Raw genomic sequence first — 57,671 nt, 5'->3', positions numbered from 1 at the left:
AGATCTCCCAGATCTGCCGGATCGACCTTCCCCTGGACGCCATCTTCGACGTCCAGGTCAAGCGCATCCACGAATACAAGCGCCAGCTGCTCAACATCCTGCACGTCATCCATCTCTACAGCCGAATCAAGCAGGGAGACACCCAGGACTGGACGCCGCGCTGCGTCCTCGTCGGCGGCAAGGCCGCGCCCGGCTATTACATGGCCAAGCAGATCATCAAGCTGATCAACAACGTGTCCCAGGTGATCAACAAGGATCCCGCCACCGAGGGTCTGCTGCGGGTCGCCTTCATCCCCGACTACCGCGTCTCGCTGATGGAGGTGATCGCCCCGGGAACCGATCTGTCGGAACAGATCTCGACCGCCGGCAAGGAGGCGTCCGGGACCGGAAACATGAAGTTCATGATGAATGGAGCCGTGACCATCGGCACCCTGGACGGCGCCAACATCGAGATCCGCGAGAAGGTGGGCGAGGAGAACTTCTTCCTCTTCGGACTGACGGCGGCCGGAGTCGACTCGTTGCGCCACCACTACGACCCCAATGGAATCATCGCCTCGGATCCAACCCTGAGGAACGTGATCAATCTGCTCGAATGCGGGCACTTCAACCAGTTCGAGCCCGGCATCTTCGACGCCATCATCCACTCGATCCGCAACCCGCACGACCCCTGGATGACGGCGGCGGACTTCGCCAGCTATGTCGAGGCCCAGGAGCAAGCGGCCGCCACCTATCGGGATCCCGAGCGCTGGCAGCGCATGAGCATCCTCAACTCGGCCTGCAGCGGCTATTTCTCCTCGGACCGCACCATCGCCGAATACAACCAGGACATCTGGCACCTTCCGACCGTCAAGCCCAGCCGATAAGGTAAGACGCGCACGCCCCACCGCCCGAGCGAAACTCGGGCAGTGGGGATCGGCTCGCGAAACGGTGCGTCAGGCACCCACCGCCGGAGAGGAACTCGAGGCTCTGAAACGCCCGTAGCTCCAGTAGGCGGCGCAGGCACCCTCGGACGAGACCATGCAGGATCCCATCGGATTGTCCGGCGTGCAGACCGTCCCGAACAGCCGGCAGTCGGTCGGCTCCTTGACCCCGCGCAGGATGGCCGGGCATTCGCAGCCGCGTGCCTCCCTGGACTCGGGGACCTCCACCGGAAAGCGCAGTTCGGCGTCGAGATCGGCATAGTCCTCGGACAGCGCCAGGGCGCTGTCGGGCAGTTCGCCCAGCCCCCGCCACTCGAAGCGGTCGCGGATCCGGAACACCTCGTCCATCAGGGCCAGGGCCTTCGGATTGCCGTCCTCGGTGACGGCGCGCAGGTACTGGTTCTCGACCTCGCAGCGTCCTGCGTTGATCTGCTCGATCAGCATCAGGGCGGACTGCATCACGTCCAGCGGCTCGAATCCGGCGATCACCACGGGCACGCCGAACTCGCTCGGAACGAAGGCATAGGGCCGGCTGCCGATCAGGGTGCTCACGTGCGAGGGGCCCAGGATGCCGTCGAGACGCACGCCCTCGGGGCCCGCCGTCGCCAGGATGGTCCTCAGCGCCGGTGGGGTCAGGACGTGATTGCAGAAGACGGAGAAGTTGGCGAGCCCCTCGGCGCGCGCGGTCTTGATCGCGACCGCGGTCGGCGGCGTGGTGGTCTCGAAGCCGATGGCGAAGAGGACGACCTGGCGTTCGGGGTTCTCGCGGGCGATGCGCAGCGCGTCCTGGGTGGAATAGATCATGCGGATGTCGGCACCCTCGGCCTTGGCCTTGAGCAGGCTCTTGCGCTCGCTCGCCGGCACCCGCATCAGATCCCCGTAGGTGCAGAGGGTCACGCCGTGGCGGGTCGCAAGCGCGATCGCCTGATCGATCCGGGCCATGGGCAACACGCAGACCGGACAGCCGGGGCCGTGAATGAAGCGCACGTTCGACGGCATCAGATGCTGGACGCCGTAGCGGAAGATGGCATGGGTGTGGCCGCCGCAGAACTCCATCAGCCGATATTCGCGGTCCGGACGGGCGGCGGCGGCGATGGCGGCCGCCAGTTGGCGGGCCAGCCGCTGATCGCGGAACTCGTCGACGTATCTCATGACGAGCGCCCCGGGTCCGTCCCCGGCGTGTCGGAGACGCCCAGCTCCGCGTCCTGAAGCTCGCCGATCTCTCGGATCAGGGCCAGTGTGTGCTCGGCCTCGGCCTGACTGATCTTGTTCAGGGCATAGCCCACGTGGACCAGGACATAGTCACCGACCGTCACGTCCGTGACCAGTGCGAGCGAGATCTCCTTGACCACGCCGCCGAGCGAGACCTGGGCGGTATCCGTATCCGGATCGATCCGGATGATTTCGGCGGGGATGGCTAGACACATGAGAATGCCTCGGCTTGGGTCGATGATGAGACAAGAACTGGCTGCGGTCGTTCACGGCAGCACCAGATCGAAGGCGACGCAGGGATCGATCGCCGTGACCAGGAGCTGGGCGCGCCGACTCAGAACGGAGTCCTCGGCATCCGGCAGGGCGGCCAGGGCCTTCGCCACGACGCCCTTGGGATGGAAGTTCCACTCGGTTGGGGCCAGGATCCGGTAATCCAAGACCCGAGTCCCGTCCACCTCGGCGAGATGCACCAGCAGCCCGCGAGCCGCATCGGCCCGCCCGATCCCGACGCCGGCCTCCAGAGCCCCATCCTGGACGACGGCGAGCTGCGCTCCGGAACCGCCTCCTCGAACCCTCTGGATCAGCGAGGCCGTTTCGACCACTTGTGCCACGAGCCGAGCCAGGATCCCACGCCCCTGATCGGCGACCAGCGCGGCCGTCAGACCGGACTCGGCATACCGCGTCAGGGGTGTCGTCTCTCGCGGCAGGCCGCGCCAGGAGGGCCGGGCGACGAACTCGGCGGCCTGCGGACCACGCAGCTCGGACGCAAGCTCGGAGTCGGCCGGATCGGACAAGGCGCAGATCTCCGCATGTCCGAACCGACCCTCGCCCGAATCGAGCAGGCCGCGCAGCAGACGCGCGGACGGCGTCGAGACCGAGCGGCACCAGTCGTCGAAGGCGGCCAGATTCTCGACACGCTCGAGCCAGACGTCCGGGGACATGCCCAGGATACGCTCGGCCATCAGGTTCGCGAGCGAGGAGGCCGTACCCGCCAGGACATCAGGGGACGGAATCGGCGTCTCGGATCCGGGCCGGAACAAGGCGCCATCCGGATCCGCGGCCGCGAAGACGTCCCGAGCGATGGCCTGCACCCGGATCATGGCCTGACGGTCGGGCTCCTCGCCGAGGATCGCCGGCCAATCGAGCAGGATTCGCCACAGATGCTCGCGAACCGTCTCGACCGCGACCACCATGCGGCGCAGATGCGCCGTTCCGGGATCCGGCTTCATCCCTCCGGCGCGCTCCAGGGCGCCCGCGCAGGCCAGCGCCTGGGATCTGGCGCATATGGAGAACAGCAACGGCAGAAGCGAGGCGGTCTCGGTCATGCCGCGACCGCGAAAGAGCGCCGAGGACGCCACCGGGCGGGTCGAGCCGATCTGACAGGCGAACCCGCTGGCGACGCGTCTTAACTGAATGTTGAGCCTTCCCGCCGGATCGGACATGCTTATCTAGCTGACGCTCATCGAATCGAATTCAAATTTCATGCTGACACCCGAACAATTGGCCGGCCTGCGCCGGGACATCCACTTCAACGCCGAGCTCGGCGGACGCACACTCGGCTTCCAGAGCACCTGGGGGCTCTTCTCGCCCCGCGAGATCGACGAGGGAACCCGGCTCCTGGTCGGTCATCTCGAGGTCGCGCCCGACGGCGACTGCCTCGATCTCGGCTGCGGCTACGGGCCGATCGGTCTCACCCTGGCGTCGATGGCGCCACAGGGCCGAACCCTGATGGTGGACAAGGATTTCGTGGCGGTCGACTACGCCAATCGCAACGCGAGACTCAACGGGCTCGGCAACGCCGAGGCCCGGCTCAGCAACGGATTCGACCAGATCGAACCCGGGCGCATGTTCGACCTGATCGCGAGCAACGTCCCGGCCAAGGTCGGCAAGGAGCTGCTCGCCCTGCTGCTGCACGACGCCCACGCCCGATTGAAGCCGGGCGGACGCCTCTATCTGGTGACCATCAACGGTCTGCGTCAATACATGAAGCGCAATCTGACCGAGGTCTTCGGCAACTACGACAAGCTCAAGCAGGGACCGCACTACACGGTGGCCCTGGCGCTGCGCTGAGCCCCGGCTCAGGAGCCTTGCAGGATCCCCAGCAGACGCTGCGCCTCCTTGCCGATGTCGCTGTCCGGATCCAGATCGCGGGCATGTTCGAGCGCCTTGCGGGCCTCGTCCTGGTTGCCGGCCTGCAGATTGACGAACCCGAGCGTCAGCCAGGGGCGCTGCAGCTGCGGCCCCTTGGCGACGGCCGCCTCGAGATGCGTGATGGCACCTGCCGAGTCACCGGTGTAGTGCAGGGCCAGCCCCAGATCGTTATGGGCCTCGGCGTCATCCGGATTCAATTCGAGGATGCGCTTGTAGTAGAGGGCGGCCTCGGCATAGCGGCGCTGCATGAAGAGCTCGTCCGCGCGCTGATGCAGCAGCTCGGGATTGGTCTCGGTGATGGATTCGGGGATGGCGCTGGAATCGAGCTTCGGCATGGCTCCCGGCGCACGCTCGGTCCGAGCCGTCGCCGGCTGGGACGGATGACGCAGATAGTAGTCGCGGGTGAGGGCGAAGACGGTGAAGCCGTAGAAGAACAGAAAGACGCAGAGCGCGATCCAGTGCAGCGGAGACAGTTTCGGCATGATGTGGGAGTCGACAGAGTGACGCGGATCGGTGGATCCTAGAAACCCGGACGCCCCCTGTCAAACGATCGGCGGCTCGCGCAGGCGGCTGGCTAAAAAAGGGCCGCGACGGCAGGGTGTGTGGCTGCCGTAGCGACCCAATTGGCTTGCTGCTCGGAGTGGCGACACCGTCACGGCCGGGACTCGGCCGTGCGCTTATCCTTGGAGTCGGCCAAACGCCTGGCGGCGCGCGCACCGGCGCCGTTGCGGTTTACCAGGGCCACAAGAAATCCTCCGCAGAGGATGGAGGAGGAGATTCCCAAGATCGTCAAGGCATCGAAGCTCATGCGTTCGTCTCCGCAATCCGTGGTTGGAAAACACTGCTCCCTGACCCCGGAACACACGAACCTGTGCGGTCGAACCAGCCCACCGCTGGATGGTCTGGGATTCACTGGGTCTGGGTCTATCTTGCAGAAAGGGGATTAACAGAGTATTTCGCTGTCTGCTAATGTTGTAACAAGTTGTATCGACTGCCCTCTCCAAGCCGGAGTCCCCCCGCACGATGTCCGACATCCCCCTGAGAATTCTCGTCGTCGACGACGATCCCGGCCTGCGCGCGCTGCTGGGCGACTACCTGGCACGCGAGGGATTCGAGGTCGGAGGCGCCGAGGACGGCCGCGCCATGGACGCCTGGCTCGAGCAGCAGGACACCGACCTCATCATTCTCGATCTCATGCTGCCCGGCGAGGACGGCCTGACCCTGACCCGGCGGCTGCGCGCCAAGACCGAGGTGCCCATCATCATGCTCTCGGCCCGAGGCGACGACGTGGACCGCATCGTCGGACTCGAGGTCGGCGCCGACGACTATCTCGCCAAGCCCTTCAACCCGCGCGAGCTGCTCGCCCGGATCCGCGCCGTATTGCGCCGCCAGCGTCTCATCGGACACGGCGACGAAATACCCGCCCACGAGATCATTCGCTTCGGCCCCTATCGACTGGACCCGATCCAGTACGAGCTGCGCCGAGACGACCAGCCGGTGACCCTGACGAGCGGCGAGTTCGAGCTGCTGCGGGTGCTCGCCGAGCATCCGGACCGGGTGCTGGACCGGGATCGGCTGCTCGACCTGCTCAAGGGCTACGAGCGCTCCCCCTTCGATCGCAGCATCGACGTTCAGATCGCCCGGCTGCGGGCCAAGATCGAGCCCGAGACCAAACACCCGCGCTATATCCGCACCATCTGGGGCAAGGGTTACATGTTCACGCCCATGGGTAACCCATGAGCCACCGGCGGCAGTTCCTGCCCGCCACCCTCTTCGGCCGCGCGCTGCTCACGCTCATCTTCACCTTCGGGCTGTACGCCGTGGTCGCCTTGGGGGTGACGGTCGCCTATGCCCTGGTGCCGGTCGCACACCGCTCGGCGGCCGATCTCGCCAGCATCATGGTCCTGTCGGCGCGCACCCTTCAGCAGCTCCCGCCGGACCTGAGAGAGACCTACCGGTCGCAACTGGCGAGCGAGTACCAGATCCGCCTGGTGGAGGAACGGCCGCAGCCCGATTCCCATCGCTACTTCTTCCCCTATCTGCCGCTCGTCGAGCGGGCGCTGACGGCTCGCATGGGTCATGAGATCGAGATGACCGCCAATCTCACCGACGGGGAACGCTGGTTCTGGGCCGAGATCGACGTCGAGGGTCATCCCCTCTGGGCAGGCTTTCCGCGCAGCCGGCTCGGAACCCGTCCGCTGCAGGGACTGGCGGTGATCGCCACCGCCGCCGTGCTGCTGATACTGGGCACCACCATCGTCCTCGCCGGCCGGCTGTCCTCGCCCCTCAAACGGCTGTCCAAGGCGGCAGAGCAGGTCGCGCTCGGTCTCTCGCCCCGGCCGCTGCCCGAGACGGGCCCGGTCGAGCTCGCCAACCTGGCGCACCAGTTCAACGAGACCGGACGCCAGATCCGCGAGCTGCTGGCCAACCGCACGCTGTTGCTCACCGGCATCTCGCACGACCTGCGCACCCCGCTGACACGGCTGCGCCTGGCGATCGCCATGCTGCCCGACGACACGCCGCCGACCCTGGTGGCACGCATGGAGCGCGACATCGAGGAAATGAACGCCCTCATCACCCAGGCGATCGAATTCGGCAAGAGTCTGGGTGCGGGCCGCCGCGACGAGGTGGATCTGAGCGCATTGGTGGACGACCTGATCGCGGGCCGTCCGCGGCTCGTCTGGCGCAAAGAGCCGCCGTGCGCGAGCCGGGTCGATGCACTGGCGTTGCGGCGCATCCTCGGCAACCTGATCGAGAACGCCCTGACCTACAGCCGGCATCCGGTCGAGATCCGATTGGGCTGCAGCCAGACGCTGCAGCAGATCCTGGTGCTGGATCGCGGGCCTGGGATCCCGGAGAGCGAGCGCGAAGCCGTTCTCAGGCCCTACTATCGCTCGGAGCCCTCACGCAGCCGGCAGGGAGGCGGAAGCGGACTGGGACTCGCGGTCGCCCAGCAGCTGGCGCTCGCCAATCAGATCGAGCTGCGTCTCGGACTGCGTCCGGGGGGCGGTACGGTCGCCAGCATCAGGCTTCCCAGCTCCAGCCTGATGAAGACCTCCAGACAGACGGTTGACGACCGGACCGACGCTGCCTAAATTGCAGCTCAGAATCCATCACCTCCGGAGCGGCCACCGATGCTGCAACCAGGCGATCCAGCCCCACGCTTTTCATTGCCGAACGCCGACATGGAACGGGTGAGCCTGGACGAGCTCATGGGTCGCCACATCTGCGTCATCTATTTCTACCCCAAGGACGACACCCCGGGCTGCACCATGGAGGCCCTGGAATTCACCGATCTGCAGAACGAGCTCGAGGCGGCCGGAGCACTGGTCATCGGCATCAGCCGGGACAGCTGCACCAGCCATGGCGATTTCCGCGACAAGCACGGACTGACGGTCCAGCTGCTCGCCGACACCGACGGCGAGACCTGCGATGCCTATGGGGTCTGGCGCGAGAAGGAGGCCCATGGCGAGAAACGCATGGGCATCCTGCGCTCGACCTTCATCGTCGGCAGGGACGGGCTCATCCATCACGCACTCTACGACGTCAAGCCCAAGGGTCATGCGGCGCGGATCCTCGAGCTGGTCCGAGCCCTCTGAGGGCCCCGCAGCGACGCCCCCGTCAGGATTGAAGCTCCGCGCCTACATCCTGCTGTTCCTGCTGGTCTTCGGTCTGACGCCGCTGATCCTGGCCGTCGTCATCAATCTGCCGCTGGTGCTGGACCGCACGGCGCTCTTCTACCAGCGCGCCTATCTGCAGAATCTCAGGGCCGATTTCCGCGACCTGGATCAGCACCTGGCCAGCCGTCACGAGATGATCCGACTGCTGGCCAAGCTGCCCGAACCCGGACTCATCCTGGGCGCCCAGGGCGAGGCGGACCAGATCGACCTGACCCGCGCGCGCTACACCACCTGGATCAACAAGATCCTGGCCGACCAGCTCGACATCATTCAGATCCTCTTCGTCGGCATCGACGGCCGGGAGCGTTTCTGGCTCACCCGCGACCCGCGAACCCAGGAATGGAAGCCGACCGCCGAACCGGCTCAGCCGCCCAACCCCCAGTTCCTCGCCGCCGGCATGGAGCTTCAGCCCGGTGCCGTGATCGTCAGCCGGATCCGAATCGACCCCAAGACGGGCACGAACGACCCGCGTCAGCTGATGACCCTGAACCTCATCAGCCCGATCGGCGACGAGGAGACGCCCACCGAGACGCGCGGCGCGGTGGTGATCACGCTCGACGTCGGCGGACTGGCCCAGTTCTATCGCGACACCCTCTGGGTCGACCACAGCGGCAGCTATCTGCGCCCCGGCCAGCCGTCCAGCGGCGAGCCCGAAGCGTTCGAGGCATTTCCCGGCCTGGCCGAGATCTTCGCCGAGGGCAAGCTGGCGCTCTGGAAGGGGTCGCAGGGACGCCAGATGCTCTGGGTGCCCATGTTCATGACCGAGGACGGCGTCCCGCTCTGGGTCGGGCGCCCGGTCGACCCTTCGCCGCTCGACGCCTTTCGCGACGCACTCATGCTGCGCGTCCTCTCGATCATCTTCGTGCTGATCGTGGTGGTCATGATCCTGGCGCGCCTGATCGCCACCCGGCTCGAACACTTCGGACACGAGCTCACCGGCGGCATCGGGCTCATCCTGCGCGAGGGACGCCCGCTGCGCTTCAGCTGGCACGGCCCGCGCGAGATCCGCGAGCTGGCCCGGCAGCTCACCGCGCTGGCCGACACCCATGCCGAACACCTTCGGGCGGAACAGGCCCACACCCGCGAGCTGGAGCGCTCCAACCGCTACAAGTCGCAGTTCCTGGCCAACGTCAGCCACGAGCTGCGCACCCCCCTGAACTCCATCCTGCTGCTGTCCAAGATGCTCGCGGCCGAGACCAGCGGACTCAACCCCTCCCAGCGCCGCCAAGCCCAGGTCATCCACGAGGCCGGTCGCGATCTGCGCACCATGATCGACAACATCCTCGACATCTCGCGGATCGAGGCCGGACACGTGGGTATCGCGCTCGACTGGGTCGAGGTGCGCCCCATGCTCGAGGAGCTGATCGAGATGGTCTCGCCCATGCTGACCGGCAAGCCGGTCGAGCTGACCCTGGCCATCGATCCGCGCGCCCCGGAACGCATCTACACCGATCGCGACAAGCTGCGCCAGATCCTCAAGAACTTCCTCTCCAACGCGGTCAAGTTCACCGACGCGGGACGGGTCGGGGTCGGCGTCGAGCGCGCCCCGGATCCGGCGCGTCCGCTCGCCCTGGTCGTCAGCGACACCGGAATCGGCATCCCGCTCGACAAGCAGGAGATCATCTTCGAGGCCTTCCAGCAGGCGGACGGATCCACGCGCCGGCGCTACGGCGGGACGGGACTCGGCCTGTCCATCAGCCGCGAGCTGGCGGGACTGCTGGGCGGACTGATCGAGGTCGCAAGCGCGCCCGGAGAGGGCGCCCGCTTCTCGCTGCTGATGCCGATCTCCGCCGACGCCACCCCGGCCAAACCGGCCGAGTCCGCGCACGGCCATCGGCCCGAGCCCTTCGTCGGCGGGGACATCGCCAGCGAGGAAAGCGCCTCGATCGACACGGCGCCCCGGACCGAGAGCGGCGAAGGCTGGGTCCTCATCGTCGAGCGCGACGTCAAGACCCTGGTCCAGCTGAGCTCCGACCTGACGCAGCGCGGACTGCGGGTCCAGACCGCCGTGGACCTTGACGAGGCGCTGGAGACCCTGCAGGAGGAGACCGAGGGATGCCTGCTGATCCTGCTGGCGGCCCAGATGTCCGCCTCCGCCACCTGTGATACGATCCGAGCCTTGCTGGATCAGGCTCAGGACACGCCGCCCTCGGTCGTCGTGCTCGCCGAGCCCGGCTCGGACCTCCAGCTCGACGACTGCCCAGGCGTCGGCGCGATCGACCTTCTCACCAAACCCATCGATCCTGCCCAACTCGCAGCCTTGCTCGAGGATGCGATGAAAGAGGCCAACGGCCCATCGGGGTTGCCCGTCGCACAGAACAACGGCGAGTAGAGGGGACCGGGTGCTCGCACGCAGCGAACAAGGGGGATGACATGAGCCGCTATGCCGGATTCAAGCTCCTGATCGTCGACGATCACGCCCACAACCTCTTCACCCTGAGGACGCTGATCGAGGCCCATATGGACGTCCGAGTGCTGGAGGCGATCTCGGGACAGGAGGCGGTCGATCTGACACATCAGCATCCGGACATCGATCTCATCATCCTCGACGTTCAGATGCCGGAGATGGATGGTTTCCAGACCGCCTCGCTGCTCAAGCTGCGCAAACGCACCCGCGACATCCCCATCATCTTCCTCACCGCGGCCTTCAAGTCCGAGGAATTCCAGCAGCGCGGGTTCGCGGTGGGCGCGGCGGACTATCTGCTCAAGCCGATCGAGGACAACCAGCTGATCAACAAGATCAGCACCTATTTCCGGCTGATCGCCAAGGAGCGGGATCTCAACCGGGTTCTGGAGCAGCGGGTCGAGGAGCGCACCCAAGAGCTCGCCGAGGCGCGCCAGTATCTGGAGAACATCGTCACCTACATGGGCGAGGCGCTGCTGGTGCTGGATCCGGCCGGGGTGATCAAGCTGACCAATCCGGCGGCCTCGCGCATGCTGGGTTACAGCGCGGAGGATCTGAGAGGCATGTCGATCGGCGACGTCTTCGAGGAAGAGGGCGACGAGCAGGCCGGCGCCTTCATGGGCATCTGGCTGGAGGCGCTGATCCGCACCGGGGCGCTGAGCAAGATCGAGGCGCGATTCATCGCCCGCGACGGCCGGCGGGTTCCCATCCTCTTCTCCCGGACCGCCATCAAGAACGCCTCGGGCGACATCAGCGATATCATCTGTATCGCCAAGGACATGACAGGATACGTCAGGATCGAACGAGACGCGGATCCGGAACCACGACAGCGGACCGCGCATGAAGCCTTCCAAGGGGATGGACGATGAACGAAGAACTGAAGCCCGACCAAGAGCCCATACCTGAGCTCTCGGACGACGAAGACACCACGCTGACCGCCAACGCGCTCAAGGCCATGGCGCACCCGCTGCGCTGGAAGATCCTCTGCTCGCTGGGCAAGAACGAGCTGTCGGTGGGCGAGATCGTCGAGCGCACCGGCACCTCCCAGAGCAACATCTCTCAGCACCTGGAACAGCTGCGCAACAAGAACATCGTGGTCGCCCGCAAGGAGGCCAACCGCATCTACTACCGGATCCGCAACTCCCAGCTCCTGGAGCTGATCGGCATCATGCGCGAGGTGCTCTGCCCCGCCAACCTCGACGACCGGATGCTGAGGTAGCCGCACGGGAAGAAATCGAACCGCAAAGAACGCCAAGGGATTTCATTGAGACCGATTTGGCAAGGATGCTCCATGACCAGCCCTTTCATCCCTTTGCGACCTTTGCGGTTCGAATAGAGGCATCCTCGCTCAACGCACCCCGGTGACCGGACGCATCTCCTTGTCGCAGATTCCACCGACGGCGACGCTCGTTCGCCGCCCGCTTCCCCGGCAAGACTCGCCCCGGTCGGACACGCGACATTGGATCTCGATCGGGCGGCCGTCGTGGAGCCAGCTCGGAACCTTGCGGTAGCGCCCGACCGAGCCTAGGCGACAACCGGATGGAATGCCGTAGGCGGGACAGGAGCTCGGTGTGCGCAGAGACACCTTGCGTCCGTCGACCAGGAATCCCGGATAGCGGTTCTCGGTGCGCACCAGGTCCCGATCGGGTTTCTCGTCGAAGAAGAACTCCTCGAACAGATAGCCGTCGCCGCGCTTGGCGCCAACCTGGATCCGGGTGTTGGCGATGAGCGCGTAGTCGCGCCCCTTGCGGGCCACCGCACCCGTCATGTACTCGACCCGGTCGTGATTCGGAAAGCACTTGCCCATGGCGGGCGCGTGATAGTAGTGACGCATCTCCTTCAGGTCCGCGAGCCCGTTGCCCGGAAAGATCTGGCGCAGATCCGAGTCGCTGCCGTAGAGGATGCGTTCGGCATCCGGGACCGTCTGGGCGTACATGGCCTGCATCTTAGCGTAATAGTCGTTGCCGGCGAGATCCGGGCGGAGATAGCAGGAGGTCAGACCCGAGATCTGGGTCAGATACTCGTCCCAGATATTGTACTGGGACGGCTTTGACGCGACGCCCTGGAAGTCGCCCGGAAAGTCGCAGCCCCGGCCCGCGTAGCACTGGCCGACGGCCCGGTTGCGGATGGAGAGGACGATGATGTTGCGCTCGCAGGCGCCGTAGGCGTTGCAGCCGCGGCCGATATGGCCCTCGTAGAGCGCCGTGCGCATAGCGTAATCCAGATGCTTGGCGCGCGCAAGGGTCGTCTTGGATCCCAGGTCGGACCGCTTGCCCATGAAGGTATTCCAGGCCCGCTCCAGGCCCTGGCGCCGATGGGTCAGGCCGGCGTTGACGCCCGCGCACTCGCTGGAGGCATGGAAGGCGCGCACGATCCGGTCCAGCTCGCTGCCCCCGCGCTCGCCGCGTCCGCCGCCGGAGCCTGGAGGATCGAAGAAGGGGGCCTTTTCCAGGGCATAGAGATTGCGGACATCGATGACGTTGCGAACCCGGGACGAACAGTGGTGGTTCTCGACCTGGAGCGATTTGCGCCGCTCGACCGCACGCTTGAAGACGTCGGTATCCCCGCGCGAGGCCCGTCGCGGATCCACCACGACCTCGAATCCCACGTAGGGCGTTCCGCTCTTGTCGGTCAGCGGCTCGCCGTTGCGGATCATGAGACAGGGAATGACCGAGGTCCCCTGGAAGAGCGTCCCGGCCGGCCTGGAGGCCCCATTACGGGCGAAGCTGTCGGCATCGTAATAGGGCAGTCCGTCCGGACCGTTGAACTGATAGACCGTCATCACCGGCGTCGCTGGAATCGCGGCCTGGAGGTTGGCGGATAGGAGGAGCGCGACCGCCCCCAAGAGCTTGCGCATGAGAGATTTCCTTCTTGGCTGTCGTTGCTCGGGCGGGGCTAGGCTAGGGCAAGTCGGGCGAGGAATCCATCACCGGAGATGCGCCCCGGATCAGAGCGAGCCCGAGCGCTTGATGGCGAAATAGCGATTGACCAGGGCGATCGCAAGCTGGGATGGAAGCAGGTCCAGGGCATGGACGCCGATGTGCTGGAGACGTTCCCGATGACGCCGGCGCTCGGCCAGCCAGTCGTGCACGGCATGGAAGCGCAGCGCGTCCCTCAGATCGCGAACTGGCCGCTCCAGGGCGCGGTCCAGGGCCGATTCGCGCAGGTCCGCGATCACCACCAGATGACGCCGGCGCAGCAACGCGGCCGCCTGTTCCAGCCCGTCCTGCTCCTCGTCGCGGCTGTTGGTGATGACGACGACCAGGGCGCGCCGGGGCACCGCGGTCAGCAGCTCGCGCGCGGCCTGAAGCGGATCGGCGGCCTCGAGACCGGGCTGGAGGTCATAGATCGACTCCAGCAGACGTTTGACGGTCGATGGCTCCTTGCGGGGCGCGAACCAGCGCCGCTCGCCGCCGTAGGTCATGAGACCGACCGCATCCCCCTGACGGACGGCGACATAGGCGAGCAGCAGCAGGGCGTTGAGCGCCTCGTCGAGATGTCCTCGACCCGCATCCTCATGGCGCATCCGCCGACCGCAATCGAGCAGGAAGACCAGACGCTGATCGCGCTCGTCCTGATACTCGCGCGAGATCAGCTTGCGCATGCGCGAGGTCGCCTTCCAGTCGATCTGGCGCAGCTCGTCGCCCTGGCGGTATTCGCGCAGCTGATGGAATTCCGCGCCGAGCCCGCGCCGCTGCAGACGCCGCACCCCGAGCTGTGCCAGCTGATCGTTCGCCGCCAGGAGGGTATAGCGGCTGATCTCGGAGAAGTTGGGAAAGACGCGCAGCAGATCCGCGAGCGGCAATGTGCGTCTCTGGTGCCATAGCCCGAGGGGCGAGCGGAGCGCTAGATCGCATCCGCTCAGCGGGTATTCGCCGCGCCGATGGGGCTTGAGCCGGTATTCCAGAACGGCGCGCTCGCGCGGTCTCAGGCGCAGCCGCCGGGGCAGTCCCTCGAGCGCGAAATCGGATGGATGCAGATCATGCACTCGAAGACGCAGATAGCGGTCCGAGGTATTCTCGATCCGCAGCCGCACCGAGCTCCAGACACCCAGCGGCAAGGCGCGCCCCATGCGGCGCTCCAGATTCGGAGAGGGCAGCCGGCGCACCAGGATCAGATCGGCGACGGCCGAGACCAGCAGCGCCAGTCCGACGAACTGCCACTGGACCGCCAGGACCGGCATCCAGGCCGCCGCCACGCCGAGCCCGCTCCAGAACGTGAGCGCGGCGACCGCGCGACCGGTGGGTATCAAGCCGAGACGCCCATGCTGGACCGGACTCAAGGCTCGGCGTCGAGATAGCGCATCCCGCCGCGCTTCTCGGCCCCCGGCCGGCCGGGCTGCGGCAGCTCGCCCTCGGTCATGATGGGACGGATGGCATGCAGAATGTTGGCGAAGAGATGCGTATGTCCGGCCTCCTCGCGGGCCAGGAGCGCCTTCATGTGCTCGCGCCGGGTCGGCATGGCGAAGCAGGCCGGACAGGAATCCGGAATGACGGGCAGCCCGGCCTTGACCGCGAAATCGGCCGTCTGACGCTCTCGGCAATAGGCCAGCGGACGGATGATGCGCACGTCGCCCTCGTCGTTCCGATAGTGGGCCTTCATGGTCCGCAGCTGGCCGCCGTGGAAGATGGACATCAGCAGGCTCTCGGCGAGGTCGTCCAGATGCTGCCCCAATGCGAGCACGTTGTAGCCCTGTTCGCGACAGATGCGATACATGATGCCGCGCTTCATGCGAGAGCAGTAGGCGCAGAAGGAATCCCCGTCCATGTGAGATCTGGCCTGTTCCATCAGGGGCTGCTGCTCGTAATGCCAGGGCACGCCGAGCGTATCGTAGTAGTCCTTGAGCGACTGGGGATCGAATCCGGGCACCTCGGGATCGACCGTGAGGACCGCCAGGTCGAAGCGGACCGGAGCATAGGTGCGCAGGTGACTCAGTACCTGAAGCAGCGAGAGCGAGTCCTTGCCTCCCGAGACGCCGAGCAGGATGCGATCGCCGTCCCCGATCATGCGGAAATCAGCGATCGCGCGCCCGACCTGACGCAGTAGCGATTTGGGCGGTTTGAGTGGTGATTGGCTGGGTCTTATCATGGTGGCAAGTGTATCTCAGGCCCCCTTTGGGTACCGAGAGCGCGAATCGATAGGATTCCACCTGCCACTGACCGGAGGTCGCGATCAGTACCAGACAGGAGGGGCCGCCGTGGGTACGCGAACGTCCGGCGGCCCCCGGATTCAGCACCCATGGCTCGCGTGCGTCGTCGAGCACCAGGCGATGGCTGTGGCCGTAGACGATGACGCGGGCATTGGGAAAGCGGCCCCGCAGGAGACGGTGACGGTCGCGGGCCGGAACCTGATGACCGTGGATGAGCACCAGACTGCCGCCCGGCAGCGGCTGCTCCAGCCACTCAGGAAGGTGGACCAGGAGCCGCCGATCCTCCTCGGGCCATTTACGGGCGACGTCGTTGTTGCCGAAGACGGCCAGCACCCGTCCGAGACGCGGCTGGAGCTGTGCCAGGATCGAGGCCCGGCCGATGTCGCCGCCATGGACGGCCAGATCGCAGGTCCCGACCACCTCCTGCACCCTGGAATCGATGGCGCCATGGGTGTCCGACAGGATGGCGACGCGAACCCGTTCCATGCTTGCGACATCGTCCACGATGACCTCTTGCTCGCGCACCGGATCAGGAGGGCGTCAGGACCAGCTTGCCGGTCGTGTGCCCTTGCTCGATCAGAGTATGCGCCTCGGCGGCCTGATCGAGCGAGAAGCGATCGGCAACATGGATACGCAGGTCTCCGCGATCGATGAGCTTGGCGCAGCGGCGCAGGATCTCGCCCTGCTGCACGCGCGCCCGAGGCACGTCTCGGAGCATCGGGGTCAGCATCAGCTCCAGACTGATGCGCAGATTGCGGATCCGGGCCTCCTTGAGGTCGAGCTCGGGCCCCGGATCCAGGATGGTCACCAGATCGCCGTAATGGGCCATGGCCGGGATGGTCTGGCGGAACACGGCCGGCCCCACGGTGTCCAGGGCGATGTCGACGCCCTGTCCCTCGGTCCATTCCATGACCGACTCGACCAGGTTCTCCTCCTGGTAGTTGATGCAATATTCGGCGCCCAATGAATGGGCAAAGGATGCCTTCTCGGAGCTGCTGACCGTGGTGCAGACGCGCGCCCCGGCGGCCTTGGCCAACTGGATAGCCACATGCCCCACCCCGCCGGCCCCGGCGTGGATCAGCACCCGCTGTCCCTCGTGCAGACGGGCGCGGTCGTGCAGCGCCTCCCAGGCGGTGAGCAGCACCAGGGGGGCCGCGGCGGCCTCGATCATATCGATCGAGCGCGGCTTGGCCTGGGCCAGATGATTGTCGAGCACCATGTATTCGGCATAGGTCCCGATCGGCCCGCCGAGCCCGCCATGGCAGAACCAGACCTCGTCACCGGGCTTGAAGCGGGTGACCTCATCGCCGACGGCCTCGACCACGCCCGCACCATCGCAGCCGAGCACGGCGGGAAAGCCGGCCGGAAGCATGGGCCCACGCTGGCGAATCTTGGTATCGATCGGATTCACCCCGGCGGCCGCCAGCTTGACCAGGATGTCCTCGGGACCGGTCAGCTTCGGGGAGGGCCGCTCCACCAAGTAGAGGACGGACGGGTCTCCCGTCTCCCGTATTTCGATTGATTTCATCGGTTGCTCCGCATGTAATCGACAACTGTAAGAAACCCCGACTCGCCACCGTGGCATGGGACGAGTTGGTGGAAAGTGCCACCGAGCGAGGTCTTCGAGCCGCTCACGGCACTGCGCGTATGACTCAGCATGTGGGGGCGTGGTCCCAGACCACACAAGACGCGAAGCCCTATCCAGCCTCGTTCCCCAGGCCCGAACCGACCTCTGCACCATCAAGAGATATCGGCCTCAATATGCGATCGGCGATCCGGCGCGACCGTCCCCGATCAAGACCTCGAATCCCGGAGATCTCAGAATGTCCCTACCCCAGAAGACCGCCAACACCAAGCAGAAGTTGCTGGTACGTAACGCGTGCATCGAGGATATACCAGCCATCCGCGCCCTCGTCTCGAAAGTGTACCTGCCATCTGGAATGGGCACCTACTCCCCGGCCATGCTGAGGGGTCAGATCAACAACTTCTCCGAGGGTCAGTTCGTCGCCGAGTATCAAGGGGCCATCGTCGGCTATTGCGCCACCTTCCTGATCGACGGCGGCTATGCGCTCAAGCCCCACACCTGGCGCGAGATCACGGGCGGCGGCTATGCCTCGCGACACGATCCCAACGGCGACTATCTCTACGGCATGGAGGTATGCGTCGACCCTGACTATCGCGGACTGCGGATCGGCCAGCGGCTCTATGACGCGCGCCGAAAGCTGGCCCGCTCCTGGGACGTCAAGGGCATCGTCTTCGGCGGCCGTCTGCCGACCCTCGCCCGGCGTCTGCGCCGCTTCGAGAGCCCCGAACAGTATCTCGAAGAGGTCAAGGCCAGCCGACAGCGCGACCCGGTACTCACCTTCCAGATGCGCAATGGGTTCGAGGTGCTCGGATTGATGCCCAACTATCTGTCCGAGGACAAGGAGTCGCTCGGTTATGCCGTGCATCTGCTGTGGCGCAATCCGAACGCACCCGACGAGCAAGAGGAAAACCGCGCCAAGACCTATGGCGCCAGACTGCCCGACACGGTCCGGGTCGCGACCGTGCAGTACATGCAGCGCCGCGTCGGCTCGTTCGACGAATTCGTGGATCTGGTCCGCTATTTCGTCGACGTGACCGCCGACTACCGGGCCGATTTCGTCGTCTTCCCCGAACTCTTCTCGCTGCAGCTCCTGTCGATGCAGGACCAGGAGCTATCGCCGGCCGAATCCATCGAGGCGCTCACCAAATACACGGAACCGCTCAAGAACGCACTGGCCAGCATGGCCGTCCGGTACAACATCAACATCATCGGCGGATCGCACCCCACACGCATGCCCAACGATCGGGTCGAGAACATCTGCTACGTCTGTCTGCGCAGCGGCGAGGTCTACGAACAGGCCAAGATCCATCCGACGCCGAACGAGGTCTACTGGTGGAACATCGAGGGCGGACAGGCGCTCAACGCCATCAACACCGACTGCGGCCCCATCGGTGTGCTCATCTGCTACGACGCCGAGTTCCCCGAGCTGGGCCGGCACCTGGTCGATCAGGGCGCCAACATCATCTTCGTGCCCTTCTGCACCGACGAGCGCCAGTCCTATCTGCGGGTGCGCTATTGCGGCCAGGCCAGGGCGGTCGAGAACCAGTGCTACGTCGTCATGTCCGGCAACGTCGGCAACCTGCCCAACGTGCACAACATGGACATCCAGTATGCCCAGAGCTGCATCCTGACCCCCTGCGACTTCCCCTTCGCCCGCGACGGCGTCGCCGCCGACACCACGCCCAACGTCGAGACGGTCGCCTTCGCCGATCTGCGTCTGGAGGCCCTGCGCGCGGCACGCAACGGCGGCACGGTGCAGAACCTCAAGGACCGCCGCCACGATCTCTACACCACGATCTGGCGCGAGAAATAGCGGCGGAGTACGCCGATCAGGTCTCGGCGCTGCGATTCCGCCGATCGAAAAGGGTCAGAAGACGCGCCACCGCCTCGATCGCCGGCAGCCGCACGCCGCGCCTGGCCACCTCGCGCAAGGGACGGCGGTACATGAACTCGATCTCGAGCTCGCGCCTGGCCAGATAATCCAGCCGCATGCTGGGGGCGTAGGGGGTCATGGCCTCGGTGATCTCCATCAGCCTGGGCATGAACCCCTCGTCGAAGGGGACACCGCAGGTCTCGGCCCCGAGCGAGACCTCGGCCATGAGCTGCTCGGCGAGCGCGCGCCCGTCGGGATCCGCCATGATGCGGTTCGTCTCCACATCGAGCAGGACGGAGAGTCCGTTGAAGGGGATGTTCCAGGCCAGCTTGCGCCAGCGCGCCTGAGGCAGCGAGGGCTGAGACTCCACCTTAACGCCGCCGGCCGAAAAGGCCGCCATCAGGTCGGGGATCCGCTCGCGTCCGCGCGCATCGAGTGGGGCGAAGCTGACCAGGCCGTAATCGAGATGGGCGATGTGCCCGGGGCCCACCTTGTTCGAGCAGAGAAAGCAGAGGCCCGCCACCACGACGGCCTGGGGAAATGCCTCGGCGAGTTCCTCCTCCATGGTCAGACCGTTCTGCAGGTTGAGGATGAGGGTTCCCTCGCCGACCAGGGGGCGAAGCAGCTCCACCAGACGATGATTCTGGGTCGTCTTGAGTCCGACGCAGACGACGTCGCTGAGCGGAATCTCGTCCGAATCGGCATAGACCTCGACCGGATGGTGGTGCTGGTCGCCGAGCGGCGAGTCGACGCGCAGACCCTCGCGGCGGATGAAATCGACATCGCTGTGGGCGATGAAGCGCACCCGGGAGCCGCCCACCAGGAGTCTGGATCCATAGAAACCACCCAGGGCACCGGTCCCCAGGATGGTGAAGCTGAGGTCTTGCGAATTCGCGGTATCGGAAGTCATGGAAGAATCGTGCTGATCTTGGGTTGTCTGCGGCAAGATTGAGTCACTATATACCGATCGCAAATCGGGCCATCGCCGTTTCAAAAGCGCAGGACGCAGGACCGGCTCGCGAGAGACACCCTCAGTCCGCCATCGCCAACCGCTTGAGGGCGCCGAAATCCGTCTTGCCGCTGCCCAGTTTCGGGATCTCGGCGACCTCGCGCACCTCGGAGGGGATGCTCAACGGATTGGCCCCCTGCCCCATCATGCGACGGCGCAGATCGTCCGGATCGATGGGCTCGCTGGTCAGCAGCAGGATCCGCTCGCCCTTGCGCTCATCGGGCACATTGACCGCGGCGATCTCCAGATCGGAGCGGCCGAGCGCCTGGCGAACCTGTTCCTCCACGGCGCCGAGGCTGATCATCTCGCCGCCGAGCTTGGCGAAGCGCGAATAGCGGTCGACGATGGTCAGGAAGCCGTCCGCGTCCAGATGCCCCTTGTCGCCGGTCTTGTACCAGCGCATGCCGTCGAGCTCGACCACCGCCTCGGCCGTCCGTTCCGGATCGCCGAGATAGCCCTTCATGACCTGCACGCCGCCGATCAGGATGAGCCCGTCCTCCCCGGGCGGCAGCGAGTCCAGCGAGACCGGATCCACCACCCTGAAGCTGGTCCCCGGCAGGGGCATGCCGACCGTCCCTGGACGCGAGCCGGACTGGATCTTCCAGGTGTCCGTCTCCAGGGCGTCGGGCACGTTGACGCTCGCCACCGGGGTCGTCTCGGTGGCCCCGTAGCCCTCCAGGATCGGCTTGTGGAACTTGAGCGCGAAGGACTCGCGCACCTCGGGCGACAGCCGCTCGGCCCCGGCGACCAGGATCCGCAGGGACTGCAGCATCAGCGGATGGACCCGCTTGTTGCGGACGTAGAGCCGCAGGAAGGTCGAGGTGCTGCAGAGCACCGTGGCCCGATAGCGGGCGATGGCCTTGGCGCTGCCGACCGCGTCGGTCGGATCCGGATGGCAGACCATGGGGATGCCCTCGAGCAGCGGCAGGAAGGTGGTCGCGGTCAGCCCGAAGGCATGGAAGAGCGGCAGATTGGACAGCACCACGTCATCGCGCTCGGTATTGAGGACGTCCGAGATCTGACGCACGTTGGCCATGATGTTGCGATGGGTGAGCTCGATGCCCTTGGGCGCACCCTCGCTGCCGCTGGAGAAGAGGATGGCGGCGGTCTCGTCCGGACGGCGGCGCCGGCCATAGAGGGCATGCAGCAGATCCGCCGGCACCAGCGTGGCGATCAGCAGCGCGAACAGGGTCTTCACGGGGCCGAGTTCGGCCCGGATCGATTCCATGGGATGCAGCGTCACCTCGGGCAGCATCTGTCCTGGATCGATTCCGCGCTGGCCGAGCTTCTTCAGAAAACGCTCGGCCGTGACGACATGGCGGACGCCGGACGACTCCACGGCGGAGCGCAGCGCCTCGGCGCTGGCGGTGTAGTTCAGGTTCACCACCCGCTTGCCGCACAGGAGTCCGGCGAGGTTGGCGATGGCGCCGGCGCTGCTGGCCGGCAGCAGGATGCCGACCGCCGGCTCGGGCACCCGACGCCGCACCCGTCCGGCGAACAGGAGCACGGCCGTCAGCAGGCGCCGATTGGTCAATGTGGCCCCGATCGAGTCGATCACCGCCACCGCGCCCGGATCCCGCTTGGCCGTCCGCAGCCAGGTCAGCGGGATGCTCGGCAGGGTCTCGACATAGGTCCGCCAGGAGGTCGCCGAGAGCTCGAACACCGCCTGCTTGACCCGCTCGGCGCTGGCCTCCAGCGGCAGGGTCGGACCGAAGGCCACGATCACGTCGCGCAGACGTCCCTCGCGCCGGTTCGCCTTGAGCTTGTCGCTGGCATAGGAGAATCGGCTGCCCCAGAGTCCGCGCTGATAGAAGGGCAGGATGACGCCGGACCCGGCCGCCCGCGCGGCCCGTTCGAAACCGCGCCTGAACTCGGAGAGCTGACCGTTCTTGCTCAGCGTCCCCTCGGGGAAGAGACAGACCACCTGCCCCTGGTCGAGCAGCTCCGAGACCGTCTGGATGGCCTGACGGCTGCTGGCCCGCGAGATGGGCACGACCCCGAAGAAGTCCAGGAACCAGCGCAGATACCAGCGCTCGTAGATCCAGCGCTCCATCACGAAACGCACCGGACGCGGGCTGGCCATCTGGACCATGGCCCAGTCGATCCAGCTGACATGGTTGCCCAGCATCAGCACGCCGCCCTGGGCCGGCATGTTCTCGAGCCCGATGACGTTGAGCCGATATCGGGTCGAGACGAGCCGGGCCAGGATGAAGCGCACCAGGGACTGCGGCAGCTGATGGATGGTATAGATGGCGCCCAGGAAGGCGACGACGGCCAGCATCAGCATCAGTGCCCGACCGCCGATCCCGACATAGGCGGCGACCACGGTGAACCCGAGGAACGCCAGCATCGTCAGGTTCTGGATGAAGTTGTTGGCGGCCAGCACGCGACCCAGCCCGGACTCGCCGGCATGGAACTGGATCAGCGCGTTCAATGGCACCAGGAAGAATCCGCCCAGAACCCCCAGCAACAGGAAGTTGAGACCATGGGCCCAGACCGCCCCGAGTCCGGGCAGGACGAACAGGGCCGCGGCGATTCCCATGGCCCCGAGCGGGATGAGTCCGGTCTCGATATGGTTGCGCGAGACGCGCCCGGCGATGAAGGAGCCGAGGATGATGCCGATCCCGGAGCAGGCCAGCATGCCCTGGATCACCACGGTGTTGGTGACGTCCAGGCTCTCCTTGGCGAAGGCGGGGAAGGCGGCCAGGATCACCTGCGAGATGGCCCAGAAGACCGAGAGCCCGACGATCGAGAGCCAGATGACCTGATTGTCCCAGGCCGCGCGCCAGTTGCGGACCAGATAGCGCCCTGTGAGGTACTGGGGCCAGTCGAATCGCAAGGGATTGTCCGGGCTGACCTGGGGCAGACGATAGGCCAGGACCAGCTCGATCGCCGAGCAGAGCACCAGCATCCAACCGAGCGGCGCCACCTGCCGCATGATGGCGTCGGGATCCAGACCGAGGCCCGTGCCGGCCAGCGAGCGCTCGAAGAGCACCGAGAAGAAAAAGATGCCGGCGAGGATGGCGGTGCTGGTAGTGGCCTGGACCCAGCCGTTGGCCGCCGCCAGCGATTCCTTGCCGACCAGTTCCTTGATGTAGCCGTATTTGGCCGGCGAATAGACGGCGCTCTGGGCCGCCAGCAGCAGCGTCATGCCGAATGCCGGCCAGAACCATCCCAGGTAGTAGAAGAGCGTGATCCCGAGCGTGAGCCCGACCGCACCCCAGGCGGTCGTGCGCATCACCCGGTTCTTGGGGAAGCGATCGGCGATGAAGCCGGAAGGCGTGAACAGCAGGACGAATGGCAGCAGGATGAAGGCGTTGATGATCGCCGTCAGCAGGATCTGGAGATCGCCGTCATAGGTCTTGAACAGGGTGTTCTGGATGACGATCTTGTGCCCCAAGTCGACGAAGGCGTTGAGAAACAGCATCGTCACGAAGGACAGGAAACCGGTGATGCGGAACAGCTGGCCCATGGGCTCGACCCTCGTTCGGCGGATTGTCGTCTGTCCGAGTCGGACGCAAGGACGCTCGACTCAAACCTCCAGGCCCAGCGCCTCCAGATAGCGCCTGGCGCTCCTCGACTGCTCGTACTCGGCGACGGCTCCTTGGAGACGCTCGGCAGGCGTCGGCGCCTCCAGGGTCTGCATCATCGCCTCGGCCAGCGCCTCGACATCGCCGACGGGAACCAGCGGGCCGTGACGACCCGCGTCCAGAATCTCGCGGGGGCCGCTCGGGCAGTCGGTCGAGACGACGGGCACGCCCAGCGCCATCGCCTCGGTCAGCACGTTCGGGGACCCCTCCCAGGCGGAGGAGAGGACGAACAGCGAGGCCCGCGTCAGAAACGCATAGGGATTGGACTGAAAACCGGGCAGGTCCACCACTTCGTCCAGTCCCATTTCACGGATCAGTGACTCCAGTTTGGGCCTTGCGGCGCCCTCTCCAAGGATCATCAGACGGCAGGCATGGCGTTCGCGCAGCCGGGCGAAGGCCCGGATCAGGGTCGGGAAGTCCTTCTGGCGCTGCAGACGTCCGACCCCCATGACGACCGGCGGCTCGCCGGGCTGCAGCCAGGGATGGACACAGGGCTCCGCGGCCTGGGCGGACAGCTCGGGCGTGATCACCGGATTGCGGATGACGCGAATACGCGCGCGCGGAAAGCGGGCGATCCGCGCCGTATCCTCGGCCACCCCCTCCGACACGGCGACGATGCGCTCGACCCTGGGATAGAGCAACCGGATGGGGGCGTAGCGCAGCCAGCGCTCCACGGCGGTGCGCTCCTCCATCGCGGTGGACAGATTGGTCCCGAGCCGCATCAGAATGGGCGTATCCGTCCCCGACAGGGCGCGCGCGAGCACGGCGGCGCGCCCCGCCCGATCCTTGGCGGCCAGCAGCGCCGCGGGACGACACGCACGGAGATAGCGGGCCAGCGCCGGAACTGCGAGCAGGCTGTGCTCCACGTCGAGACGCACCTGACGAACCTCCGCGGGAAGCCTGGCCAGATGAGGGCTGTCGCCGCGCACCAGCACCAGATCGACGCACTGCCCGAGGTCGACGAAGCCGCGCAGCAGATTGACCAGCATGCGCTCGACACCCCCGCTACCGGAGAATGAGGCGAATACGGCAAGCGGGGCGGAGGATTGGGTCATGGGCCGATAAGGATCCTGAGGGCGCCGACGAGGCAGACGATAGTGGGAGAGAATCGATGAAACGATACCTCTAAAGCCTACCCCAAACCTCCAGTGCGGCTAGAATAGAATGCGGTTCAAGGAGCACTGTGCGGCGTTCGAGCCTCGGCGGCACCAACAAGCGGTCATCCCACCCATCCCAGACCCGAACTCGCTCACGGGCCACGTCAGGCTGCCACATCGCCAGCGTTAGGCGGCGCGGTTGGCCAAATGGATGGCGAGTAACTTATCCTCTGAAATTCCAGGCCAAATGATCGTCCTACAGGAGTCATCGCAATGGAGAGAAGTCGGCTGACCGGGAGACTGATTCCGCTGGGCTTACTGGTGTTGTCCGGTACAGTGTCCGCGGTCGAGGTGTTGCCCCAGCTCAAGGGCACGGGAGAGTCGCAGCAAGCCAGGCAGATTGCACAGCAAACCACGCTGCAGCACCTGGAACGCGCGATCGGCCAGCGGCCCAGCACGGCGGCGGCCACGGTGGAGTTCACCGCCGATGATCGACAGAGGCTCGAAGAGGCCAACAAGAACGCGGCGAGCGGAAGGCCCTATATGATCGGCCTGAGCAAGACGATCGAGCTCGGGGTCGACCTGCAGCCATTGGATGTCGCCGCCATGGGCGACCAGACCTATTCCTACCAGGCGGGAACGGTCAAGAAGAGCGGCGACAATGTCGCCTGGACGGTTCGCCTGGACACCCTCGGCTCGCTCGCGACGCGCGTCCGCTTCGACAATCTGAACCTTCCTGAGGGATCCGCCCTATATCTCTACAACGACGCAGGAGATGTCCGCGGCCCCTATACAAAAAAGGCTCGAAGCTTCTGGAGCCATTCGCTCGCGGGCGAGACACTCTATGTCCAGGTCGATACCACCGCCGAGGACTCGGATCGCCTCAGCTTCGATATCGGCGCCATGATGGTGCTGGATTCCGAATCCAAGGCGCTCTGTCCGGATAACGCCCCCTGCGTCCGGGACGGCTCCTGCTTCGACAAATCGGATTGGGAATACATCGACGAGGTACGCAAGGCCATCGCCCATATCACCTTCGTCGAGGATGAAGGGGCCTATATGTGCAGCGGCGGTCTGCTCGCAGACACCGACGACGACTCCAGCATCCCCTATTTCCTCACCGCGAACCATTGCATCAACACGCCCGAGGTCGCGGCCACGGTCGAGGCATGGTTCGACTACCGCACGGAGTCCTGCGGGGCCAGCTGCCCCGATCTCGCCGATACCACATCGACGCTCGGCGCCACCCTGCTGGACCATTCGGGCGTCGACGACCATAGCCTGCTGCTGCTCAACGAGGATCCGCCGGCCGAATCCTGGTTCCTCGGCTGGAGCAGCACCCCGGTCGCCCGGATCGGCGGAACCGACCTGTATCGGTTGAGCCACCCGCTCGGATCCCCGCAGGCCTATTCGACGCATGAGATCGACGCCTACGTGAGCCCAGTCTCCTACTGCGGCACCACGGCCATGCCGCGCGGTGCCTACATCTTCAGCCGCGATGTGATCGGAGCGACCGAGGGTGGCAGCAGCGGATCGCCTGTGATGCAGGAGAACGGACAGGTCGTGGGTCAGCTGTTCGGGGTCTGCGGCTGGAACATCGACGATGTCTGCGATGCCACCAACAATGCGGCCGTCGACGGCGCATTCGCCAACTACTATGCGGATGTCGCCAAATGGCTGAGCCCGGATGCGGAAGCGCTCCCGCTCACGCTGGAGAAGCGCGGCACGGGCAGCGGACGGGTGGTCTCGTCCGTCGGCGACTCGAGCAGCAGCCAATCGGCCGCCCAGAGCGCGGGAGCCGCCAATCCCATGCTGCTGGGCAGCACCCAGATCGACAAGACGGACTGGCCCTGGCAGGCCGCACTGAAAATCGATACCTGGGGCCTCAACGGCTCCTGGAGCTGCGGCGGATCCGTGATCGATCCCCATTGGATCCTGACCGCCGCCCATTGCATCGTCGACGACAGCACGAGTCGCTACAGCACGGTGTCGCCCTCCAACATCCAGGTCCGCACAGGATCGAACCGGTTCGAATACGGCGGACAGGAATCCAAGGTCAAGCGGATCGTCAAGCACCCCGGCTTCGATCCGCTGACCCGCGACAACGATCTCGCCCTGCTCGAACTCAAGAGCCCCGTCTACGTGGACCCGATCCGCCCGGTCACCCACGAGCGCGAGGATACGCTCGCCTGTCTGGGTACCGCGGGCTCGATCACCGGCTGGACCGAGACCACGGCCTGCGGCAATCTGGCGACCGTCCTCTCGAAGGTCGACGCCACCATCGTCCTGCCGAGCGTCTGCAGCGACGCCTATGGCGACCTGACCAGCAACATGATCTGTACCTCGACGGCCGCCGATGACGCCGAGGAGTGTCAATCGGACGACGGCAGTCCGCTCGCGGTCGGCAACGGACGCGGCGGCTATGCCCAGGCCGGAATCGTGAGCTTCGGCAACGGCTGCGACGACCAGACCGCCCCAACCGTCTATACCCGGGTCGCCAACTATGTCCCCTGGATGGAAAAGATGACCGATCTGGATTTGACATCGGAGATCGGGGACGACGTCATCGACTGCGGCAGCAGCTGTCGGGCGTCTTATCCCAAGAACAGGGTAGTCACGCTGACCGCGATCGCATCGGACGGCTCGACCTTCGCCGGCTGGGAAGGAGACTGCACGGGAACGGAGACCAGCTGCGAGTTCACCATGACCAAGGCCAGCAACGTCAGGGCCATCTTCAACGCGATGAAATCGACCAGCCGGAGCAGCTGCCTACCCTGAGCTCCACCCACGAGCCGAGCAGAGGCCGATCCTGTCGCGATCTCCGCTCGAGCATCGAATCACCTCCCCAACAACGATCGGCCGACGCATCGCGTCGGCCGTCAACGGGAGATCGCTCGAACAACCCGAACCTTCAGTATGGACTGCTTCGATTCAGATAGTCCTCGTAGGCATCCGTATCGATCGTATTGGTAGGCAACTTGGTTCCATACCAGGTGAAGTTATAGGGGCTGGTCCTAACATTTTCGGGTATCTGGACCACGCCTCCGTAGGAATAGCAGGCACAACGAGCCTGGGTGACATAGGTGGAGCAAACCTCCTCATCCGCATCTTTGTTGGGCTTGGTCGTAACGCAACCGGGCGGCGAATTGGTGTTGTACAGACACCCCGGATCGCTTCCGAAGCTGCAATCCTCGGTCACATTTCGACACAAGAGACTAAAATCGCTATCGCTACAGCGGTCGGTTGGGATGTAGCACGAGTTCCCGGTCGCGCTGATTCCCGCCGCGAGGTCGGCGGAGTCGCAACTGCATACGTTGTCGGTGAAGGAGCCGGAATCGTTGACATAACGATATTCGTTGCAGGGTGCGGTCAAGAGTCGCTTATGGTTGACCTTCATGAAGTAATAGCCCGGATCCTTGAGTCCGAGATTGTAGGTGATCTGTTTGTTATCGGCCGTATCGGTATTGATCGACAACAGAGGCGTCAGACCGGTCGTGGAAATACCGGCATTCGTCAGTGATTCCCAGGCGTCGGCCGAGGCCTTATCGAAGATCTGAACGTTCCAGTCCCCGACCCCGCAACCTTCCCGCGCGCAGAAGGACAAGGTGACCATCTCGTTGCCGTCCGTGTAGTAGACGTACCAGTCATTCTCGCCTTGGCCCCAGACCTCGGTCGTTTCATCGTCGGGATCGGTGACGACGCCGTTGAAGGTCAAATTGATGAGGCCGTACATGGCTACGCCAGTGGCAAGCGGGTTGGAAGCGGACGGCAGGTCGTTCGGCTCTATTTCAGAATCGTAAAACCCGACCACGGGCTGGCCGCTATCCAGGGCGCTATCCTGCAGAAAGGCCGTAATGTTATAGGTATATTGGTTCGTGGTCAGATTGTCGATCGGCTTGACCAGAATGTAGTAGGTACCGACGAGCCCCAGAGTCGCGGTATAGGTTACGGCATTGGCATCCGCGGAAAGGGCACCGATGACGTCCGTATTGAAATTGGCGAAGACATTGCCGGCTGCATCGCGAATCGACAAATTCCATACTCCCGGATTGCCGGCCGAGAGATCTGCGCCCGCGACCGATTCCGGCACAGCGAAACTGACGGTCAGGTTCTGATTGGCGCTCGCCGAGGTGACGTAGTACCAATCCTGATCGGCGCTGCTGTAGTTCTGCCCCCAGAAACTGATCTCGGGGGTCAGCTTATCGGCCGTGATGAGGCTGTCGTTGGGCTCGGTTTCGCCATAGGTCGCCTCCGGGATACAGGAGGCGAGCGAGACGCCATAAGACAGAGGATCGTCGACACAAGCCTCGATCGCACCGGTCCATCCGGCATTCCAGCCAATCGCCTCGCCCGCCTTGAGGCCGTTCGCGTAGCCACTTTCGTAGTGTTCCTGACCATAGGCTTTGCAGGTTTCCTCGAGGGTCGAGTCGCCAAGTCCGATCGCGTTGGCGGCTGCTATGGGTATCAAGGAGCCAAGGGCAGTACGGAGGAGGAGCTTCATGATTCATTCCTTGGTAGACTGACGCCGAAGACGCCCGCTTGACGCGAGAAGCATTAGGTATATCGCTCTCGAATGATGATCGCCGCCGCTCAAGTGTAGCCGAACGGACGAGGCGATCAAGCGAGCATGCCACGCAAGATCACCCGATATGGCGCACCCGTCCACAGATTCGAACTCGAATCATCCAGCCGCGGCACGAACAGCAGCTACAGCTACCTATTTGCCGGATTCACTTAGACTCCCCATGGTTCTGATTCCCGCCCACAATGAAGCCTCGACCGTGGGTGCGGTCGTGAGGGACGTCCGCCGACGCTGCACACGAACAGTCGTCGTCATCGACGATTGCAGCTCGGACGACACGATCGCCGAGGCAAGAGCGGCGGGCGCCGTCGTGCTTCCGTTGCCTCTGCAATTGGGCGCATGGGGGGCGATCCAGACCGGTCTCCGCTATGCATTGAAGATGGAAAGCCCCTTCGCGGTCACTCTAGACGCGGATGGACAGCACGAACCCGCAGCCTTGAAGTCGGTTCTGAAACCCCTCCTGGCCGGCGAGGCGGACGTCGTCATCGGCGCCTTTCCCGCCCGTGCCAGCTATTTGCGCCGACTGGCCTGGCGCTATTTCCGGGGACTCACCGGACTCGAACTGGAGGACATCACCTCCGGTTTCCGAGCCTACAACCCCAAGGCCATGAAACTGCTCGCCTCTCCAGAGGCCAGCCTGCTCGACTATCAGGACGTCGGCGTCCTCCTGATCCTCCATAGGAACGGCCTGCGCGTCGTCGAGGTTCCCGTGCCCATGCAGCCGAGAACCCAGGGCATATCCCGGGTCTTCAATTCCTGGTGGACGGTGGGAAGATACATGCTGCAGACGAGTCTGCTGTGCATCGCCCGCGTGGGATACGGGCGCTCCGCCCATTCCAACCGCGAATAGACAGGCACCCCACGCCTTCCGTACGCGCCGAGAGAACCAACCACTTGAAGATGCCTCGTCCATCCAGATGACCCATCAAATGACCTCGATGGTGATCGGGCTTGCGCTCGCCGCCACCATCCTTTGGCTGGTCCGTCGCGATCATCTGCACGGACCCTATGCATTCTGGTGGATCGGTGCGGCGGCGACGGTCACGCTGCTCGGCACCTTTCCGCATCTGTTCGACGTCGCCGCCCGCTATCTCGGCATCGGCTATCCCCCGATACTGGCCGTCCTGCTCGGGTTCGCCCTACTTCTGATCAAGATCCTCACCATGGATCTGGAGCGCTCGCGCCAGGAACGCCACATCAGACGCCTGGCTCAGCGGATCGCCATGATGGAGGCCCGCCACCCGGATACCGCTCAGGAAGAGGAACTTGGGCCGGAATCACAGAGCCAGCCACGACAGGACGAGCCTCCGGCCGGCTGATGCGCGTCCTGCATGTCGGAAAATATTTTCCGCCGTTCGCGGGCGGAATGGAGTATTTCCTCGGCGACCTGCTGCCTGCACTCAGGAAACAGAATGTCGAGGTCGCCGCATTGGTGCATGCCGACGCGAGATCGGCGGCCACCCGGCATCCTGCCGCCGATGATCCGGTTCCGGTATATCGGGCGCCCTGTCTAGGCCGGCTGCTTTACGCCCCTATCAGCCCAGCCTTTCCGATCTGGCTGAATCGTCTGATTCACGAGATCGAGCCCGACCTGCTGCATCTGCACCTGCCCAACACATCCGCCTTCGCCGCCCTATCGATCCCCGCCGCCCGCCGAATTCCCTGGGTGGTGCATTGGCACTCGGACGTCGTGGCTTCAGCCATCGATCCGAGGCTCGCCCTGGCCTATCGCCTCTATCGTCCGTTCGAGCAGGCATTGCTCGCCAAGGCCCGGGCGATCATCGCCACCTCTCCCGACTATCTGGAGTCGAGCGCGGCCCTCGCCCCTTGGCGCCATCGCTGCCATGTCATTCCTTTGGGACTCGATTCAGATCGCATTCGGAATCCGAAACCCGAAGCGCTGGATACAGCCGAGCGACTATGGGCCGAACCTGGAACCCGAATACTCGCCGTCGGGCGACTCACCTATTACAAGGGGCACGAGATCTTGCTCGAAGCGGCGGCCAAACTCCCCGACACCAGGATCCTGATCGTCGGAACCGGAGACCTGCATCAGCCGCTACAAGCAAAGATCGTCGAGATGAGACTGGCGTCGCGGGTCGGGCTGACGGGATTCATGCCGGACTCGACCCTCAACGCACTGCTGGCAAGCTGCGACCTTCTGTGTCTGCCGTCATTGGAGCGAACGGAGGCATTCGGACTCGTTCAGTTGGAGGCCATGCGTTTCGGCAAGCCCGTAGTCGTCAGCGATATCCCAGGATCCGGCACCGGCTGGGTCGTGCGGGAGGCGGGCCATGGACGACTCACCCCTCCGGGCGATCCGTCCCAATTGGCCGAACGCATCCGCAAACTCCAAGCCGACAGGCAGCTGCGCCAGGAACTGGGGGACGCCGGACAGCGTGCCCTGAAGAAGCGATTCGGGATCGGTCCAGTCAGTTCGGCGACGGCCGAACTCTATCGCCGGGTTCTGTCCGAGGGGTAGAAGCGTCCTCTTTTCTATCTGGCCCTTCTGGGTCTATCCGAGCATGAGCGGTCGACCACAAGACCAATGCCCAGAAGGTGAAACTGGGCACGAAATGCATGAACAGCCGGGCGACACTGGTCGCATCCTCCGCCCAGCGATAGGCCCCCGTCCAGAAAAAGAGGATATAGAGGGCGAAGAGCGCGCTCGACACGAACATGAAGCCAGCACGTTCCCACGGTGCGATATGGGATCGCAGAAACCGCCATAGCCCCCACGCCAGCATGGGGATCAGACCGTAGAAATATAGATGCCAGTTGTCGTACAGGAACAGGTTACGCCATAGCGCGGCCCAATTGTCGTGATAGGCGAGCTCGAATCGTCCGATCAGAGGCAGCTGAATCGCCTGCGGACCCAGTTCGACCGGGCCCCAAGGCGAGTTCAATTCCAGTCCACCGGACATCCAAACGACGCCAACGGCAAGACCGGCAGCCGCAAGAATCGTCGGAAACCATCGCCCAGAGAGCCTAGCCCCGAGAACGGCAGGGATGAAAAGCAGCATCCAGACGATGCCCTCGAGCTTGATGACAGAGCATGACAGGACGCAGAGGATTGCCAGCGAACCCTGCCGCCAATCGCCCTCCCGGATCCAATGCAGCAAGGCCGCGAAGGCCAACAACACCGATGTGGCCAACCAGATATCGGCATATCCCGCCAGCGCCAGATGGCTATCGAGCAACGGCAGGGTGACCAGAAGCCATAGAAAGACGAGCGCGGTCAGCCCCGATGCCCCCCAGAGACGCGCCTGCCCGTAGAATCCCAGCGCCAGAGCCAAGGCACAGCCGATCCAGGGCATCTTGGCCGCGGCTTCGCTCCACCCACCGAAGCCCAGCGTCCCCCAGAGCCCGAACAGCGAAACCGTCGTGGGATAATTCCAGGCGGCGATGGTCTGCGCTTGTGCCGAAGGATCGGCCAGCCATTGGGATGCCGAAATGAATGGAACCCATTGGCCAAGCTCCGCCCAGACGCACGCTCGCAGCAGCCAGGTCGTCCAGGCATCCCAAGGGAAAAGCGGCAGCCACCAGAGCTCAAGCACGAGATCGAGGAAGCGCACCAGCATCCAGATCAGTAGAATCCCCGCCGGGATCGCCCCCCAGCTCAGCCTGATCGGCTTCCAGGAAAAGGAAAGTGAAACCTTCCCGACCGACGCCAGGCGACGCAATCCGATTCCAATCGCGATCGCGAGCCCGACCATCAGGATCGGCACGACGACGTCGAATGGGAGACCGAGCGCCGCCGTCGCGCGCAATACCACTGCGACAGCGAGAAAACCCAAGAGATAACCGTACCCGAGAATCGCCGGCCAGACGCCAGGGCGCGATTCGGTCCATAGGATTCTCAACCAGAGGGCGCCCGCCAGCCAGGGCAAGCCGTTCGCAAGGACCACTCCCCACCAGCCCATGGTCAATCCTCCTCCCTGACGCGAAACAGTGCCCCAAGAGTCGACCGAACCTCGATCCGGTCGACGGGCAAGGTCCGATCTTCCGCGATCAGGGCCCGACGACGCTGGTCGTAACGAACGGAGGACAGCGGGAACATGAGCAGGATGTAATCGCCGGCACGAACCTGGGACGGGTCGGGCAGGGACCTCAGACCCGAGTAGAGGTCGTATGGCGCCAGATGATAACGCGTACGCATGGCGGCATAACCGAAGGGGTCGGATGCCAGCACGATGACCCTCGACGGATCCTCCGACAACCGCTGCCTCAACTCCATGAGGAAGGGATAGAAGTTGCGGTCGGGCCCAGCCAATTGCTTACCAGTCTCGTCCAGCCCCGCGTAGGTTTGCTCGGTCACATCCAGACGCCTGACCAGATCCCATTGCCAGCGTAGATCCAATACCGCCCAGCCGATCAAGAAGAAGGCGACGTAGGGCAGCGGCCTGCTGACGAAACGCCAGGGGGGGATGATCGAGGCGTACAGCAAAGAGGCCAGACCGACCCAGAGGGCGACCAGGACGACCGGTTGGAAGGGCGCGCCGATCGGGGCGCCGCGATTGAAATGCGGAGATCGGCCCGTCCAACCCTCGAAGAACGCCCAGTCGCCGATGAAGGCATCGCGCAATTCTGCAATGGTCGATGCACGCGGATGCAGCTCGATGCGCCGCACCAGAATGGGGTCGCGCAGTTCGCCGAGTACCACCAATCCAAGCGCGACGATCCGCCCTTGCCAGCCGGGATCGGACTCGAGCAGGATCCGACCAAGGCCGGCCTCGTCGGTCGACACCGGGCGGGCCTGGATCGCCCTGGGATTCCGTTCTTCGGCCCAAATCAGACGCAATTCAGTCCCTTCCGAGAGTCCCTCCACCCGCCAGGCGAGATCCCGATAGGCCGCCGCCTCGAATGGTGCGATCACTCCTTGGACCATAGCATTTCCATTGGAACCGAGCGCCTCGACACGCACACCATCCGCGATCGAACGACCCGAGCCATTCGTCAGCTGCAGACTCTCGCCAGACAGGATCAGGGTCGGTGCGACGAGCGGATCCCCGGAACGGTAATACCCCCAGGCAGCCAGCGAGAGCAGCAAGGCGGCACCGACGAAGGACAGCAACCATCCGCCAGCCTGACGCAGGGGTGTCGGTCGAATCAGCCTAGTCATGGCAGTGAAATCAGGGCTTGTACCCTTTCCGGATCTGTCAGCCAGTCAGGTTCTCCGAGGACATGAGTCCATCGAAGACAGCGCCGTAACGCTCAGCCATGCGGGCTGTCGAGAGTTGCTCGGCACGCGCCATCCCCTGCTCGCTCAGCCGCGCGAGCCGTTCCGGATCGCGGAGCAGTGAAAGGATTCCCGATGCCAGTGCCCCTGGATCCTCGGGAGGAACCAGCACCCCGTAGCGATCGTCGCCGATCACTTCCCGCGGTCCGTAGGGACAGTCGGTCGCCACGACAGGGGTCCCACAGCACATGGCCTCCAGCATGGTGTAGCCGAAACCCTCGAACTTGCAGGTATGCACATAGAGATCGGCACGACGGAGATATGGATAGACGTTATCCCGGTGGCCGAGAAAAACCACGCGATCGTTCAGCCCCCAATCCGCGACCCGGCCTTCCAGTTCGGCACGTTGCGGGCCATCCCCGACCACGGCAAGCGCCGCTGGACAACTGCCTTGGATCTGCCTGAATGCCTCGAGCAGCAGACCGACATCCTTTTCCGGAGACAAGCGAGCCGCGACGCAGAGCAAAGGAAGGCCCGGATCCAATGTCTCCAGTCCGACCACCGGCTCGGCAGCCAGCGATGCGGCCTCGGCACGATCGATCCCGTTCGGGATCACGACCGTTCTCTTGGCCGGCCCCAGAAAATGTCGATGCAGCTCGTCGGCGGTCCCCTGGGAGGGCACGATCATGCGATCCGCAAGACGCGCCGTCGACCCGACGGCGAAACGCAAGAATGCACGCCGACGCAGCCCCCGCTCATAGTGACGCATGTGTTCGAATACAGGCCCGCGAAAGCTGCCGACCGTCCGGGCTGGAAGACGCGCCAGTCGCGCGCCGAATACGGCGAGCGCAGCCGAATAGTGCATCATGCCAAGTACCACATCGGGCGCCGCTTCGCGCATCAGGCTCCCGGCAACCCGGCTATCAGCCATGAGATCGCTGGTATTGGTGAACCAGCCTCGGGGGAGATGGGGTCCGGTATCGATGAAGGTGTCGTATCGATCCGGTAAAAATGGACGCAGGGCAGCCGTAGAGGCGAGAGTAATATGCCCCACCAGCCCACGATCGAGATGCGTCAGCAAATTGCTCGTCGTGCGCTCGGCTCCGCCGAACACGGACGCAAGATGCAGAATCAGGAGGCGCACTTTTCCTCACCGCTCCCCCCTAGTTAGGGGAGGAGCTAAAAAACCAGCGGTCAACTAGATGCGTGGCCAGATATCGATCAATAGCGAGAGAAGACGATATCGCGCGATTCGACGAAAAATTCACGGAACCAATTCCCGTCCAACCACAGCCAATAATTCTTGACGGCGGCCTCCCGTTGAGGCTGGCTCAGAACCTCACCGGTATTGGGGGCCTTGAACTCGGGAATCGATGCCTTGATATCGGTGACCACCAAGGCACGCGGCCCATCGATAGTTACCGACTCAACCTCTGCCGACTCGTATTTGATCTTGCCCATCAAAGAGACATAGGTCTCGTAAGGTACTCGGGCCTTGAAGAAGGGATCCAGATATGAGTATGTCTTCTCATAATCCTTGTCGATCATAGCCTTCCAGAAATCAGCCTCGCGCTCGCGCAACCTTTTTCGATTTTCCTCGTTATCGAGCGCCGGCTGTGACTTGGCAGTCTCGGCAAACCGCTCGAGATCTTCTTTCGTAAAACTCAATTCGATCAGTTCCTTCTGCAAGAAGGTGTCGTCGAGGAAACGCTCGGCAATGAGGTTGAATTTACCATCCGAATAAAACAAAGAGTTCGGCTCATATCGCAAGGCAACACTCTTTCCTGGATCGGTGGGTAAAAGAACATTGCTCAACGACCAGGTTTTACCGTAATCGTTCGACAGACTGGCGTATAGATTACCGCGAATATCCCGCCAATCCTCCCATACAATCAACAGCTCACCTGGTTTGGAACCAAAGGAGATGACGGGGTTGCGCGCCTGGAATTGGCTCAAATCTGTCTTGGCCTCCGCTGGCTGCCCCAATGCGGTTCCACCACGAATATCTGAAACAGCTTCCCAGGTATCTCCACGGTCGGACGAGTTCACCAAATACACATTTTGCTTCGTTTTGACGCCTGGAATTCGCTTGCGTCCGGTTGCGGCCATCGAGATATGGCCGTCATCGTCCGATACGATCTGCAGGCTGGCAATGTCTAGGCCACGTAGAGCTTGAATCTCGAAGCGATCCCATGTTTTTCCATTGTCGTCCGACCAAGCTCCCTCGAGCCGGAAGTCTCGTTTATCGCTTCCATACAAACCAAGCCAAACCGTAAACCAGCGCGATCCACTTCTAAAGGCTTCGAAGACGGGCGAAATCTCAGATACGACAGCGACTGGAACGGCATCGGCGAATGCCTCGTCCAACGGCCGAAAACGCGAGACGATCTGATTTCCGAGTTCAGTCTCCATCCATGTATACACCATGACCCCAGAGTCACCAACCGACATCAGAGGATAGATGCCGGGACTGACCCATTCGATCGGAGACAGATTCTGGGTTTCAGGATTCAATTGGCGGTAGAAGAGGTTGTGCTTCTCGCTGGTCTCTTCCAGCGTCTTCTCGCCATACCAGAGCAAATGCAGCAATCCGTCGCGCTCGGTGGCGACGAAGCGGGCCAATGGCTCCGTATCACCAGCCACCTCCAATGGCTTCATATCCTCTCGAGCCGAGTCGAGAAGATACAAGCCCTTCGAAGGAAATTTATCGCGCCAAAGCAGCTCGGCCCCTTGCGATGCAGGTGCCATCGCCAATCCGGAAGGAGCCTGACCGCGCCCTTCGGGCACCAGGAGTCGCTCCTTGCCAGTGGGCTCGATCAAACGTAACAGCCGCTCCTGATCGTAATAGGCCACCCAGCGCTGACCAGATCGATCCACGGCATAGCTCCAAGCACCATTGACATCCATGGGATGCGAGCTGAGCAGGACGGAAGAGGTGGAAAGACCCGGAGCCGCATCGGCAGCGATCGCTCCCCCTGAACCAAGGGCCGCAATGAAGACAGAAATGACGCCCGCGAGCCGAACCGAACGCAACGAGTCAAGCCAAGAGTAATTCACGAATATCTCCCGTCATTCGACAAGGATCCAATTTTGGACCGAGTGCAAACATGGAACAGAAATGTCGAACCGAATAAAAAAGGCCGCCCGAAGGCGGCCTTTCTTTGATAGCTTGCTCATATCATCTCTGATTAGAGCCAGCTACCACCTAGAGCAAATCAAGGCAGCTCGAAATTATTCCGGATGGTACATGATCGCGTTGTTGTAGACACCACCGACGCTCTCGCCGTTGAAGGTGTTGCCCAGATTGTACTCGAGCTTGATGACCACGTTACCCGCAGTTGCAGCAGTGTTAGCGATATCAGTGCGTTTCACCAAACTCTCGTCGTCTGTTGTCGCAGTCGTGACGAGCTGAGTCGGACGCCACTTCTCAGCGGCAGCATCGTACCACAGGCGATAGTTGTACAGAGCACCCCAGCCACCATCAATGATGCGAGCCAAGGTACCATCGCTCACCAGATCCCCTGCGTCGATGCGGGCGACACAAACCACATCCATGGGGACAGTACCGGAGATACGGTTTTCGTCACGATCGTAGACGTCTCCGCGCGCTCCCGACGTAAAGAACTCGATTCGCCCGCGATAATCATTACTGATATCAGGCGCTTGATCGACGGACACCGGAGTCACGAAAAAGGCCGTGGTGATCTCGTCGAAAGGCATCAAAGCAACATGAGAGGGTGTTTCGCTAGCCGCATAGGTATAGTTGGAGGTAATGAGGTTACCGGTTGCGTCGAAATAGCTGCCTTGCTCGTAGGCTTGGTATCCCCAAGCCGCACCACTGCCGAACTCGAAGACGAAGGCTTCACCGTAAAGGGTATCAGCGTCGTCCCCCGGGTTCTGGTAGAGGCCCGGATTATCATTGTTGTCGACGTAGAGATAACCACGAGCGGGGACCAGATAACGACCAAAAGCGTAGTCGCGGTTGCTCTGCGCCCACTTATTGTTGACGCTGGGATCGTTGAAGAGGACGCCAGCGGTATCGGCGCCGAAATGACCGCTCAGATCGATGGTCTGGATATCACCGATGCTGGTCGGCAGATACTCGTCGTACTCTTCGCAGGGCGCGATCGGGTTGGAGACATCCTCACCCGCCTTGTAATAGAAGCGATAGTGCAGATGCGTCTTAGCCGGTTGACCAGCCTGATCCCAGTTGTTATCGGTCGTATTGATGACGCTGGCGATCGTGGTGACGGTGTCGCTCAGCACGACCTGGGGGAAGAAGACGCTGTCCGCCTGGGCGATACCGACCGCAGAAACGCCGATGGCTGCCGCGACCGCGGATGCGAGTGTGGATTTTGCAAACATCGCTGGAGTTCTCCTGTGATTCACACGTGATAAACTAACAGATTACTGAGTATTCCGGACTTCGTGGACTACCCGGGATGGTTCGTTAGCTGGGTGCTGACCCATCCGAAACGCATGCCACGCTGGCTCGCGGCTCGATCAGGAGTCTACACCACAAATTGTTGTTGTCAACCCACATCTATCGAAAGAAAGCCGTTCTCAGACACCTTGCGAACCTCGGCAAGGGATTAGAAAACCTCGTAAAAGTCCTGAACTGAGCGGCTTAGGGAGGTTGCCCGGCAAAGACTGTTGCAACTTAACAACATTTGGCGGAAAAGCCTCTCGAACCACAATCGACCGGCAAGACAGTCGGCATGCATCCATGAAACCGCTGACATCTTCTCCGCGTCTCCGAAAATCTTAGGGAGGGCGAAACAGGCATCAAAAAATATCCACATCACCCATAGTGTAATAGAGCATCCGCTTCGCCTCGGCGGTCCCGATGGGACTCTTCCGGCTCATGAGCGCCGTGACGACCGGTGTCTCACGCCCGGACAGGCGCAGTTTAGCGCGCCAGGACTCTGGCAACCAAAGGGTTGCGGCCCTGGAACCGGCACTCGCGATCTCCGCCGCAACCGCCGTAAGAGCCTGACCGGCACCATGAGCCGGCAGCAAAAGGTCGACCAGCAAATCGCGATCCCCGTCCGGCCGGGACACAACCCAGCCGACCAATCTCCCCAGCAGACCGATGCCGGTCAGATGATACACGTGAGAGGGGTTGCGGGCATACCTCCAGTCCAGATAGGCTCGATCGCGCACGACGCCCAGATCGAACCGACCGCGCCGCCGGGCCCACAGCCGGTCCAGACGCGGATCCTGCCAGTCCAGCGGCGAGGCGCGCCAGATGGACCGTCCGCCCGCCTCTGGAGAGAGATCGATCGCCTCAGCGATCTCCATGCGCTCGTAGACCTTCGCCCTCTCGCCAAGCAGATAAGGACGCTGCCCCGGAAATCCATAGCGAAAGGATGAGGGCATGCGTTCAGAAATCCGATCGAGCAGGGCCCGCAGCAGAAGGGTGAAGAGGTTGCCCTCTCCCAAGCCGCCACGATGCTCGGGATGCACCATGACGTCGCAGACCTGGACCATGGGAATCGGCCGGCCCCGGAACCAACCGGGCAGAACGACCGCGCCGGCATGACCGACGATCTCGCCCGCTGCACTCGATGCCAGCAGGGAATGCGGCTCCGAGGAGGCCCCCAGGTCACGGCTGCGCTCGAATTTCCAGCGCCATGCCTCCAAGGAGCGCGGCTGACCGAAAACGCGCTCGAAGAGCGCACAGAGTGCAGCCTCGTCATCCGACTCGCAAACTCGGATTCTATAATCGGACATGGTCAGGGATATCCAATGCCGCCAATGACCGCCATTATGACAATGGAGGAGCAATGGTCAATGAGTCCAGCGGACACCAATACCGCTGCCTCATGAGCGCCCTTTCTTCGATCTAGCCGCATCGGATTTGTCAATCTCGAGACGGGCCGGAGCCTGTCCGCCCCTATACCGCGCCCACATGCTCAGATAGAGCGACTCCAAATCGGCGGCGAATCGCCGGCTATCGAAGAAGATCGCCTCTTGGCGCGACTCGGTCAGACGGCTTTTCATGGCCGCAAGGGCATCCGGATCCTTACCCAGGGCAACGGCCCTTGCCTCGTATGCGGCCAGATCGGTGGTGATCAGATCGGACAGACCGGCCGCTCGCAACAGGCTCGCCGCCACGCGGGAGGGAAAGGTCTCGCCCGCGCAGGTCAGGACGGGCACCCCCATCCAGAGGGCGTCCGATGCCGTCGTATGGGCGTTGTAGGGCAAGGTATCCAACACCAGATCGGCGAGGGCCAAGCGCGCCAGATGCTCCGGCTGAGAGACCTTGGGCGCGAAGCGCAGACGCCCTGGATCCAGCCCGCGCTGCCCAGCCTCGCGCCTTAGATTCTCGGCCACCTCGGGGGTCTTGGAATAGAGCCAGAGAATGGCATCGGGCACGGCCTTCAGGATCGCGCACCAGCGATCGAAGACCTCCGGCGTGATCTTGTAGGGGTCGTTGAAGCAGCAGAGCACCAGCCCCCGCTCCGGAAGACCGGCCTCCGCGCGGGTCGGCACGGGCGCCACCGTCCGTCTGTCGTCGACCGGCGCATAGGCGCCCGGCATGTAGGCCAATGCCTCGTCGTAGAAACGGGCATCCCCGGGCGGCACCACCACCGAATCGACGACCATGTAATCGATAAAGGAGGTTCCCAGGGTGCCGGGAAATCCGAGCCAGGTGACCTGGACCGGACTCGGCCGCAGCGCCAGGATCTCGATCCGGGCATTGTTGGTATAGCCCTTCAGATCGACGAGGATGTCGATGCCGTCGTCCCGGATCCGCTGGGCCGCCTCCTGGTGTCCGAGCGGGCGGATATCGACGAAATGCTCGAAGGCGTCGCGCAGACGCCGACGCAATGGCCCGCCGTCGTCCGCCCCGGTCGAATAGGCGAAGCACTCGAAGCGCGAGCGGTCGTGGTGCTCGAAGACCGAGGCCGTCAGATAGGCGGTGGCATGCTCCTGGAGATCGTCCGACAGATAGCCGATACGCAGCCGGCCGCCCGCGGCCTTCGCCGGAGACGGCCCCAGGCTGGAGGCCCTGTCAGCCCAGTCCTGGAAGCGGCATGCATGTGCATGCGCGGTCTTGCGCAGATCCTCCGGATCCAGCCCAGGAAGGCTCAAGGCCGCGAACGGCGTCACCACGGGACGATCCGATTCCCGGATCAGCTCGACGAGACGCGCCTGGCGCTCGGCCAAGGCTCGCCAGTCGCAGACGCGGCGCTGATTCTGGACCAGCTTGCCGAGCAGGACCGGCTGGCGGTCCTCGAAACGCTCGAGACCCGACTCCAGCACCTCGCAGGCATCGGGATAGCGACCGATCTGGGCCAGGAGCGTCGCGACGTCGAGCGCCTGGTCCGCGCTGCCGACACCGCGCTTGACCGCATCGGCGGCCCGCGCGAGCATGCCGAGATTCGGCACGACCGAGTCGGCGGCGTCCACCCGAATCTCGGTCTCGATCTTATAGGCCGCCTGCAGCAGACAGAAGGCCGACTGGACCAGATCCGGCTTCAGCCTCAGGGCCATGAAGGCATACTGATAGGCCGCCCCGAGCCAGCCCTGGCGCATGGCCGTATCCGCGGCGTTGTTCCAGGTCTCGGCACGCAGCGGATTCAGCGTCAGCGCCTGCTCGAAGGCATGGCGAACCGATTCCCGCTCGCCAAGGCGCACGCTGACCACGCCCAGATGATCCCAGATCTCGGCACGACCGGGCAGCAGCTCGCTCGCCCGCCGCAGCGCGACGGCCGCCTCATCGATACGATCGAGCGCCAGCAGGGCCAGACCACGCAGATGGTGTCCCTCGCCCCAGGATGGGCTCTCCTCGACCAGCCGTCCGAGATCCCCGATCATCTGTTCCATCCGTCCGGCCTGATAATCCTGCACGGCCTTGGCGAAGGGCTCCTGAAGCCGCGCATGGACCAGGGTGGAGGTGGCCAGTTCGAGCGGCCGCACGGACAGACCCGGCGCCGATTGGGCCGGAAGCGGCGGTGACAGACGCAGCTCGGCGGGATCGCGACCCTGCTGGCAATCCCCCAGCCATGAGCGCCAGAGTGAGATGGCGCTGGACGTCGCGAGACCTGCGTGCTCGGCCTCCGCGACCGTCCGCTCGGCCTCATCCAGCCGTCCCGACTGGATCAGGGCGAACACGAGAGCGTAGCGCAGGGTCTCGGAACTCGGCAAAAGCCCGGAGGCACGCCGCAGGAAGGGCATGGAGACCAGCCCGAAACCGGCGTCCATGAGCGCGACGCCCAGATCGTAGCAGGCGAGGGCCTGGTCGGGATTTGCGCCCAAGACCTGCAGATAGCGGTCGATGGCCGCCTCGAAACGGCCATGTCTGTGGGCCTCCAGCCCCTCGGCGAAGGGGTCGGACTGGGCGGCGGCCGGCGAAGCCCCCTCGGACGACCAGGAAATCGAATAATTGATCACAGCGACTGACCTGACATCGATGAAAACCTCTGAACACCCCTTCTCGGAAAGCAGATTCGTCCCCTATCGGGCGGTGCGCACGGTCGGCCGCGGACCCGTTCTGGTCTTGGCACCGCATCCGGACGACGAGGTGTTCGGCTGTGGAGGCGCCATTATGCGTCATCTGGAGGCGGGAGACCCAGTGCGGGTCGTCATCGCCACGGATGGGGCACTGGGCGTGGGACCGGACCAGCCCGATCCGATCCGCACGCGCCAGAACGAGACGCGCCGCGCCGCGGACCTGCTGGGCCACCAGGATCCGCAGTTCTGGAGCTGGCCGGATCGCGGCCTGGAGTACGGAGAGACCCTGATCGACCAGATCCTGGAGGCGATCGCCGACTGGGCGGCCGAGCTGGTCTATGCCCCATCCTGGTGGGAGATCCACCCGGATCACCTCACCCTGGCGCTCGCGAGCGCCGAGGCGGTCCGGCGCTGCTCGCGGCCGCTCCAGCTCGCCTTCTACGAGGTCGGCTCGCCACTCTGGCCCAACCGGCTGCTCGACATCACCGACCTGGCCGAGCGCAAGCGCGCCGCCATGGCCTGCTTCGCGAGCCAGATGGCCCAACAGGACTACGACCGCCACGTCGCCGCACTCAACAGTTTCCGAACCTATACCCTTTCGTCCGAGGTGCGTGCGGTCGAGGCGTTTCGGCTGCTGAACGGCGAGGAACTCCGCACCCCGCCCTGGGATGCCATGCGGCCTTCGCCCGAAACCACGCTGGCCGCACTCGCCGAGTCCCTGCGCCTGCCGCGTCCGAGCGAGCGGTCCGCCGAGGACGAAGAGACGGCGGCCAGGATTCGGGCGCTGACCGAGGAGATCGAGGCGCTCGAGCGCTCGACCTCCTGGCGCCTGACGGCCCCGCTCCGCTGGCTGGTCACCCGCCTCAGAGGCATTGGCCGGAGATCGTGACGCCCCGGGATCCGGAGCCCATGCCGAGCACCGGCCGGGGCCTGGATTCCAGACAGCCGCCTCAGCGGTAGAAGATGTCCCGATAGGAGAAATAGACCGCGATCGTCAGGATCGGCATCGCCACGAGGAGGCCGAGCATGAAGGGCAGCATGGCCAGGAACAGCATCAGCATGGCGATCAGACCGAACACCAGAAACGGCAGGATGTTCCTGAGACAGCCGAGGAAGCTCAGTTTGAAGGCGCGCATGACCGGCACGTCGTTCAGGGCGACCAGGGCGGGCGCGAAGAAGATCGCCATGACCAGGGGCACGCCCAGCAGTAGCGCGATCAGCGTCGGCAGCGCGACGGCCGAGACATCGAGCGCACCCAGCCCGGCATTTCCACCCGATGCGCCCATGAAGGCGCCGGACGCCCCAAGCATGACCGCGATCAGACCGCCGACCACCAGACCGATCCCCAAGGCGAACAGCAGATAGAAGACCCCCACCAGAGCCAGGGGGCCGGGCTTGCGCGAGATCCCGGCAAACAGATGATTGACGGAGAACCCCTCTCCCTTGAATTGGGCATGCGCCCCCATCATGAATCCGGCGGTGAACATGGGCCCCAGAATGGTCGTGGCCAGTCCGCCGAGCACGGGCACCAGACTGAGCGCGATGATGATGAGGTAGAAGAGCAGGACGGCCCCGATCCAGGCCCCCGGACGATCCTTGAACAGCTCCCAGCCCGATAGGATCCAGCCCCAGCCGCGGCCGGCCGCGACCGAGCGCGCGGGCTGCAGCGCATCCTCCGAGTCGTCGATCGGAGGCGGAGTCAGATCGGCCCGAGGCGGCGCATAGGGATTCTCGACCGTCTTTTCGGTTTCCTCGGCCATGCCGCGATTGGCCAGATAGCGCTCGACCACCACGCCGCAGGCCTGGCAGACGCCCGTGAGATCGGACACCTCGGGCTCGCCGCACTTGGGGCAGCGCGACCAGCCGTCCCCCGGCTCCTTGGACGTCCTGGACTCCTTGCGTCGCGCCGGAGGACGCGACTTCTCGAGACTCGGCGACGGCGCCGTACTGACGTTCGAGATCATCGAAGGGGTCATCGAATAGGGGCGCAGCAGGGACTCGACGTCGGAACTCGAATCCGTCTCCTGCGGCTCGATCGTGATCACCAGACCAGCCGCCGTCAGCGCGGCACGATAGCGCTCGGCGGCCGAGGCGTTCAGATTCTGCTTGAGCACGCGCCCGCCACCCTTGAGGATGAGCTCGCGCGCCGTATTCTCCTGCATGCGGAATTTCTTGGCCAGGCGGGCCGCGACGTGGCTGAGCTCCTGGCCTGGCATCAGCTTGCCGGAGAACAGGATTCGGTACTGTGCTTCCATCGAGTGAACTCCTGTGGCAGCCGGGATGGTTAGGCGGAAAATCGTTTGAGCCAGGCCAGGATCCCGGGTTCGGCCTCCCAGACATCGCGCATGGCCTCGCGATACAGCCACGCCTGGTCTTCTCCTCCCGGCGTGATGCCGAGCGGATTCAGCCGCGGCTGCTTGATGCGCTTGCGGGTCAGATAATACGGGATTCTCGGCAAACGCCGCACCGCCGTGCTCAGTACCAGCCGTGCCCGCTCCTCGCGCCCGAGACGATAGAGCGCCAGCACCTCGCCGTAGGCGAGATCGGCGAGCAGATCGTCGGGGAAGCGCCGCGCCAGGGCCAAGGCGCGCTCGTCGTCGCCGTCGCGCAGGTAGTGGTTCATGAGCTCGGCGCGCACGCCGTGATTGTCCTGTGGATTGAGCCGCAGCAGCATCTCAAGGGTCAGCACGGCCGCCTTCGATTCGCCCTCCTGGACCTGGGACAGATAGCGCCGGAACAGGAGCCTCAGGGCCGGACGGTTGGCGGGGGCGAACCAGGGCAGAATGCGCGGATCCTCTGGGGACAGCAGCCGTTCCAGGATCGCCCAGGCGCGATCCAGAAGCGGGCGCATCAGTGCGTGAGCGACCCAGGGGAGCGCGCTCTCCGGATGCTCGTAGAGCGCGGTGGCCAGATCGTCGAGGATATCCAGACTGTCCGCCACCTCGGGATGGGCCAGGACATGATCGAGCCATTCGGACGCGTTCCAGACATCCGCCCCCTCAAGCAGCGAGAGATGGGTCGAAGGCGGCTTGGAGCCCGGATAGAGCGCCCGCCACAGGGTCTCCAGACGTCTCACCGCGGATGGCGGCCGCAGCTCGACCGCGATGCCCGGCACCAGCGAGGCCCGCGTCGGCGAGGCGGCGACCGACTCGCCCTCTCCCGCGAGACGCCCGCCCTCGGATCCGGCGAACAGCTCCAGCTGAGTGGAATCCCGGCGGGACCGCTCCAGGCGCAGAGTCACCAGATCATAGCCCGGCAGTGGGCGAGCGGAGGCGACGCCGACCCAATCGTGCCAATCGACCAGCTGTGGATCCAGGGCGTCGGCATGACTGTTGACCATGGCCTCCTGGGGATCGGAGACCGCGCGCTCGAGGAAATCCATGAAGCCCTCGTCCCGGTAGCCGATCTTGCGGAAGCGGTGCAGCCAGAACCGGGCGCGCTCGCGCGCCAGCCGATCCTTGTGCTGGGCCGCGAGCAGGGTGATCTCGAGCAGCGCGGTGCTGGGGTTGTCCGGGTCGCAGCGCAAGGCCGAGGTAAAGGCCAGCTGGGCCAGCGCGAAATCGCCCTCGTCGATATGGATGGTGCTGCGGCGCTGCCAGGCGGCGGCCTGCAGCGTCCGGCCGCCCTCGGCGCAGACACGGTCGAGGAAGGCCAGCTTCTTGCGCCAGTGGTCGAGACGATCGTAGGCATCGCAGAGGATATCGAGCGCCGGCTCGTAATGATCCCCCAAGTCGGCGAGAGGGCCCGAGAAGAGCGGTTCGAGCAGCGCGACGGCGCGTCCCGGACGGTCCTCCTCCAGCCAGCGGTCCGCGATCTTCGCCAGGAGCGGCCCGGGGATGACGTCCAGCGCCAGCGCGTCCTTCAGCTCACGCTCCGAGATCTGGTCGAGCAGGATCTCCCAGATGAGCTCGGTGGAGAGGACCGGCATGTCGCCGAGGTTGCCGCAGCAATCCCGATAGCGCAGGCCGGACCCGCAGCTGCAGGACGCCTCGCCATCCGGCGGATCGATCGGAAGAGGACGAAAGCCGTTCCCCGGCAGCGGGGTGGCGTTCCAGATGACCGTTCCGAGCAGATTGGCCAGCCGCAGGGATTCGACGTCGCTCAGATCATCGTCCGACAGGCCGAGTATGGTGGGAATATGGGTGCGTGCCCATCGCAGGAAATACTCAGGGTTCGGCCGGTCCAGGATCTGACGGACCGATTCCACGATGACCTGCTCGAATTGTTCGGCGTCGGCGGTCTCATGGTGGAACATGGCGAGTTCCTCCGCTCATAATGAGGTTGCCGCGACATCCGGCCACCTCGGCAAATCTTGGTCGACGCATGACCCGGGCCGCGCGGATCGAAACGAAGGTGGCAGTGAGAATCCGCTCGACTGGATCCGATTCGGCGTTCATGCGGCGCGGGCACCATCGCGCGCGGGTGGGGTCATTGTACAGCGAGCCCCGCGCTTTGTGTCGACCGCCGGTGCGACCTGGATCGCAACCGGGACTTGCGATTCGGCCTCGTCCCGCTCAACCTAGCCCGAATCCGTCCGCGTCTCCCAACCGCATCCGCCGCCGATCCGAGAGTTCGCCATGCCCGAGCCCCAGGTTCGCATCTTCGTCTCCTCGCCCTCCGACCTCGAGCACGAACGCGCGCTGGTCAAGGACATCATCGAACAGCTGGCCCAGGAATACCTGCCCTACTTCAAGCTCCAGGCCGTCCTCTGGGAGGAGGAGGCACTGACCGCAGCCCAGAGCTTCCAGGCCGGACTCCTGAGACCCTCCGAATGCGAGATCGTGCTGGTGATGCTCTGGACCCGCCTGGGGACGCCGCTCGCCGAGGATCCCTACGGCGGGATGACCGGAACCGAATGGGAGTTCGTCGACGCGGTCGAGGCGTCGGCCAGCCAGGGCACGCCCGAGGTCCTGGTCTACCAGAAGAACGCCCCGCGCCTGGTCGACATCAACGATGCCGAGGCCATCCGCACCGCCACCGCGGACCGAGAACGGCTCGAGACCTTCTTCAAGCGCCATTTCTTCAATCCGGACGGCAGCTTCCGCCGGGCATTCCGTCAGTTCGACAAGGATTCCAGCTTCCGCGATCTGGTCGAGAACCAGCTGCGCAAGCTGCTCAACCGACGCATCAGCACCGAGCGCCGCTTCGCCGCCGGAACCGAGGACTGGCTGGGCAGCCCCTTCCGCGCCTTGGCGCCCTACGACATCGGCGACGACCGCATCTTCACCGGACGCGAGACCGAGACCCGCGAACTGGTCTCGCGGCTCGACCGCCTGGTCGAGAGCCCGACTGGCCTGCTGCTGCTGACCGGCCCCAGCGGCGTCGGCAAGAGCTCGCTGATCCGTTCCGGACTGCTTCCGCATCTGCTGCGCCCCTTCCTCTTCTCCAACGTCAGCGGCTGCCGCTGGTGTCTCGTCGAGCCGGCACCCAAGGACCCGGTCCTCGACCTGGCTCGGAAACTGACCGCGCCCGGCGTATTGGGCGCCGCACTGGAGGACCTGGGCCTCGACGCCGAGCGCCTGGCGCGCACGCTCGCCACGGCGCCTTCGGTCGGAATCGACCAGATCGGCGCGGCGCTGGAGCGCGGCGCGCGACTGGATCGGCACACCGAGGAGCGGCCGGGGCGCACCCAGCTTGCCATCCTGCTCGACCCGCTGGATGCCTGTCTGCGCCCGGAGGACATGGACTCGGCCGAGCGCCGATGCTTCATCGCCATCGTCGCCGCGCTCGCCCGCCAGGAGGGCGTCTGGGTGATCGCCGCGCTGAGCAGCCATATGCTCCCCGCGCTGGCGGAGGTACCCGAGTTGAACGCCCTGGTAACGGAGGAATCCTGGCTGAGGATCGAACCGCCTGCCCATGCCCGCATCCGCCAGGTGATGGAGATCCCGGCGCGGGTCGCCGGACTCCAGTACGAGGAGGCGGGCCGGGGTCCGAAGGGCAGCCTGATCGAGACACTGGAATCCGAGGCCGGCCAATTGCGCGACTGGCCGATGCTGCTCGAACCGGCCCTGGAGGACCTCTACCGCCGGGCGACCGCCCGCGATGAGCCGGGAACCCGCCACGGCCGGCTGCTGAGATTCGACGACTATCGCGAGACGGGTGGCATCGCCGGGGCCATGGTCCGCCGCGCCGATGCCCTCTGGGATGAACTGGACGCGGATACCCGCGCCGCGCTGCCCAGGCTATGCCGAGCCCTGCTCGCACTCGAAGGCGGTCCCCGCTCGCGGCCGACGGCCAGGACGGGGGATCTCGCGACCCTGGAGCGCGATCCGGACTGCCGCGCATTGATCCGGACGCTCGCCGAGCGGCGTCTGCTGGTGCTCGAATCCATCCCGGACCCGGCATCCCAGACCTCGCCGCCGGCGTCCGAGCACGGATTCATCGCCTATCTCGGGCACGCATTGAGACAGACCACCGACGAGTGGATGGCCAAGCGCCGGCTGAGAACATCAGGAGAGGGACTGGATCGCCTGATCCGGGAGGAGGCCGCCACAGACGCCATCGAAGGAAGCGACCCGGGGCGCGTCTGGGAGGATTACCGCCCGGTGGCCAGGATCGCCCATCCCGCACTCATCGAGCGTTGGCGCCCCATCCGGGACTGGGCGGCGCAGGAGGACAACCGCCGCGATCTGAACCTGCGCTATCAGATCGGACGTCAGGCCGCACTCTGGAAACGCACCGACTTCAACCAGGAATATCTGCTGGGAGAGCTGGGGCATGCCGCCGCCCGGCTGTTCGTCGAGAACCACGCCGCCGAGCTCGATCCGCTGGAACGGGACTATCTCGACCATTCCTGGGCCCACCTGCGACTCCAGCGCCGCCGCAACCGCTGGACGATCGGGTCCGCCGTGGCCGCACTGGCGCTGTTCGCGGGCATCGCGCTCTACGCACTCTGGGACGCCTCGCTGCAATCCAAGCTCAATTTGCACCGCGGACATCTCCAGGAGGCCGAGCTCGCGATCGAGCGAGGCGACACGCCCACGGCGGTCCGCCTCGCGCTGGCCGCGGGACCCTATCTGCCGCGCGAGGCCACGGATGCGCTGGGGCACGCGCTCTCGGCCAATCGTCTGGTCGCCATGCGGACACCGGCCGCGCCCGCTCCGGACGGATGGATCGCTCCGGTCTTCGCCCCCGACGGCGAGCGCCTGGTCACCGGGTCGAAGGACACCGGAATCCAGCTCTGGGTGCGCGAGGACCAGCGTTTCGAGCGCCAGGCCGATCTGGCCGGCCCGGGTCACGGGATCGAACGGATTCTGTTCGGCGCACCCGAAGGCGCCCAGCCGACCATCCTCGGCGTCGGCCCCGAGGGCATCTGGCGCCTCCCGCTCGAGCCGAACCAACCGCCGGACTGGAGCTGTGGAACCGGTCCGGACGCACCATTGGCCATGGATCGAAACGGGCGCTATCTGGCACTGGTCGCCAAGGCCCGCAGCCGCGACGCCCGTCTCTGTCTCGTCGATCTCCAGCGCCCGGGCGAACCGCTCTGGCAGAGTGGCGAAGACGCCTCCTCGATCCTCAGCCTCGACTTCGCGCCCGACGGCCGACGGCTGGTCACGGCCGAGTGGACCGGGGTCGCCCGGATCATGGACACGACCAGCGGCACGGAACGGCTCAGACTGCCGCGCCAGGGCGACATCGGCCGCGCCTCCATCCGCGCGGTCTTCGACACCGAGGGCAGCCGCGTCGCCGTGGCCTACTACGACGAGCGCGTCCGCATCTATGACGCCCAGGGGCAAGAGATCCATGAGCTGGGCACGGTCAGGCGCGGCAAGCGTCTCGTGCGGATCCATCAGTCGGCGGTCCGCGATCTGGCCTTCACGCCGGACGGCTTCAGGCTCATGGCCGGCGACTCGTCCGGCCAATTGGTTCGCTGGGATCTGCGCAGCGGCACGGCGGAGGTGATGGGACAACAGGACCTGGGGATCGAGCAGATCGCGGTCACGCCCGAGGTGGACCCGGTCGTCGGAGAAAATCTGGTGCTGAGCCGGTCCCAGGACGGCATCGCACGGCTCTGGTCGCTCGAAACCAGCCGCCAGATCGCGACCTTCAGCCACGCCGAGGCCATCTCCGAGGCCCGCTTCAGCCGCGACGGCCGACGCATCATGACGAGTTCGGCCAAGGGCGGCTCCGCCCGGCTCTGGACCGTCGCCCCCAACAACCGGCTCGCCTTCCATCTCGACCAGGAGGATCACGTCCGCTATCTGACCATGTCCGAGTCCGGACCCGATCGCGACCAGTTGCTCCTCGCGACCGCCGACTACGATGGCCGTGTCGAGCTGTGGCGCTACGACCGCAGCGACGAGATCAAACCACCGGTGCGCCAGCTGTCTCGGATCGCCCATCAAGGCCGGGTGCGGCATGTGGCCATCTCGCCGTCGAACCATTACCTCGCCAGCGCTGGCGCGGACGGCTATGCACGGGTCTGGGATCTCGCGAACGGAAAAGATTGCGCGCTGAATGCCGCCTCGCGCCCGGGCGACTGCCCGAAGGCGGGCGCCCCCGAGTGCCCGGACGTCTATCGCGTCCTCTTCGCACCCGACGAGCGCTGGGTCATGACCGCATCCAGCGATCCGAGCCAGCCCCTGCGACTCTGGAATCCCGGCAGCTGCGCCCCTCTTCCTCTGCCTCGGGCGCTGACGCAATTCGAAGGCGGCATCCGCGCACTGGATCTGCACAGCGACAGCGACGGACGCGGCACAAGGCTGGCGACCGGCAGCCGGGAAGGCGTTCTCCAGGTCATGGCGCAAGACGCCGAGGGCGAATGGTCGCGGCTCTGCCGACTGGCCCCCCATACAGCCGGCGTCAACGAGGTGCGCCTCTCGCCGGACGGCGCCTGGCTGGCGGCCTCGAGCTGGGATGACCGTGCCACCCTGGTCGAGATCACCGAGAGCGGCTGCGGCGAGCCCATCGCGCTCGAGCCCGGGGCGGGAACGCTCTACGACGTGCAGTTCTCGCCCGACGGCCAGCGCCTGGTGACGGCATCCTTCGAGGGCAAGGCCCATCTATGGTCGCTCGACGGCACCCTGATCGCCGAGCTGAGCGGACACGGAAATCGACTCTCCACGGCCCGGTTCAGCCCGGATGGACGCTGGATCCTGACCGCCTCGCGCGACGGAACCCTGCGCATCTGGAAGACGCCGACAGGCGTCGAGAGAGCCACCTACCAGCCGTTCCTCACCCTGGAAGCGGACCTGGGCGCCATCCGGCACGCCGCATTCAGCCCGAGCGGAAACGAGATCGCGGCGGGCTATTGGGACAACACCGCACTGCTGTGGCGGCTATGGAGCCATGACGCAGCGCCCGACGCCCGTCTGAAACGCATATGGGGACCGGATCGCGCCCGCCTGGCCCTGATCCAGGAGGCGATGCGCTTCGCGGCGGAGCATGCGCCCTCAACCGCTCGAGGAAACTGAATCGAAAATCATCGGGCCTTCAAGGCAGGCTGGACCCGTTCGAGATCGCGCACCACCTCGCCGGCCAGGCGCGCGGCGAGTCGGTTGAAGGCGGCCGCCATGGCATCCGGCGTGCTGGCGTCCACCGGCTCCTCCCCCTGATACTGGCGCGCCCAAAGCGAGCGGCGGTCGCTCTCGGCCACCAGCGAGAGGTTCAGGGTCGCGGCGACCCGGGGCGGGGTATCGGTCGGCCAGTGCTCGAAACGCTCCACCTCGCCATTGAGCAGATAGTCGGCGCGGACGCGATCGGCGGGGATGGCGACATAGCGGAAGAGCCCCGCCTGGCGAATGGCCCCGACCAGAACGTGGACCATGGCTCCGGACACCGGCTCGGCCCACAGCTCGGTCCGGTAGCGCTCCACCATCAGCGGACGCCCGCGGGTACGGTAGACGATCTCGCGACCACCCAGGAAACCGCGCGCGGCCAGATCGTTGACCAGCAGGATCGCCGGGACCTGCCTGGGTGCCGGCCAGATGCTCAACGCCGGATCCAGGACGAAATAATGATCCGGCTCGATCGGCGGGGCCGAGCCGCATCCGCCCGCAAGCAGCGCGAAGACGGCGGCGAATACCAGTGCAAGGGCGAATCGGATCCGAGCCCGTGACCTGGCGAATGTCGGATGTGTCACTCGAACCAAGGTGTCCGGTCCTCCCGCTCGCGGCTCTTGAGTAGGGTCTTGGGATCCTGGCGCAACTCGCGCGAGAGCGCGGACAGATTGCGCGTCGCCTCCTCGATATTGGAGAGAATGGGCGTCAGCGCCGCGGAAATCTCCTGCAGCAGATATTGGGTGTCGTCGAGCGACTCCTGGAGCGCCGGGCGGTTCTCGCGCACCAGACCGCGGATCTCGGTCGCCAGCTCGCCATAGTTGGTCACGGCGCCCTGGATCTCGTCCGTGCTGGAGCTCAGCTCGCTCGTCATCCCGGCGAGATTGTCCGACATCACCCGAACCGACTGCAGGATGGCCGCAATCGCCTCGGGATCCACCGACTGCTTGAGCCGTTCGGAAAGCAGCTGCAGATTGGTGAAGGCCCCAGCCAGACGTTCCTGGTTCCCGGACTGGTCCTCGCCCGTCCCGATCAGGGTCTCGATGGTCTTGATCTGATCGCGCACGCTGGCCAGGGTCGGCGCGATGGTCTCCTCGACCAGGATCTCGATGGTCTGGGTGAGGTCGCCGAGCCTTCCGGCCAGATCCACCTCCCGGCCCGCGGCGGCGATGATGGCGCCGTCCTCGAACAGATCCGACTCCTCGCCCGGCGTGATCTTGATGACGTCGCCCTGCAGCATGCCGGCCGCCCCCAATTGGACCTGACTGTCGCGCGGCACGGGCCAGTCGTCGCGGATTCGCAGCCTGGCCCGAAAGCAGGGCAGGCTCGGGTGCCGGCGCGGAGATCCCTCCGCCGGTTGCGGACAATGGACGGCCTCCGCGTCGCGGTTCGGAAAGAGGGGCCTCACCCGTTCGACCATGCCGATGACATAGCCCTCCTGAACCACCTGAATGCCCGCGTCCAGGCCGGCCGCATCCAGGAAATAGGCATCGAGATGATAGGCGCGGCCGAACAGCGTCGGCAGCAGCAGATAGAAGGCGCCGACCGCGAACGCGGCCATCGCCAGCACGAAGCCGCCTGCCAGCAGCAGATCGCGCCGCTGGGCGCGGGCGCGGCGTTTCCCGGGCCCGCCGATCTCGGGTGGCGAATAGAGCCGATCGAGCCGACCGCGCGGCACCGAGCCCTCGGCGCTCATGCCCGCCCCCAGAGCGCCGCCCGCAGATCGAAACGGTCCTCGCTGGCCGAGAAGACCGCGTCCGGCGAGCCGTCGAACAGCAGACGGCCACGATCCAGAACGGCCACGCGGTACTCGGAGCCGCTCAGGATATCGGGTCGATTGTCGGTGGCGATCAGGGTCAGTTTGGCGCTCTCCCTCAGATTGGCCAGCACCGCCAGCGTGTCCTGGATGGCCGCCGGATCCAGGCCGTCGGAGAATCCGTCCCAGATCAGCAGACTCGGCCGATGGATGAGCGCCCGCGCCAGTTCCACGCGACGCTGCAGTCCGAGCGAGAGCGCGCGCGGGAGATGGTTCTCGAGCCCGTCGAGCTGGAGCAATGTCATCACCAGACGCGCGGCGCGCGCCATCTCCTCGCGGCTCATGGGCGCATCGCGCAGCGGCAGGAGCAGATTCTCCAGCACGCTGTATTCCGCGAGCAGCGCACCGCCCTGCAGGACCGCGCCGACTCGGCGGCGCAGCCGGCGCATCGACCGCCCGCTGCAGGCGGCCACGTCCTCGCCCAGTACCCGGATTGTACCCGCGGACGGCGGATCCAGTCCCAGGATCAGACGCATCAGCAGCGATTTGCCGGCCCCGTTCGGCCCCACCACCAGCAGCCACTCGCCCTGCGGCAGGCTCAGATGGATGTCCATCAGGGCCGCACGTCCCTTGACGTGCTGAAAGATACCGGACAGCCGAATCGCCTCGGTCATGGAATCACACCTTGACCAGCAGCACGAAGGCCAGATCGGCGACCAGGATGGCGGTGACCGCGCCGATCATGGTACGGGTCGCGGCTCGGGCGATCCCCTCCGGATCGCGACCGGCCGCGGTCCCCTGGACGGTCGCAATCAAGGCGATCAGCACCGCGAACAGGAGCGGCTTGATCAGCGCCTCGATCAGTTCGCCCGGGCTCAGCGAGCGCTCCAGCGCATTGAGGAAGACGACCGGAGGCAGATCGGCCATCCACCACAGCCAGAGCCCGGCAGACAGCATGGTGACCAGGCCGCCCCAGACGGTGAAGGCGAAGCTCATGACCAGCATGGCGAGCAGCACCGGCCCCAAGGTGAAGCGAACCGGATCGACGCCGCTCACCAGCAGACCGTCCATCTCGCCGCTCGCCGCCAGGGTCGCCTGACGCACCGCCAGCGCGACCCCGGCGCGCCCGGCGACCAGGATGCCGACCAGAATGGGGACCACCTCGATCAGGATGCCGTAGCTGACCGACAGCAGAATCAGGCCCGGCAGATCGAATTGGTCCAGGATGCCCTGAGCCTGACGCCCGAGGATGAGCCCCATGACCGCCGCCACAAGGGTCATCGCGGGCAGGATCGAGAGACCGGCCTGACGCACCGCCGAGGCGAAGGCCGGTAGGTCCAGCCGCGCCCTTCCCAGCAGGATGGCGGCATAGAGCGCGAGACAGGAGCCGAGCGCGATCGCCGCCAGCCCCAGCCGGGCGACCCATCCCAGTGCGCCGCCCCAAGGCGATTCCGTCTCGGGACGGCGCCGGATCCGATTCGAATGCCGCTGCAGGCGCATCGGAGATCAGTACTCGAAGTTCCAGACCGGCCCGCCGGCGACCAGCCCGACCCGCTTCGCGAGAAATCCCCCGGACTCGGCGAAGGGATCCGGCTCGGTAAGATGGTCCCAGGTCACCAGGATCTCGGCGCGCTCGCGGTACCAGCGCCGGAGCTCCGGCGGTCCGGCCAGGGCGATACGCCGCTCGGCCCGCGCGGCCAGATCCAGCAGATCGGACCGCGCCTCGGCATCCGGCTGGGCTTCGAGCAACGCGGGGATCGGCCGATGCAGAAGCCAGAAGAGACCGGAACCGGCATGCTCCATGGCCGTGCGGACCAGCTGTCTCGCCCGAGGCGTGGCGAGCGTGGAGGCGCAGACGAGCGCGCGATCCGGATAACGATTCACCAGCCGCTCCAGCAGCGGAACCAGCCGTCTGCGCACCCCGGACCGGCCGAGCTCGGGCCCGGGATCGTCCCGGACGGCGAGGATCAGCGTGCGCACCACGCCCAGCCCGGTCCGGGCCAGCAGGCTGGGCACGCCGCGCACCGCGAAGCGGTCGAGGTCCTTCATCGCCTCGGACAGCTCGGCGTAGGGGACCAACTGGGGATGATGCTTGAGCGCGTTGTCGCGTTGGGGGGCATAGGACCAGCCGTCCAGATAGCGGTCCGCCGCCCAGCGGCGATGCTCAATGACCGCGAGCCGCTCCACCTCCAGCGGGGTGAAGGCGAATGAGTCGACCATCTCCTCGGCGACCGCCTTGCAATCGGTGACGGCCAGCTTGGCCCAGAGATGGTCGGCCTGGTGACGGTTGGCCTGACGGTAGGAGACCGGGAGCGACTCCCAGGGCCGGCCGGCGGGTTCGCGGTCCGGGTCGCGCCCCTGGGCGGCGATGCTGTCGCGATAATGGTCGTGGATGGATCTGGCCATTTCGTCGCCAATCCCGTCGAGCAGAACGCCGGGGCGGCAGGCCTCCCGAACGCAGGAGACCGGAACCGTCTGGCCGTCCCAGTCCGAGACCTCGCCCTGCGTCACCCGGCCGCCGGTCTCGATCAGGATCGCTGGCGAGACACCCTGCTCTTCGACGATGGTCCGCGCCAGTTCTCGGGCCCGATCCAGCCCCAGATCCATCGCGTCGGGCAGGCAGACCAAGACCAGGGTGACGGGCGGCATCCCCGCCAGCGGGGGCCGATCGAGCCGACCGAATCCGAGGTCGGCGATCTGGCCGGCCTGGGGATAGGCGCTCAGCAGACCCTCGGCCGCGGCCTCGGGATCCGAATCCAGGATGGTCAGCCGCGGTCTGAGCGCGCCGTAGTGGATGAGCCGCGATGCCTGGAGCAGAAAGGCCGGCACCGGATGATCGAGCCCCGCCACAAGCAGATGCGGAGCCTGACCGAACAGCGGATCCATTCCACGATGCAGGGGCCAGGCGGTCAGCAAGGCGCGGACACCGCGACTCTCGATCGAGAAGGTCTCCAGACGCAGCGGGAATCGCGGATCCGGGGTAGGCAGCTCCGGAGGCGGGTCGCGCCGATGCATGAGGATGACGCGCAGGCTCGGACCCCGTCCCCAGCGCCGCCCCCGGCCCAATGCCTGGACGGATCGCTCGAGGACCGAGACGGGATCTGGGGGATCGGCCAGAATCAGGGTTCGCAGGCGCCTCGGCCGCCGAGACTCGAGCCGCTCCAGCGTCGCGGCGACCGCGGCCCTGCCGGACTGGATCAAACCATCCACGACCTGCTCGACCAGCGGCTCCGACCCCAGGACATGGATGGGTGAGTCGAACAGCGACATGACGACGCCCCTTCAGCCGCCCAAGGTGCGCCGAACGATGTCGGACAGCTGCGAACGGGCGTCGGCCAGCTCGACCACATGCACCAGGGCGCGTTCGCCCGGGCCGAACGCCAGATCCGGAATGGCGCGGTCCTCGCGCCAGGCATCGGCCAGGAGATCGGCGGTCCCGCCGGTTCCGGCCAGCACCAGCAGCGAGCGCCCGGCCCGCAAGGCGACGGCCACGTCCAGGGCCGTGATCCGGCCGCCCGCCGCGACCA

43 protein-coding genes and 1 pseudogene (1 of these 44 running past the window's edge) are annotated in these 57,671 nt (G+C 65.2%); 15 read left to right on the top strand and 29 right to left on the bottom strand.

Features of this window, described 5'->3' with window-relative positions; translation table 11 throughout:
- Positions 1 to 863: the final stretch of a glycogen/starch/alpha-glucan phosphorylase gene (locus tag D779_RS00215; RefSeq protein WP_043747695.1), read on the top strand. The gene continues 1,642 nt to the left of window position 1, outside the view; the window shows 863 of its 2,505 coding nt (coding positions 1,643–2,505); its start codon lies beyond the left edge, outside the window; its stop codon occupies positions 861 to 863.
- Positions 864 to 932: 69 nt separating this feature from the next.
- On the opposite strand, the gene hypD is transcribed toward D779_RS00215, so the two are convergent.
- The 3 genes from hypD to D779_RS00200 are packed head-to-tail and all read right to left on the bottom strand — an operon-like array spanning position 933 to position 3,574.
- Positions 933 to 2,072 carry a hydrogenase formation protein HypD gene (gene hypD / locus D779_RS00210; RefSeq protein WP_043747692.1) on the bottom strand — a complete coding sequence of 380 codons (1,140 nt, stop codon included), beginning with the start codon at positions 2,070 to 2,072 and terminating at the stop codon, positions 933 to 935.
- Positions 2,069 to 2,347, bottom strand: a complete 279-nt coding sequence (locus D779_RS00205) for a HypC/HybG/HupF family hydrogenase formation chaperone (protein WP_043747690.1) — start codon at positions 2,345 to 2,347, stop codon at positions 2,069 to 2,071. Before D779_RS00205 ends, hypD begins: the two co-directional genes overlap by 4 nt.
- Positions 2,348 to 2,398: 51 nt before the next feature.
- The gene (locus tag D779_RS00200) at positions 2,399 to 3,574 is read right to left on the bottom strand and encodes a nickel-dependent hydrogenase large subunit (protein WP_043747689.1); all 1,176 of its coding nucleotides are present in this window, start codon (positions 3,572 to 3,574) and stop codon (positions 2,399 to 2,401) included.
- Between the two features lie 40 nt (positions 3,575 to 3,614).
- Here D779_RS00200 and D779_RS00195 point away from each other — a divergent pair, with 40 nt between their 5' ends.
- Positions 3,615 to 4,202, top strand: a complete 588-nt coding sequence (locus tag D779_RS00195) for a class I SAM-dependent methyltransferase (protein ID WP_043747687.1) — start codon at positions 3,615 to 3,617, stop codon at positions 4,200 to 4,202.
- Positions 4,203 to 4,210: 8 nt separating this feature from the next.
- On the opposite strand, the gene D779_RS00190 is transcribed toward D779_RS00195, so the two are convergent.
- Together D779_RS00190 and D779_RS22565 are read right to left on the bottom strand one after the other, a co-directional pair.
- Entirely contained in the window at positions 4,211 to 4,765 is a 555-nt protein-coding gene (locus tag D779_RS00190; protein WP_043747685.1) for a tetratricopeptide repeat protein, read from the bottom strand.
- A gap of 170 nt (positions 4,766 to 4,935) precedes the next feature.
- The gene (locus D779_RS22565) at positions 4,936 to 5,091 is read right to left on the bottom strand and encodes a hypothetical protein (protein WP_198295637.1); all 156 of its coding nucleotides are present in this window, start codon (positions 5,089 to 5,091) and stop codon (positions 4,936 to 4,938) included.
- A 215-nt stretch (positions 5,092 to 5,306) separates the two neighbouring features.
- Here D779_RS22565 and D779_RS00185 point away from each other — a divergent pair, with 215 nt between their 5' ends.
- Genes D779_RS00185 through D779_RS00160 form a run of 6 tightly spaced genes read left to right on the top strand, consistent with a single transcriptional unit; the run spans position 5,307 to position 11,586 of the window.
- Positions 5,307 to 6,023: a response regulator gene (locus D779_RS00185; RefSeq protein ID WP_043747683.1), complete on the top strand. Its 717-nt coding sequence runs from the start codon at positions 5,307 to 5,309 to the stop codon at positions 6,021 to 6,023.
- Positions 6,020 to 7,378 carry an ATP-binding protein gene (locus D779_RS00180; RefSeq protein WP_043747681.1) on the top strand — a complete coding sequence of 453 codons (1,359 nt, stop codon included), beginning with the start codon at positions 6,020 to 6,022 and terminating at the stop codon, positions 7,376 to 7,378. Before D779_RS00185 ends, D779_RS00180 begins: the two co-directional genes overlap by 4 nt.
- Before the next feature lie 39 nt (positions 7,379 to 7,417).
- Positions 7,418 to 7,882, top strand: a complete 465-nt coding sequence (locus tag D779_RS00175) for a peroxiredoxin (RefSeq protein ID WP_043747679.1) — start codon at positions 7,418 to 7,420, stop codon at positions 7,880 to 7,882.
- Between the two features lie 28 nt (positions 7,883 to 7,910).
- The gene (locus D779_RS00170; RefSeq protein WP_052347606.1) at positions 7,911 to 10,295 is read left to right on the top strand and encodes an ATP-binding response regulator; all 2,385 of its coding nucleotides are present in this window, start codon (positions 7,911 to 7,913) and stop codon (positions 10,293 to 10,295) included.
- A gap of 41 nt (positions 10,296 to 10,336) precedes the next feature.
- Positions 10,337 to 11,236 carry an ATP-binding response regulator gene (locus D779_RS00165; RefSeq protein ID WP_043747677.1) on the top strand — a complete coding sequence of 300 codons (900 nt, stop codon included), beginning with the start codon at positions 10,337 to 10,339 and terminating at the stop codon, positions 11,234 to 11,236.
- Positions 11,233 to 11,586 (top strand): ArsR/SmtB family transcription factor, encoded by a 354-nt coding sequence (locus D779_RS00160; protein ID WP_043747675.1) that lies wholly within the window; start codon positions 11,233 to 11,235, stop codon positions 11,584 to 11,586. The genes D779_RS00165 and D779_RS00160 overlap by 4 nt, the downstream gene beginning before the upstream one ends.
- Before the next feature lie 129 nt (positions 11,587 to 11,715).
- Here D779_RS00160 and D779_RS00155 read toward each other — a convergent pair whose 3' ends face one another.
- The 5 genes from D779_RS00155 to D779_RS00135 form a co-directional block, all read right to left on the bottom strand.
- Positions 11,716 to 13,224: a hypothetical protein gene (locus D779_RS00155; protein WP_043747673.1), complete on the bottom strand. Its 1,509-nt coding sequence runs from the start codon at positions 13,222 to 13,224 to the stop codon at positions 11,716 to 11,718.
- A 90-nt stretch (positions 13,225 to 13,314) separates the two neighbouring features.
- Complete coding sequence (locus D779_RS00150; RefSeq protein ID WP_043747671.1) at positions 13,315 to 14,649, bottom strand: DUF58 domain-containing protein; 1,335 nt, start codon at positions 14,647 to 14,649, stop codon at positions 13,315 to 13,317.
- Entirely contained in the window at positions 14,646 to 15,374 is a 729-nt protein-coding gene (locus D779_RS00145) for a tRNA 2-thiocytidine biosynthesis TtcA family protein (RefSeq protein WP_232424023.1), read from the bottom strand. The genes D779_RS00150 and D779_RS00145 overlap by 4 nt, the downstream gene beginning before the upstream one ends.
- Before the next feature lie 7 nt (positions 15,375 to 15,381).
- On the bottom strand, positions 15,382 to 16,020 hold the full coding sequence (locus D779_RS00140; RefSeq protein ID WP_232424022.1) for a metallophosphoesterase family protein: 639 nt from the start codon (positions 16,018 to 16,020) through the stop codon (positions 15,382 to 15,384).
- A gap of 25 nt (positions 16,021 to 16,045) precedes the next feature.
- Complete coding sequence (locus D779_RS00135) at positions 16,046 to 17,044, bottom strand: zinc-dependent alcohol dehydrogenase family protein (RefSeq protein WP_043747667.1); 999 nt, start codon at positions 17,042 to 17,044, stop codon at positions 16,046 to 16,048.
- Between the two features lie 295 nt (positions 17,045 to 17,339).
- Between D779_RS00135 and D779_RS00130 the strand changes: the two genes are divergently transcribed.
- Positions 17,340 to 18,914, top strand: a complete 1,575-nt coding sequence (locus D779_RS00130) for a bifunctional GNAT family N-acetyltransferase/carbon-nitrogen hydrolase family protein (protein WP_043747665.1) — start codon at positions 17,340 to 17,342, stop codon at positions 18,912 to 18,914.
- Positions 18,915 to 18,930: 16 nt separating this feature from the next.
- Here the strand turns inward: D779_RS00130 and D779_RS00125 are convergent, their stop codons facing one another.
- The 3 genes from D779_RS00125 to D779_RS00115 form a co-directional block, all read right to left on the bottom strand.
- Complete coding sequence (locus D779_RS00125) at positions 18,931 to 19,884, bottom strand: 2-dehydropantoate 2-reductase (protein WP_043747663.1); 954 nt, start codon at positions 19,882 to 19,884, stop codon at positions 18,931 to 18,933.
- A gap of 121 nt (positions 19,885 to 20,005) precedes the next feature.
- Positions 20,006 to 23,455 (bottom strand): acyl-[ACP]--phospholipid O-acyltransferase, encoded by a 3,450-nt coding sequence (locus D779_RS00120; protein WP_043747660.1) that lies wholly within the window; start codon positions 23,453 to 23,455, stop codon positions 20,006 to 20,008.
- A gap of 60 nt (positions 23,456 to 23,515) precedes the next feature.
- On the bottom strand, positions 23,516 to 24,628 hold the full coding sequence (locus D779_RS00115; protein WP_043747658.1) for a glycosyltransferase: 1,113 nt from the start codon (positions 24,626 to 24,628) through the stop codon (positions 23,516 to 23,518).
- Positions 24,629 to 24,943: 315 nt separating this feature from the next.
- Here D779_RS00115 and D779_RS00110 point away from each other — a divergent pair, with 315 nt between their 5' ends.
- Positions 24,944 to 27,448: a trypsin-like serine protease gene (locus D779_RS00110; protein WP_081763239.1), complete on the top strand. Its 2,505-nt coding sequence runs from the start codon at positions 24,944 to 24,946 to the stop codon at positions 27,446 to 27,448.
- A gap of 133 nt (positions 27,449 to 27,581) precedes the next feature.
- Here D779_RS00110 and D779_RS00105 read toward each other — a convergent pair whose 3' ends face one another.
- The gene (locus tag D779_RS00105; protein ID WP_043747654.1) at positions 27,582 to 29,171 is read right to left on the bottom strand and encodes a hypothetical protein; all 1,590 of its coding nucleotides are present in this window, start codon (positions 29,169 to 29,171) and stop codon (positions 27,582 to 27,584) included.
- A 244-nt stretch (positions 29,172 to 29,415) separates the two neighbouring features.
- Between D779_RS00105 and D779_RS00100 the strand changes: the two genes are divergently transcribed.
- From D779_RS00100 to D779_RS00090, 3 genes are all read left to right on the top strand, one after another.
- Positions 29,416 to 30,102: a glycosyltransferase family 2 protein gene (locus D779_RS00100; protein ID WP_052347602.1), complete on the top strand. Its 687-nt coding sequence runs from the start codon at positions 29,416 to 29,418 to the stop codon at positions 30,100 to 30,102.
- A 67-nt stretch (positions 30,103 to 30,169) separates the two neighbouring features.
- Entirely contained in the window at positions 30,170 to 30,571 is a 402-nt protein-coding gene (locus D779_RS00095; RefSeq protein WP_043747650.1) for a DUF2304 domain-containing protein, read from the top strand.
- On the top strand, positions 30,571 to 31,734 hold the full coding sequence (locus tag D779_RS00090) for a glycosyltransferase (protein WP_198295636.1): 1,164 nt from the start codon (positions 30,571 to 30,573) through the stop codon (positions 31,732 to 31,734). Before D779_RS00095 ends, D779_RS00090 begins: the two co-directional genes overlap by 1 nt.
- On the opposite strand, the gene D779_RS00085 is transcribed toward D779_RS00090, so the two are convergent.
- The 7 genes from D779_RS00085 to D779_RS00055 form a co-directional block, all read right to left on the bottom strand.
- On the bottom strand, positions 31,685 to 33,175 hold the full coding sequence (locus D779_RS00085; protein ID WP_052347600.1) for a hypothetical protein: 1,491 nt from the start codon (positions 33,173 to 33,175) through the stop codon (positions 31,685 to 31,687). The two genes, D779_RS00090 and D779_RS00085, sit on opposite strands and share 50 nt — an antisense overlap.
- 2 nt (positions 33,176 to 33,177) lie before the next feature.
- Positions 33,178 to 34,374 (bottom strand): hypothetical protein, encoded by a 1,197-nt coding sequence (locus D779_RS00080; protein WP_157726283.1) that lies wholly within the window; start codon positions 34,372 to 34,374, stop codon positions 33,178 to 33,180.
- A 37-nt stretch (positions 34,375 to 34,411) separates the two neighbouring features.
- A complete protein-coding gene (locus tag D779_RS22725; RefSeq protein WP_408605982.1) occupies positions 34,412 to 35,485 on the bottom strand; it encodes a glycosyltransferase in 1,074 nt (357 codons plus the stop codon).
- A 167-nt stretch (positions 35,486 to 35,652) separates the two neighbouring features.
- Positions 35,653 to 37,488 (bottom strand): sialidase family protein, encoded by a 1,836-nt coding sequence (locus D779_RS00070; protein ID WP_157726282.1) that lies wholly within the window; start codon positions 37,486 to 37,488, stop codon positions 35,653 to 35,655.
- 174 nt (positions 37,489 to 37,662) lie between these two features.
- Complete coding sequence (locus tag D779_RS00065) at positions 37,663 to 38,796, bottom strand: hypothetical protein (RefSeq protein ID WP_043747643.1); 1,134 nt, start codon at positions 38,794 to 38,796, stop codon at positions 37,663 to 37,665.
- Positions 38,797 to 39,216: 420 nt separating this feature from the next.
- Positions 39,217 to 40,164 (bottom strand): GNAT family N-acetyltransferase, encoded by a 948-nt coding sequence (locus D779_RS00060; RefSeq protein WP_043747641.1) that lies wholly within the window; start codon positions 40,162 to 40,164, stop codon positions 39,217 to 39,219.
- Positions 40,165 to 40,254: 90 nt separating this feature from the next.
- A complete protein-coding gene (locus D779_RS00055) occupies positions 40,255 to 42,831 on the bottom strand; it encodes an O-linked N-acetylglucosamine transferase, SPINDLY family protein (RefSeq protein WP_052347596.1) in 2,577 nt (858 codons plus the stop codon).
- Between the two features lie 19 nt (positions 42,832 to 42,850).
- Here D779_RS00055 and D779_RS20825 point away from each other — a divergent pair, with 19 nt between their 5' ends.
- Positions 42,851 to 43,780 carry a PIG-L deacetylase family protein gene (locus D779_RS20825; protein WP_052347593.1) on the top strand — a complete coding sequence of 310 codons (930 nt, stop codon included), beginning with the start codon at positions 42,851 to 42,853 and terminating at the stop codon, positions 43,778 to 43,780.
- 61 nt (positions 43,781 to 43,841) lie between these two features.
- Here D779_RS20825 and D779_RS00045 read toward each other — a convergent pair whose 3' ends face one another.
- Together D779_RS00045 and D779_RS00040 are read right to left on the bottom strand one after the other, a co-directional pair.
- Positions 43,842 to 45,146, bottom strand: coding sequence for a BPSS1780 family membrane protein (locus D779_RS00045; RefSeq protein WP_043747639.1), 1,305 nt, complete (start codon positions 45,144 to 45,146; stop codon positions 43,842 to 43,844).
- 29 nt (positions 45,147 to 45,175) lie between these two features.
- Positions 45,176 to 47,146 carry an SEC-C domain-containing protein gene (locus D779_RS00040; RefSeq protein ID WP_043747636.1) on the bottom strand — a complete coding sequence of 657 codons (1,971 nt, stop codon included), beginning with the start codon at positions 47,144 to 47,146 and terminating at the stop codon, positions 45,176 to 45,178.
- Positions 47,147 to 47,468: 322 nt separating this feature from the next.
- On the opposite strand from D779_RS00040, the gene D779_RS00035 reads away from it, so the two are divergent.
- Positions 47,469 to 52,304, top strand: a complete 4,836-nt coding sequence (locus D779_RS00035) for an nSTAND1 domain-containing NTPase (RefSeq protein WP_043747634.1) — start codon at positions 47,469 to 47,471, stop codon at positions 52,302 to 52,304.
- An 8-nt stretch (positions 52,305 to 52,312) separates the two neighbouring features.
- Here D779_RS00035 and D779_RS00030 read toward each other — a convergent pair whose 3' ends face one another.
- The 6 genes and pseudogenes from D779_RS00030 to D779_RS00005 form a co-directional block, all read right to left on the bottom strand.
- On the bottom strand, positions 52,313 to 52,972 hold the full coding sequence (locus tag D779_RS00030) for an ABC-type transport auxiliary lipoprotein family protein (RefSeq protein ID WP_081763236.1): 660 nt from the start codon (positions 52,970 to 52,972) through the stop codon (positions 52,313 to 52,315).
- Positions 52,969 to 54,084, bottom strand: a complete 1,116-nt coding sequence (locus D779_RS00025) for an MlaD family protein (protein WP_043747632.1) — start codon at positions 54,082 to 54,084, stop codon at positions 52,969 to 52,971. Before D779_RS00025 ends, D779_RS00030 begins: the two co-directional genes overlap by 4 nt.
- Positions 54,081 to 54,818, bottom strand: coding sequence for an ATP-binding cassette domain-containing protein (locus tag D779_RS00020; RefSeq protein ID WP_043747631.1), 738 nt, complete (start codon positions 54,816 to 54,818; stop codon positions 54,081 to 54,083). The genes D779_RS00025 and D779_RS00020 overlap by 4 nt, the downstream gene beginning before the upstream one ends.
- A gap of 4 nt (positions 54,819 to 54,822) precedes the next feature.
- Positions 54,823 to 55,644 (bottom strand): MlaE family ABC transporter permease, encoded by an 822-nt coding sequence (locus D779_RS00015; RefSeq protein WP_043747629.1) that lies wholly within the window; start codon positions 55,642 to 55,644, stop codon positions 54,823 to 54,825.
- Between the two features lie 6 nt (positions 55,645 to 55,650).
- Positions 55,651 to 57,414, bottom strand: coding sequence for a RyR domain-containing protein (locus D779_RS00010; RefSeq protein ID WP_043747625.1), 1,764 nt, complete (start codon positions 57,412 to 57,414; stop codon positions 55,651 to 55,653).
- Between the two features lie 12 nt (positions 57,415 to 57,426).
- A pseudogene (locus D779_RS00005) lies at positions 57,427 to 57,671 on the bottom strand (hypothetical protein); the annotation flags it as partial.

It is taken from the genome of Imhoffiella purpurea (assembly GCF_000585215.1).
Classification (GTDB): domain Bacteria; phylum Pseudomonadota; class Gammaproteobacteria; order Chromatiales; family Chromatiaceae; genus Imhoffiella; species Imhoffiella purpurea.
This window is presented reverse-complemented; position numbering and strand designations above follow the sequence as displayed.

What these genes read in the sequence shown, in the direction of transcription:
- hypD (WP_043747692.1), bottom strand. Translation starts at nt 2,072, where the DNA reads ATGAGATACGTCGACGAGTTCCGCGATCAGCGGCTGGCCCGCCAACTG.
- D779_RS00205 (WP_043747690.1), bottom strand. Translation starts at nt 2,347, where the DNA reads ATGTGTCTAGCCATCCCCGCCGAAATCATCCGGATCGATCCGGATACG.
- D779_RS00200 (WP_043747689.1), bottom strand. Translation starts at nt 3,574, where the DNA reads ATGTCCGATCCGGCGGGAAGGCTCAACATTCAGTTAAGACGCGTCGCC.
- D779_RS00195 (WP_043747687.1), top strand. Translation starts at nt 3,615, where the DNA reads ATGCTGACACCCGAACAATTGGCCGGCCTGCGCCGGGACATCCACTTC.
- D779_RS00190 (WP_043747685.1), bottom strand. Translation starts at nt 4,765, where the DNA reads ATGCCGAAACTGTCTCCGCTGCACTGGATCGCGCTCTGCGTCTTTCTG.
- D779_RS22565 (WP_198295637.1), bottom strand. Translation starts at nt 5,091, where the DNA reads ATGAGCTTCGATGCCTTGACGATCTTGGGAATCTCCTCCTCCATCCTC.
- D779_RS00185 (WP_043747683.1), top strand. Translation starts at nt 5,307, where the DNA reads ATGTCCGACATCCCCCTGAGAATTCTCGTCGTCGACGACGATCCCGGC.
- D779_RS00180 (WP_043747681.1), top strand. Translation starts at nt 6,020, where the DNA reads ATGAGCCACCGGCGGCAGTTCCTGCCCGCCACCCTCTTCGGCCGCGCG.
- D779_RS00175 (WP_043747679.1), top strand. Translation starts at nt 7,418, where the DNA reads ATGCTGCAACCAGGCGATCCAGCCCCACGCTTTTCATTGCCGAACGCC.
- D779_RS00165 (WP_043747677.1), top strand. Translation starts at nt 10,337, where the DNA reads ATGAGCCGCTATGCCGGATTCAAGCTCCTGATCGTCGACGATCACGCC.
- D779_RS00160 (WP_043747675.1), top strand. Translation starts at nt 11,233, where the DNA reads ATGAACGAAGAACTGAAGCCCGACCAAGAGCCCATACCTGAGCTCTCG.
- D779_RS00155 (WP_043747673.1), bottom strand. Translation starts at nt 13,224, where the DNA reads ATGCGCAAGCTCTTGGGGGCGGTCGCGCTCCTCCTATCCGCCAACCTC.
- D779_RS00145 (WP_232424023.1), bottom strand. Translation starts at nt 15,374, where the DNA reads ATGATCGGGGACGGCGATCGCATCCTGCTCGGCGTCTCGGGAGGCAAG.
- D779_RS00135 (WP_043747667.1), bottom strand. Translation starts at nt 17,044, where the DNA reads ATGAAATCAATCGAAATACGGGAGACGGGAGACCCGTCCGTCCTCTAC.
- D779_RS00130 (WP_043747665.1), top strand. Translation starts at nt 17,340, where the DNA reads ATGTCCCTACCCCAGAAGACCGCCAACACCAAGCAGAAGTTGCTGGTA.
- D779_RS00125 (WP_043747663.1), bottom strand. Translation starts at nt 19,884, where the DNA reads ATGACTTCCGATACCGCGAATTCGCAAGACCTCAGCTTCACCATCCTG.
- D779_RS00120 (WP_043747660.1), bottom strand. Translation starts at nt 23,455, where the DNA reads ATGGGCCAGCTGTTCCGCATCACCGGTTTCCTGTCCTTCGTGACGATG.
- D779_RS00115 (WP_043747658.1), bottom strand. Translation starts at nt 24,628, where the DNA reads ATGACCCAATCCTCCGCCCCGCTTGCCGTATTCGCCTCATTCTCCGGT.
- D779_RS00110 (WP_081763239.1), top strand. Translation starts at nt 24,944, where the DNA reads ATGGAGAGAAGTCGGCTGACCGGGAGACTGATTCCGCTGGGCTTACTG.
- D779_RS00105 (WP_043747654.1), bottom strand. Translation starts at nt 29,171, where the DNA reads ATGAAGCTCCTCCTCCGTACTGCCCTTGGCTCCTTGATACCCATAGCA.
- D779_RS00100 (WP_052347602.1), top strand. Translation starts at nt 29,416, where the DNA reads ATGGTTCTGATTCCCGCCCACAATGAAGCCTCGACCGTGGGTGCGGTC.
- D779_RS00095 (WP_043747650.1), top strand. Translation starts at nt 30,170, where the DNA reads ATGACCCATCAAATGACCTCGATGGTGATCGGGCTTGCGCTCGCCGCC.
- D779_RS00090 (WP_198295636.1), top strand. Translation starts at nt 30,571, where the DNA reads ATGCGCGTCCTGCATGTCGGAAAATATTTTCCGCCGTTCGCGGGCGGA.
- D779_RS00085 (WP_052347600.1), bottom strand. Translation starts at nt 33,175, where the DNA reads ATGGGCTGGTGGGGAGTGGTCCTTGCGAACGGCTTGCCCTGGCTGGCG.
- D779_RS00080 (WP_157726283.1), bottom strand. Translation starts at nt 34,374, where the DNA reads ATGACTAGGCTGATTCGACCGACACCCCTGCGTCAGGCTGGCGGATGG.
- D779_RS00065 (WP_043747643.1), bottom strand. Translation starts at nt 38,796, where the DNA reads ATGTTTGCAAAATCCACACTCGCATCCGCGGTCGCGGCAGCCATCGGC.
- D779_RS00060 (WP_043747641.1), bottom strand. Translation starts at nt 40,164, where the DNA reads ATGTCCGATTATAGAATCCGAGTTTGCGAGTCGGATGACGAGGCTGCA.
- D779_RS20825 (WP_052347593.1), top strand. Translation starts at nt 42,851, where the DNA reads ATGAAAACCTCTGAACACCCCTTCTCGGAAAGCAGATTCGTCCCCTAT.
- D779_RS00045 (WP_043747639.1), bottom strand. Translation starts at nt 45,146, where the DNA reads ATGGAAGCACAGTACCGAATCCTGTTCTCCGGCAAGCTGATGCCAGGC.
- D779_RS00040 (WP_043747636.1), bottom strand. Translation starts at nt 47,146, where the DNA reads ATGTTCCACCATGAGACCGCCGACGCCGAACAATTCGAGCAGGTCATC.
- D779_RS00035 (WP_043747634.1), top strand. Translation starts at nt 47,469, where the DNA reads ATGCCCGAGCCCCAGGTTCGCATCTTCGTCTCCTCGCCCTCCGACCTC.
- D779_RS00025 (WP_043747632.1), bottom strand. Translation starts at nt 54,084, where the DNA reads ATGAGCGCCGAGGGCTCGGTGCCGCGCGGTCGGCTCGATCGGCTCTAT.
- D779_RS00020 (WP_043747631.1), bottom strand. Translation starts at nt 54,818, where the DNA reads ATGACCGAGGCGATTCGGCTGTCCGGTATCTTTCAGCACGTCAAGGGA.
- D779_RS00015 (WP_043747629.1), bottom strand. Translation starts at nt 55,644, where the DNA reads ATGCGCCTGCAGCGGCATTCGAATCGGATCCGGCGCCGTCCCGAGACG.
- D779_RS00010 (WP_043747625.1), bottom strand. Translation starts at nt 57,414, where the DNA reads ATGTCGCTGTTCGACTCACCCATCCATGTCCTGGGGTCGGAGCCGCTG.